This is a genomic window from SAR86 cluster bacterium (assembly GCA_023703535.1).
Lineage (GTDB): Bacteria > Pseudomonadota > Gammaproteobacteria > Magnimaribacterales > TMED112 > TMED112.
On sequence record CP097967.1, the window covers coordinates 57,672 to 115,342 of the forward strand.

The 57,671-nt window shown below is 32.4% G+C and carries 56 protein-coding genes, 1 tRNA gene, 1 rRNA gene and 2 pseudogenes (2 of these 60 cut by a window edge); 32 read left to right on the forward strand and 28 right to left on the reverse strand.

The genetic code is table 11. From position 1 onward, the window contains the following. The 6 genes and pseudogenes from M9B42_00330 to M9B42_00355 all read right to left on the reverse strand — a co-directional run. A pseudogene (locus M9B42_00330) lies at positions 1–472 on the reverse strand (hypothetical protein); it reaches 86 nt to the left of the window's first position. Then, positions 469–1,287, reverse strand: coding sequence for a symmetrical bis(5'-nucleosyl)-tetraphosphatase (locus M9B42_00335; GenBank protein URQ64308.1), 819 nt, complete (start codon positions 1,285–1,287; stop codon positions 469–471). The pseudogene M9B42_00330 and the gene M9B42_00335 overlap by 4 nt, the downstream one beginning before the upstream one ends. Beyond that, a complete protein-coding gene (gene rsmA / locus M9B42_00340) occupies positions 1,271–2,032 on the reverse strand; it encodes a 16S rRNA (adenine(1518)-N(6)/adenine(1519)-N(6))-dimethyltransferase RsmA (GenBank protein URQ64309.1) in 762 nt (253 codons plus the stop codon). Before rsmA ends, M9B42_00335 begins: the two co-directional genes overlap by 17 nt. Further along, a complete protein-coding gene (gene pdxA / locus M9B42_00345) occupies positions 2,016–2,984 on the reverse strand; it encodes a 4-hydroxythreonine-4-phosphate dehydrogenase PdxA (protein URQ64310.1) in 969 nt (322 codons plus the stop codon). Before pdxA ends, rsmA begins: the two co-directional genes overlap by 17 nt. Continuing rightward, complete coding sequence (locus tag M9B42_00350; GenBank protein ID URQ64311.1) at positions 2,981–4,225, reverse strand: peptidylprolyl isomerase; 1,245 nt, start codon at positions 4,223–4,225, stop codon at positions 2,981–2,983. Before M9B42_00350 ends, pdxA begins: the two co-directional genes overlap by 4 nt. Then, entirely contained in the window at positions 4,209–6,086 is a 1,878-nt protein-coding gene (locus M9B42_00355; protein URQ64312.1) for a hypothetical protein, read from the reverse strand. The genes M9B42_00350 and M9B42_00355 overlap by 17 nt, the downstream gene beginning before the upstream one ends. A gap of 41 nt (positions 6,087–6,127) precedes the next feature. On the opposite strand from M9B42_00355, the gene M9B42_00360 reads away from it, so the two are divergent. From M9B42_00360 to M9B42_00380, 5 genes are read left to right on the forward strand one after another with little or no spacing between them, the layout of a single operon-like run. Beyond that, positions 6,128–6,985, forward strand: coding sequence for an NAD(P)-dependent oxidoreductase (locus M9B42_00360; protein URQ64313.1), 858 nt, complete (start codon positions 6,128–6,130; stop codon positions 6,983–6,985). Further along, on the forward strand, positions 6,982–7,896 hold the full coding sequence (locus M9B42_00365) for a phosphotransferase (protein ID URQ64314.1): 915 nt from the start codon (positions 6,982–6,984) through the stop codon (positions 7,894–7,896). The genes M9B42_00360 and M9B42_00365 overlap by 4 nt, the downstream gene beginning before the upstream one ends. Beyond that, positions 7,893–8,531, forward strand: coding sequence for a nucleotidyltransferase family protein (locus M9B42_00370; protein URQ64315.1), 639 nt, complete (start codon positions 7,893–7,895; stop codon positions 8,529–8,531). The genes M9B42_00365 and M9B42_00370 overlap by 4 nt, the downstream gene beginning before the upstream one ends. After that, the gene (gene rpe, locus M9B42_00375; protein URQ64316.1) at positions 8,524–9,183 is read left to right on the forward strand and encodes a ribulose-phosphate 3-epimerase; all 660 of its coding nucleotides are present in this window, start codon (positions 8,524–8,526) and stop codon (positions 9,181–9,183) included. The genes M9B42_00370 and rpe overlap by 8 nt, the downstream gene beginning before the upstream one ends. Next, the gene (locus M9B42_00380) at positions 9,137–9,547 is read left to right on the forward strand and encodes a DUF192 domain-containing protein (GenBank protein URQ64317.1); all 411 of its coding nucleotides are present in this window, start codon (positions 9,137–9,139) and stop codon (positions 9,545–9,547) included. Before rpe ends, M9B42_00380 begins: the two co-directional genes overlap by 47 nt. On the opposite strand, the gene coq7 is transcribed toward M9B42_00380, so the two are convergent. Genes coq7 through fis form a run of 4 tightly spaced genes read right to left on the reverse strand, consistent with a single transcriptional unit; the run spans position 9,548 to position 13,120 of the window. Then, positions 9,548–10,150 carry a 2-polyprenyl-3-methyl-6-methoxy-1,4-benzoquinone monooxygenase gene (gene coq7, locus M9B42_00385; protein ID URQ64318.1) on the reverse strand — a complete coding sequence of 201 codons (603 nt, stop codon included), beginning with the start codon at positions 10,148–10,150 and terminating at the stop codon, positions 9,548–9,550. Beyond that, positions 10,140–11,396, reverse strand: coding sequence for a phosphoribosylamine--glycine ligase (gene purD, locus M9B42_00390; protein URQ64319.1), 1,257 nt, complete (start codon positions 11,394–11,396; stop codon positions 10,140–10,142). The genes coq7 and purD overlap by 11 nt, the downstream gene beginning before the upstream one ends. After that, entirely contained in the window at positions 11,397–12,866 is a 1,470-nt protein-coding gene (purH, locus tag M9B42_00395) for a bifunctional phosphoribosylaminoimidazolecarboxamide formyltransferase/IMP cyclohydrolase (GenBank protein URQ64802.1), read from the reverse strand. Between the two features lie 2 nt (positions 12,867–12,868). Beyond that, positions 12,869–13,120: a DNA-binding transcriptional regulator Fis gene (gene fis, locus M9B42_00400; GenBank protein URQ64320.1), complete on the reverse strand. Its 252-nt coding sequence runs from the start codon at positions 13,118–13,120 to the stop codon at positions 12,869–12,871. A gap of 58 nt (positions 13,121–13,178) precedes the next feature. On the opposite strand from fis, the gene M9B42_00405 reads away from it, so the two are divergent. Genes M9B42_00405 through M9B42_00450 form a run of 10 tightly spaced genes read left to right on the forward strand, consistent with a single transcriptional unit; the run spans position 13,179 to position 23,423 of the window. Next, positions 13,179–13,829 carry a 16S rRNA (uracil(1498)-N(3))-methyltransferase gene (locus tag M9B42_00405; GenBank protein ID URQ64321.1) on the forward strand — a complete coding sequence of 217 codons (651 nt, stop codon included), beginning with the start codon at positions 13,179–13,181 and terminating at the stop codon, positions 13,827–13,829. A gap of 3 nt (positions 13,830–13,832) precedes the next feature. Then, a complete protein-coding gene (gshB, locus tag M9B42_00410) occupies positions 13,833–14,762 on the forward strand; it encodes a glutathione synthase (GenBank protein URQ64322.1) in 930 nt (309 codons plus the stop codon). Beyond that, complete coding sequence (gene ruvX, locus M9B42_00415) at positions 14,755–15,141, forward strand: Holliday junction resolvase RuvX (protein URQ64323.1); 387 nt, start codon at positions 14,755–14,757, stop codon at positions 15,139–15,141. Before gshB ends, ruvX begins: the two co-directional genes overlap by 8 nt. Then, on the forward strand, positions 15,134–16,870 hold the full coding sequence (dnaG, locus tag M9B42_00420) for a DNA primase (GenBank protein ID URQ64324.1): 1,737 nt from the start codon (positions 15,134–15,136) through the stop codon (positions 16,868–16,870). Before ruvX ends, dnaG begins: the two co-directional genes overlap by 8 nt. A gap of 31 nt (positions 16,871–16,901) precedes the next feature. Next, the gene (gene rpoD, locus M9B42_00425; GenBank protein ID URQ64325.1) at positions 16,902–18,725 is read left to right on the forward strand and encodes an RNA polymerase sigma factor RpoD; all 1,824 of its coding nucleotides are present in this window, start codon (positions 16,902–16,904) and stop codon (positions 18,723–18,725) included. Between the two features lie 47 nt (positions 18,726–18,772). Then, complete coding sequence (locus M9B42_00430) at positions 18,773–20,053, forward strand: inorganic phosphate transporter (protein URQ64326.1); 1,281 nt, start codon at positions 18,773–18,775, stop codon at positions 20,051–20,053. Beyond that, positions 20,053–20,541: a hypothetical protein gene (locus M9B42_00435; GenBank protein ID URQ64327.1), complete on the forward strand. Its 489-nt coding sequence runs from the start codon at positions 20,053–20,055 to the stop codon at positions 20,539–20,541. Before M9B42_00430 ends, M9B42_00435 begins: the two co-directional genes overlap by 1 nt. Next, a complete protein-coding gene (locus tag M9B42_00440; protein ID URQ64328.1) occupies positions 20,538–21,629 on the forward strand; it encodes an EAL domain-containing protein in 1,092 nt (363 codons plus the stop codon). Before M9B42_00435 ends, M9B42_00440 begins: the two co-directional genes overlap by 4 nt. Beyond that, positions 21,622–23,061, forward strand: a complete 1,440-nt coding sequence (locus M9B42_00445; protein ID URQ64329.1) for a diguanylate cyclase — start codon at positions 21,622–21,624, stop codon at positions 23,059–23,061. The genes M9B42_00440 and M9B42_00445 overlap by 8 nt, the downstream gene beginning before the upstream one ends. Positions 23,062–23,063: 2 nt before the next feature. Then, positions 23,064–23,423, forward strand: a complete 360-nt coding sequence (locus M9B42_00450) for a response regulator (protein URQ64330.1) — start codon at positions 23,064–23,066, stop codon at positions 23,421–23,423. Here M9B42_00450 and M9B42_00455 read toward each other — a convergent pair. Together M9B42_00455 and M9B42_00460 are read right to left on the reverse strand one after the other, a co-directional pair. Further along, the gene (locus M9B42_00455) at positions 23,416–26,343 is read right to left on the reverse strand and encodes a response regulator (protein URQ64331.1); all 2,928 of its coding nucleotides are present in this window, start codon (positions 26,341–26,343) and stop codon (positions 23,416–23,418) included. The genes M9B42_00450 and M9B42_00455 overlap by 8 nt on opposite strands. A gap of 81 nt (positions 26,344–26,424) precedes the next feature. Continuing rightward, on the reverse strand, positions 26,425–26,793 hold the full coding sequence (locus M9B42_00460) for an energy transducer TonB (GenBank protein ID URQ64332.1): 369 nt from the start codon (positions 26,791–26,793) through the stop codon (positions 26,425–26,427). A gap of 76 nt (positions 26,794–26,869) precedes the next feature. On the opposite strand from M9B42_00460, the gene M9B42_00465 reads away from it, so the two are divergent. Continuing rightward, a tRNA-Ile gene (locus M9B42_00465) sits at positions 26,870–26,946 on the forward strand. Between the two features lie 2 nt (positions 26,947–26,948). Here the strand turns inward: M9B42_00465 and M9B42_00470 are convergent. Next, positions 26,949–28,154, reverse strand: a complete 1,206-nt coding sequence (locus tag M9B42_00470; protein ID URQ64333.1) for an endonuclease domain-containing protein — start codon at positions 28,152–28,154, stop codon at positions 26,949–26,951. 72 nt (positions 28,155–28,226) lie between these two features. Beyond that, positions 28,227–30,359 carry a catalase/peroxidase HPI gene (gene katG, locus M9B42_00475; GenBank protein URQ64334.1) on the reverse strand — a complete coding sequence of 711 codons (2,133 nt, stop codon included), beginning with the start codon at positions 30,357–30,359 and terminating at the stop codon, positions 28,227–28,229. Between the two features lie 123 nt (positions 30,360–30,482). Here katG and coaD point away from each other — a divergent pair, with 123 nt between their 5' ends. Next, complete coding sequence (gene coaD, locus M9B42_00480; GenBank protein ID URQ64335.1) at positions 30,483–30,965, forward strand: pantetheine-phosphate adenylyltransferase; 483 nt, start codon at positions 30,483–30,485, stop codon at positions 30,963–30,965. Here coaD and mutM read toward each other — a convergent pair. Then, a complete protein-coding gene (mutM, locus tag M9B42_00485; GenBank protein URQ64336.1) occupies positions 30,962–31,771 on the reverse strand; it encodes a bifunctional DNA-formamidopyrimidine glycosylase/DNA-(apurinic or apyrimidinic site) lyase in 810 nt (269 codons plus the stop codon). The genes coaD and mutM overlap by 4 nt on opposite strands. Beyond that, positions 31,772–33,094: a TolC family outer membrane protein gene (locus tag M9B42_00490; GenBank protein ID URQ64337.1), complete on the reverse strand. Its 1,323-nt coding sequence runs from the start codon at positions 33,092–33,094 to the stop codon at positions 31,772–31,774. Between the two features lie 91 nt (positions 33,095–33,185). On the opposite strand from M9B42_00490, the gene thiD reads away from it, so the two are divergent. Beyond that, complete coding sequence (gene thiD / locus M9B42_00495) at positions 33,186–33,968, forward strand: bifunctional hydroxymethylpyrimidine kinase/phosphomethylpyrimidine kinase (GenBank protein ID URQ64338.1); 783 nt, start codon at positions 33,186–33,188, stop codon at positions 33,966–33,968. After that, positions 33,961–34,428: a DUF2244 domain-containing protein gene (locus M9B42_00500; protein URQ64339.1), complete on the forward strand. Its 468-nt coding sequence runs from the start codon at positions 33,961–33,963 to the stop codon at positions 34,426–34,428. Before thiD ends, M9B42_00500 begins: the two co-directional genes overlap by 8 nt. On the opposite strand, the gene M9B42_00505 is transcribed toward M9B42_00500, so the two are convergent. Further along, positions 34,425–35,639, reverse strand: coding sequence for a 6-phosphofructokinase (locus M9B42_00505; GenBank protein URQ64340.1), 1,215 nt, complete (start codon positions 35,637–35,639; stop codon positions 34,425–34,427). The two genes, M9B42_00500 and M9B42_00505, sit on opposite strands and share 4 nt — an antisense overlap. A 38-nt stretch (positions 35,640–35,677) precedes the next feature. On the opposite strand from M9B42_00505, the gene M9B42_00510 reads away from it, so the two are divergent. The 7 genes from M9B42_00510 to M9B42_00540 are packed head-to-tail and all read left to right on the forward strand — an operon-like array spanning position 35,678 to position 42,705. Then, positions 35,678–36,925, forward strand: coding sequence for a Mur ligase family protein (locus M9B42_00510; GenBank protein ID URQ64341.1), 1,248 nt, complete (start codon positions 35,678–35,680; stop codon positions 36,923–36,925). A 15-nt stretch (positions 36,926–36,940) separates the two neighbouring features. Further along, positions 36,941–37,282 (forward strand): ribosome silencing factor, encoded by a 342-nt coding sequence (gene rsfS, locus M9B42_00515; GenBank protein URQ64342.1) that lies wholly within the window; start codon positions 36,941–36,943, stop codon positions 37,280–37,282. Beyond that, positions 37,279–37,734 (forward strand): 23S rRNA (pseudouridine(1915)-N(3))-methyltransferase RlmH, encoded by a 456-nt coding sequence (locus tag M9B42_00520; protein ID URQ64343.1) that lies wholly within the window; start codon positions 37,279–37,281, stop codon positions 37,732–37,734. The genes rsfS and M9B42_00520 overlap by 4 nt, the downstream gene beginning before the upstream one ends. 2 nt (positions 37,735–37,736) lie before the next feature. After that, on the forward strand, positions 37,737–39,518 hold the full coding sequence (gene mrdA / locus M9B42_00525; protein URQ64344.1) for a penicillin-binding protein 2: 1,782 nt from the start codon (positions 37,737–37,739) through the stop codon (positions 39,516–39,518). After that, entirely contained in the window at positions 39,508–40,587 is a 1,080-nt protein-coding gene (locus M9B42_00530) for an FtsW/RodA/SpoVE family cell cycle protein (protein URQ64345.1), read from the forward strand. The genes mrdA and M9B42_00530 overlap by 11 nt, the downstream gene beginning before the upstream one ends. Continuing rightward, positions 40,584–41,573 (forward strand): lytic murein transglycosylase, encoded by a 990-nt coding sequence (locus M9B42_00535; GenBank protein ID URQ64346.1) that lies wholly within the window; start codon positions 40,584–40,586, stop codon positions 41,571–41,573. Before M9B42_00530 ends, M9B42_00535 begins: the two co-directional genes overlap by 4 nt. Further along, positions 41,560–42,705 (forward strand): D-alanyl-D-alanine carboxypeptidase, encoded by a 1,146-nt coding sequence (locus tag M9B42_00540; protein URQ64347.1) that lies wholly within the window; start codon positions 41,560–41,562, stop codon positions 42,703–42,705. The genes M9B42_00535 and M9B42_00540 overlap by 14 nt, the downstream gene beginning before the upstream one ends. Before the next feature lies 1 nt (position 42,706). On the opposite strand, the gene M9B42_00545 is transcribed toward M9B42_00540, so the two are convergent. From M9B42_00545 to aroQ, 6 genes and pseudogenes are all read right to left on the reverse strand, one after another. Further along, a complete protein-coding gene (locus M9B42_00545; protein URQ64348.1) occupies positions 42,707–43,708 on the reverse strand; it encodes a hypothetical protein in 1,002 nt (333 codons plus the stop codon). Then, entirely contained in the window at positions 43,705–44,088 is a 384-nt protein-coding gene (locus tag M9B42_00550) for a hypothetical protein (GenBank protein URQ64349.1), read from the reverse strand. The genes M9B42_00545 and M9B42_00550 overlap by 4 nt, the downstream gene beginning before the upstream one ends. Further along, positions 44,081–46,463, reverse strand: a pseudogene (leuS, locus tag M9B42_00555) (leucine--tRNA ligase). Before leuS ends, M9B42_00550 begins: the two are co-directional and overlap by 8 nt. Continuing rightward, positions 46,460–47,803: an acetyl-CoA carboxylase biotin carboxylase subunit gene (gene accC / locus M9B42_00560; GenBank protein URQ64350.1), complete on the reverse strand. Its 1,344-nt coding sequence runs from the start codon at positions 47,801–47,803 to the stop codon at positions 46,460–46,462. The pseudogene leuS and the gene accC overlap by 4 nt, the downstream one beginning before the upstream one ends. Further along, positions 47,790–48,224, reverse strand: a complete 435-nt coding sequence (accB, locus tag M9B42_00565) for an acetyl-CoA carboxylase biotin carboxyl carrier protein (GenBank protein URQ64351.1) — start codon at positions 48,222–48,224, stop codon at positions 47,790–47,792. The genes accC and accB overlap by 14 nt, the downstream gene beginning before the upstream one ends. Beyond that, positions 48,214–48,648: a type II 3-dehydroquinate dehydratase gene (gene aroQ / locus M9B42_00570; GenBank protein ID URQ64352.1), complete on the reverse strand. Its 435-nt coding sequence runs from the start codon at positions 48,646–48,648 to the stop codon at positions 48,214–48,216. The genes accB and aroQ overlap by 11 nt, the downstream gene beginning before the upstream one ends. 159 nt (positions 48,649–48,807) lie before the next feature. Between aroQ and hemB the strand changes: the two genes are divergently transcribed. From hemB to rho, 3 genes are all read left to right on the forward strand, one after another. Continuing rightward, positions 48,808–49,794: a porphobilinogen synthase gene (gene hemB, locus M9B42_00575; protein ID URQ64353.1), complete on the forward strand. Its 987-nt coding sequence runs from the start codon at positions 48,808–48,810 to the stop codon at positions 49,792–49,794. Then, positions 49,787–50,104 (forward strand): thioredoxin, encoded by a 318-nt coding sequence (gene trxA, locus M9B42_00580; GenBank protein ID URQ64354.1) that lies wholly within the window; start codon positions 49,787–49,789, stop codon positions 50,102–50,104. The genes hemB and trxA overlap by 8 nt, the downstream gene beginning before the upstream one ends. A gap of 69 nt (positions 50,105–50,173) precedes the next feature. Further along, entirely contained in the window at positions 50,174–51,442 is a 1,269-nt protein-coding gene (rho, locus tag M9B42_00585) for a transcription termination factor Rho (protein ID URQ64355.1), read from the forward strand. Here rho and M9B42_00590 read toward each other — a convergent pair. The 5 genes from M9B42_00590 to M9B42_00610 are packed head-to-tail and all read right to left on the reverse strand — an operon-like array spanning position 51,435 to position 54,467. After that, positions 51,435–52,085, reverse strand: coding sequence for a uroporphyrinogen-III synthase (locus M9B42_00590; protein URQ64356.1), 651 nt, complete (start codon positions 52,083–52,085; stop codon positions 51,435–51,437). The genes rho and M9B42_00590 overlap by 8 nt on opposite strands. Next, positions 52,072–52,980: a hypothetical protein gene (locus M9B42_00595; protein ID URQ64357.1), complete on the reverse strand. Its 909-nt coding sequence runs from the start codon at positions 52,978–52,980 to the stop codon at positions 52,072–52,074. The genes M9B42_00590 and M9B42_00595 overlap by 14 nt, the downstream gene beginning before the upstream one ends. Further along, positions 52,977–53,531 (reverse strand): 16S rRNA (guanine(966)-N(2))-methyltransferase RsmD, encoded by a 555-nt coding sequence (rsmD, locus tag M9B42_00600; GenBank protein ID URQ64358.1) that lies wholly within the window; start codon positions 53,529–53,531, stop codon positions 52,977–52,979. Before rsmD ends, M9B42_00595 begins: the two co-directional genes overlap by 4 nt. Continuing rightward, positions 53,528–53,743 carry a hypothetical protein gene (locus M9B42_00605; GenBank protein ID URQ64359.1) on the reverse strand — a complete coding sequence of 72 codons (216 nt, stop codon included), beginning with the start codon at positions 53,741–53,743 and terminating at the stop codon, positions 53,528–53,530. Before M9B42_00605 ends, rsmD begins: the two co-directional genes overlap by 4 nt. A gap of 1 nt (position 53,744) precedes the next feature. Further along, on the reverse strand, positions 53,745–54,467 hold the full coding sequence (locus M9B42_00610; GenBank protein URQ64360.1) for an outer membrane protein assembly factor BamD: 723 nt from the start codon (positions 54,465–54,467) through the stop codon (positions 53,745–53,747). A gap of 30 nt (positions 54,468–54,497) precedes the next feature. Between M9B42_00610 and M9B42_00615 the strand changes: the two genes are divergently transcribed. From M9B42_00615 to M9B42_00625, 3 genes are all read left to right on the forward strand, one after another. Then, complete coding sequence (locus M9B42_00615; protein ID URQ64361.1) at positions 54,498–55,415, forward strand: RluA family pseudouridine synthase; 918 nt, start codon at positions 54,498–54,500, stop codon at positions 55,413–55,415. A gap of 2 nt (positions 55,416–55,417) precedes the next feature. Continuing rightward, on the forward strand, positions 55,418–56,107 hold the full coding sequence (locus tag M9B42_00620; protein ID URQ64362.1) for a polyphenol oxidase family protein: 690 nt from the start codon (positions 55,418–55,420) through the stop codon (positions 56,105–56,107). Between the two features lie 156 nt (positions 56,108–56,263). Continuing rightward, positions 56,264–57,671: ribosomal RNA gene (locus M9B42_00625) — 16S ribosomal RNA — on the forward strand; it runs 113 nt beyond the window's last position.

Here is a 57,671-nt window from a genome sequence, read left to right on the forward strand (position 1 = left end):
AAATTGTTTTTGTATCAGAATGAATCTCGAAGCCATCGAATTTTGCATAAAATCTTGCAAGTCTTAATACTCTGAGTGGATCCTCAATAAAAGCTGAAGAAACGTGTCTTATTACACCATTTTTTAAATCATCAATACCTCTATATGGATCAATTAAATTTCCATGTTCATCTTCTGCTATTGCATTAATAGTTATATCTCTTCGTTTTAGATCTTCTTCTAAAGACACCTCAGGTGAAAAATCAAAATTAAAAGCTTTATGTCCAGATCCTATATTTCTTTCCTTTCTTGCCAGCGCATATTCTTCGTTTGTTTCAGGATGTAAGAAAACTGGAAAATCCTTACCAACCTTTTTAAAACCTTTCTCAATCATTTCACTTTCTGTGCTTCCTACAACAACATAATCTGAATCTTTAGCTTTAAGCTTGAGAATTCTATCTCTTATTGCACCACCAACTCTATAAATTTTCATTTTTGCGAATCTACTGTAATAATTGATCTGTCGTTAATATTGATTGCGGCTAAAGAACCACCCCAGACACACCCAAGGTCAACACCTTTTATTTTATTATTATTTGTAACACCTTTTAGTGCGGCCCAATGGCCAAACACAATACTATCAACTTCTTTTAGAGCCTTGTGTTTGTAATTGAACCATGGCTGATATTTTTGTTTTGGTGACTTCTTAATTTTAGTATTTAAGTCTAGTTTATTTTCTTTAGTTATGAATCTCATTCTGGTGAAAACATTAACAAGGTATCTTCTTCTATTTTTCTTATTAGTTGATTTAGAGATTGCCTTCCTTCTGTCGCCATACATTTGATCAAGAAATTTTTCAGGGTTAGATTTTAAGGAAGAGGTTAATTCTTCATTTGCAGCTTTTACATCCTCAATAGACCAGGTGGGAAGAACACCTGCATGTACAACAAGTGTTTTTTTTGTCTCATTTGAGAGCACTTTGGCAAAAGGGAAATTTAAAAAATAATCTAAAATTTCAACAGACTTATTCTTGCTTATAATTTTTGTCATAGTATCTTTTTTGTCATTATGTTTACGTACTCCTGCTAGAATCGCCATTAGATGCAAATCATGGTTACCAAGTACACTTTTTACTTTATTCTCTAAAACATAATCAACTACCTTTTCAGATTCTGGACCTCTATTCACAAGATCACCTACACAGAAGAATTTATTTTCCTTATTTGGGTCTATAAGTTTTAGTAAATTTTTAAATTCTTTGTAACAACCTTGAATATCACCTATTACAAATTTAGATTTGTTGTTCATAAGCCCTTAGTATTTCAAAAAAATCTTCCAAGACAAGCTCCTCAGGACGTTTATTAATATCAAACGAAAAAAATTCCATTTCAAGATTTAATGCTTTTAATCCAGCCTTAATTTTTTTCCTTGGGTTTGCGAAGCACTTGGTTAAAACCATTTTAAAATTTTGATAATTTAGCCCTCTTTCTTTGTTGTTTTTAACTAATCTGATTAGTGTTGAAGTCACCTTTGGTTTTGGATGAAATGCCTCAGGTGGTATATCAAATATTCCATGAATTGTTCCAAAATATTCGGTTATTAATGAAAGTTTATTTTGTTTCTCTTTTTTTGAAATGAATCTCTCTGCCATTTCCTTTTGAACGAGAAAAATACATTCAAGAAAAACAAAGTCCTCTTCTAAAATCTTTAAAATAATTTGGGATGAAATGTTATAAGGCAGATTACCGAAGACTATAAGACTTTCTGAGGAAAATTTATGTAAATCAACTGCCAGAATATCTGCATTTATAAACTCCACATTATTATTATCAGAAAACTTATTATTTAAGATACTATGTAATTTACTATCTATTTCAATGCCCCTAAATTTTTTATTTGTATTGGCTAAATAATTTGTAAGAGCACCATCACCAGGTCCTATTTCAATAATTTCAGTGGCGTTTGGCAGATTGGTGCATGCAAGGATTTTTTCAATAAAAGTATTATCTCTTAAAAAGTTTTGGCCAAGAGATTTTTTAGGCTTTATTTTCATTCAAAGCAATTTTTATCGATTTTATCATGCTGCTAGGGTCTGCTTTAAAATCTGATGCTATATCTTCAGCTGTCCCGTGATCAACAGAGACACGCATAAAAGGTAGTCCAATAGTAATATTTACAGTGCCATGAAAATCTAGTGTTTTAATTACTGGCAAAGCTTGATCATGATACATAGAAAGATATCCATCACATTTTGATGAAACAAAAGCGGTATCCGCAGGCAATGGTCCGATCAGATTAAATTTATTACTTAGCTTGCGTACGGTAGGCTGAACAATATTTTTATCTTCTTGACCATATTCGCCCCTTTCACCTGCATGTGGATTTAATCCTAAAATACCCATCAAAGGATTTTGTATATTAAAAAGTTCTCTTAATCCTTTTTCTAAAAGGGTTATTTTATTCATTAATAGTTTTTCAGTAACAGTATTTGAAACTTCATTAAGAGGTATGTGGGTAGTTGCAAGACCAATTTTTAGCTGATCGTTCGCTAACAACATCAAAACATCATTACAAGAAAATTTATTCTTTAAGTATTCAGTATGCCCCTGAAAATTTTTAATTTTTGAAGAAATAACACTTTTATTAATAGGACCTGTAACAAGATTGAATCTATTTTCAAATGCCAAATCTGATGCAATATTAATGCAGTCGATAACATAATCTGCATTATTTTCATCTGATTTTCCTACTTTGTAGTTTGGGCAATTCTGAACATTAATAAAATTAATCTTATTCGGTTTAACATCTTTGATATTAAATAGCTCATTGAATCTAAAACCAAACTTGAGCTGGCTATTTACAAAATCTAAGACACTTAATGAACTTACAACAATAATTCTTTCAAAAATTTCTTTTGAATTTATTTTAGATAAAGCCTTTAAAAAAATTTCAGGTCCAATGCCCGCAGGATCACCTAAAGAAACGATAATTTTTTTATTTATCAATAGTCCTTTATTTCTATGAACGCTTCAGCTCGAAGTTCTTGTAGATCAGATTCAAGTTCTTCCTCAAATTTTCTACTGTAAAGATAATTAAATGCTTGATCTGCAATTCTTTCATTTGTCTTGTCTTCAATTCTTGTACCGGTAACTTCCAAAATATGCCATCCAAAGTCGGAGCGAAAAGGAAGAGAAACTTCATTGAGATTAGATCTCATCATTACTTCTTCAAAGGCCTCTGTGTACTTTCCTTCACCTGCCCAGCCAAGCCTTCCGCCTTCTTGTTTTGAGCCGGGATCATCGCTAAACTCTGCAGCCAATTGATCAAAACCTTCACCAGATAGTAATCTTTCTCTTATGGAAACCATTAATTCCTCAGATTCGTCATCTGGTCTTACTCTGTTAGGAATGAGGAGTATATGTCTAACTTCCCACTCTTTTTCAAAGGAAACTGCTGGACCTCTCTTGTCATTTAGATAAAGAATATGTGAGCCTGCACCACTTTTTATTACGTCTGAAACTTCTCCAATCTTAAGATTTTCAAGTGCACTCTGAAATAATTCTGGGAAACCAGTTATTTTTCTCCAACCTAAATCTCCCTTATTCTGATCTTCTGAAAAATTTTCTGATAGCTCTATGAAATTTTTTCCATCATTAATAGACTCAACAACTTCACTATACACATCATCAATATTTTTCTGAGAATTTGTTCTTATTAGAATTTGTCTAACATTTAGTTCTGGCCCTAACTGTGTTTTAGCTTCTTCTGTATTAAGAAAATTTACTAATTCTTCTTGAGTTATAGATATTCTATTTTGAACTCTTCCTTGTTGTACTCTATTAATTTTTAATGATCTTTTGATTTCATCTCTAACAAGTTCATAGGAATCGCCTTCATCTTCAATTGATTGGATAAACTCTTCAATTGTTAACTCATTTTGCTGAGCAACTCTTTTAACAGTAACATTAAGTTCTTCATCACTAATTTTTATACCTGCTTTATCAGCTATCTGCAGCTGAAGTTCCTCAATTATCAGAGCTTCGATTATTTCATCTCTTAAATCTTTTTCAGAAGGAACCCTCACTCCTGAAATAGCAGCTTCTTTCTTAAAATTTTTAATTTTAAGTTGTATATCTGACTCAAGAACAACGCCATCATTAACAATCACTGCAATCCTATCAACCGTCTGACTATAAGCACTAGCAGATAGTGAAAGTACAAAAATTAATTTAATTAAATAATCCATTTTCAATTATATTTTCTACTGGGTTTAAAATATTTGAAAGCCCTATCAGTTCAAATTCAAAGCTAAGGTTATTTTTTACCTGAGGATTAGTCAAATTTATTATCTGCATATAAGACAAATTTATGTTGTCAGGTTCTATATATGGAAAAAATCTAGCTCGTTCAAGACTTAATCTTAGTTTCAAACAATCTACAGACCATTCTCCACCAATAACACTTTCATTAATAATTTCATTTTCTTGTGAATATTGAGCTCTAGTAAATAAAGTTATATCGCCAAATTTTTGTTTTGCTTTTAAAACATAATTATTTATTCCAGATAAGGGAAAACTTGCCATAGCAAATTCATTTTTTTCTAATGAAAATAAACCCTCTTGGTCCGAATATTTTATGCCGAACCGTAGCCCCATAAATTTTTCTTTTTCAACACTATAGTTTCCATTTGTAAAATAAGAAAAGTTTCCAGCATTTTTTTGAATCTTAAAAAAAATTGGTTTCTTCTCATAAAACTTTTTGAAAATCATGCTTTCATCTGAAAAGTTATAGTCCTCATATAAGTTTGTTGATACAGAGTAATCAAAACTGCTCAATGATCCTGAGTGAAAAATAAATAACTTATTTTGATTAGGCCCTCTATCTTTCCCTGACCAAGGCTGTAAAGATATATTAGATTCTGGAGTAGGCATTCTTGGATAGGAATCAAGTATGGGAACTTCTGATTGATCTTCATATGAGGAAATAATCACACCTAGTTTGAGTCCTTTAATTTCAGGAAAAGAAAAATTCTGACTGAAAGCAAAGTCATTTTTTTGGATGCCTTCAATTGTTTTGTCCTTAAAAGAGTAGTCCCTTATCTGTACAAGAAAATCAGTATCAATTTTTATCTTATTGTTTTGATATTTATTAGAAGCTCTAAGTTCTGTAAAAAAACGCTCTACATTGTCGTAAACAGAATAAGGCAACTGAAAGATTTTGTTAGATTTATCTTTAAATTTTGCAAATTCTGTTACTAAATCTATACGAAATTGACCTATATCAAAAAATAAATCACTTGTTACGTAATCTTTTCTATGTGAAACAGGTCTAGCAATACCTAGCTGTTTGAAGTCATCACTTCCAAAACTCATAAATAAATTATCAAGCTCATAAGACAAATTTATAGATTGCCGCAGATCTAAACTTCTTCTACTTGCGTCTAGATATCTATATCCGTAGTTTTGTATTAATGATTGACCTGAAAAATCAGAATAATTCACTCCAAATGTAATATTTTCGCCAATTAAGGAGTTTCCAATTAGCTTGTACACCCAAGAGCCATCATCATCATTCAGAGCTAAGCTTGTAAATTTATAATTATTGTCATCATCCTTATGCTGGTATTTAAATGAAGCACCAAACTTAGATTTTGTGTAAACAGGCTCTAAGACAAATGAACTATTTTCATATTTTCTTTGAAATTTATAACTAATATCTATTTCATTATCTGTTAATCCGAGAGAGGGTATTGAAATAGATTCTTTATCATCGTAATTTACTTGATTTACCCAAAAAATTGGAATATCAAATAAAGTGACTTTCGCTTTTTTTAGTTGAATGCTTTTATCTTTTTTAAGAGAAGCTTCATCTGCTGAAAATTTCCATACAGCATCTTTATCACATGTATATATTTCAACATCAGTTAAAACTGTTTCATTATTTTTAAGTTCTGCACTCTTAAAACCCAATGAGGTTTTTTCGTCCAGTTTGATTTCACCATCAGCTAACTTTATTTGTGAGTTTTCGTCTTCATCAGAACACTCAGCCCATAAAAAACTTTGATAGGTTAATGTAAATAACAATAATAGTTTTTTAAATTTGTTCATATGCCTGTTATTATAGGACTTTTAAAATGTAAAAAAGTTTTATGAGTTTGAAAGATAAAGTGATTTTTATGACAGGCGGAAGTCGAGGCATAGGTCTGTCTATCGCATTAAAAGCAGCAGCCGATGGAGCGAAAATTGCGATTGCGGCAAAAACAGCTGATCCACATCCTAAACTACCTGGAACAATATTTACTGCAGTCGAAGAAATTGAAGCAGCAGGAGGGCATGGACTACCGATTCAATGTGATATCAGAGATGAGCATAATGTACATGAATCAGTAAAGAAAGCTGTAGATCATTTTGGTGGAATAGATATCTGCATTAATAACGCATCTGCAATAAGCCTTACACCTACGTTAGATACTGATATGAAAAGATACGACTTAATGCATAACATTAATGGTAGAGGTACATTCCTCACAAGTAAGGCATGCATACCACACCTTTTAAAATCAGATAATCCACACATTTTGAATATTTCACCGCCTTTAGATATGAATCCAATGTGGTTCCAGGGTCATGTTGCCTACACAATGGCTAAATATAATATGAGTCTATGTGTTTTAGGAATGGCAGCTGAATATAAAGGACAAATTGGAGTAAATGCTCTTTGGCCAAGAACAGCTATTAAGACAGCAGCAGTAAAAAATGTTTTAGGTGGAGATGAAATGATGAAAAAGTCTAGGGACCCACAGATAATGGCTGATGCTGCACATATAATTCTAAATAAAGACAAAGATAAATTTTCTGGCAATTTTGTTTTAGATGATTCTTTACTAGCAGAACATGGTGAAACAGACTTTAGTAAATATGCTGATTATCCATTCGCAGAGCTTATACCAGATTTTTTCGTACCCGAAGATGCTTATCCAGTTCCTCAGGTAGTAAAAGATAGTTGAAAAAAGACTTAAAAGAAGCAATCAGTTGGTTAGAAAAAATTCTAGGCAACCATTCATTTCAGATTAGCCCACTAAGACAAGAAGCAAGTGAGAGAAGTTATTTCAGAATAACTTTAAAAAACGATAGCTATGTTTTAATGAATAATTTCGGCTCCAAAGAAAACGCAGCGAATTTTATTAAAATACAAAAAATATTAAAAGATGAAAAAGTAAATGTTCCAGATATTTTTGGTTTTTCAGATGAATTGGATTACTTACTTCTTGAAGATTTAGGCGACATTACACTCGATGAATATGATGAATTATCTGAGGAAGATTTTTTGAATATTGCTTCAGTTGAATTAGAAAAAATACGATCAATTCCAAACTTCTCTATTGAGGAAAATATATCACCTGAAATACATCATTCTCAGACTGAGGAATTCTTAAATTTTTTTTACGATAAAAAAATAGACATATCTTCAGAAGAAAAATTATTAATTGAAGAATTAAGAAATTCAATTTCATCAAAGCTAGCAGAACAAGCCATTGTGCCAACTCATTTTGATTATGAAAGAAGGAACATGATTTTTTATAACGACAAAATTCATATCATTGATTTCCAAGATCTTAAATCTGGTCCGATAAGCATCGATGCTGCGTCTTTAATTTTTGAACATAAATTTAATTATTCTGAAGAATTAGTAAACAGATTTTCTAAGAGATTAATTGGTGACGATTTACAAACAGAAATTTATGTTGCGCTTGCTCATCGTTCAATGAGGATCATTGGAACATTTAACAGATACTTCAAAGAGGGTAAGCTTTTGAATCGTCAAAAAGATATAAGCCTCTTTGTCGACAGGCTTTTATTAGCTTTAAGATACTTAAATGAAAAAGATACGTTAAAGGTTGTTGAGAAATTAATATGAAAGCAATGATTCTCGCTGCAGGCTTTGGTAAAAGACTTGGACGTTTAACACAAAATATACCTAAACCTCTTATTCAAGTGAAAGGAAAAGCTTTGATTGACTATCATTTAGAAAAACTTATCAAATCAGGTTTTGAGACGGTGGTAATAAACCTTCACTATCTAGGCGAACAAATAGAAGAACATATAACTTCTAATTTCTCTGGAAAAATAAAAATTATATTTAGTCATGAGAAAGAAATTTTAGGCACTTGTGGTGGTATTTCAAATGCAATCAATCATTTTGGAAATGATGACTTCCTAGTATTAAATGCTGATATTTTTAGTGACATTGATTATGTGTATTTTAAAAAATTTAAAGCGCCAACAATTTTTGCAGTTAAGAATGATAAAAATGGAGATTTTTCAATTGAAAATGAAAAAGTTATTGTTCATGGTGAAAAGAATTTCACTTGGACAGGATTTAGCATAATCAATTCCTCTTTTTTTCAAGGAATGGAAACAAAATACTCACACTATTGGGAAGACTTAATGATGCATCTAGCCGCGGAGGGGAAAGTCGTTGCAGATATTCCAAATATAAATTGGTATGATGTTGGTATTAAGGATACCCTTGATTTTTTAAACAGTGAATAAGGTAATTGCTCCCTCTATTTTATCAGCAGACTTTGCTCGGCTAGGAGATGAGGTGAATGCAGTTTTAGATTCTGGCGCAGATTGGATACATTTTGATGTGATGGATAATCATTATGTGCCTAACCTTACAATCGGCCCAATGGTTTGTAAGTCTTTAAGAGATTTTGGAATAAAAGATTTTATCGATGTACATCTTATGGTGGAGCCAGTTGACGATTTAGTAAAAAAATTCGCTAAAGCTGGTGCTGATCTAATTTCATTTCACCCTGAAGCAAGTAATCATGTCGACAGAACTCTTGGAAAGATTAAAGATGCAGGCTGTCAGTCTGGTTTGGTTTTAAATCCAGCTAGCCCCTTGTCATTAATAGAGGATCTTTTAGAAGAAGTTGACTTAATTCTACTTATGTCGGTAAATCCAGGTTTTGGTGGACAAAAATTCATATCAAGGACTCTCCCAAAAATTAAAAAGCTTAGATCCTTGATCGATCAATCTGGCAAAGATATAAGGCTTGAGGTTGATGGAGGTATAAATGAGCAAAATATAAAAGAAATTTCTGACGCCGGCGCAGATACATTTGTAATGGGATCTGCAATTTTTAATTCTGATGATTATAAAAAAACAATTTCTACTGTTCGTAACCTTATTTCTTAACTTTTTACTACTTGCAGAAAAAATCAAGATAAATAATTCTGTATTAGAGGTCGTAATAGCTGATACCAAGCAATCTAGAAATCAAGGTCTAATGTTTATCGACTCTTTAGATAAAAATATGGGCATGTTTTTTGTATGGCCCGAGACTTCAAAAAAATGTATGTGGATGAGAAATACAAAAATTCCTTTATCAGTTGCTTTTATTGATGAAAATTATCTTATTAGAGAGATTAAAGAATTAAAGCCATTGAATCTAGATTCTGTTTGCTCAAGATCAGAGTCAATAAAATTTGCTTTGGAAGTGAATCAGGGATGGTTTGTTGAAAAAAATATTAAGATTTTTAACAAAATAATTGTTGAATAGTTAAATATATCTACTTAATGTTGTCATTGATTTAGCAGTGATTTTCATCAAACCTTTAACTACTGTAGGAAGCTCTTCTCCCCCATGATCTTTAGCTTCTTTGCCGTGTTCCTCCTCTTCATCAATCATTTTTTTGAGAATTTCACGACTTTTTGTATCACTTGGAGACATTTCATCAAGATGTCCTTCTAAGTGTTTAACAACTTGTTTTTCTGTTTCTTCTATAAAGCCCAGACTTTTTTCATCCCCAAAAAAGGCTGCTATCGATCCCAGTGTAAAAGAACCTGCGTAATAAAATGGGTCTAATAATGACTTTCTGCCTCCAAGTTCTTTCAATCTTTTATCACACCATTTTAAATGTCTAAATTCTTCTTCACCTGCTTTAAGGAGATGTTTTTTTACTTTCTTTGATTTAGCAAAAAATGCTTGTCCCCTATAAAGTGCTTGAGCAGCAACCTCACCTGAAGCATTGACCCTCATAAGTGAAATGGAGTGTCTCTTTTCATCTTCCGAAAGGGATTCATCTGGCTTTCCCTCTTCTTTATGATTCATAATTTTTAAAAAATGATTGAATTCGCCAGCAATTTTTTCTTCAAGACTCATAAATATCACCTATATCTTTTCTATAAACCATATTATTAAATTTTATATTCTTTATGTTTGTATAAATAGTTTTTTTACAAGCTTCTAAGTCTGGAGCTTTTGCATTGAGGCTAAAAACTCTTCCACCACTCGTGAGCAGTTCTCCATTCTCTTTTTTTGTACCTGCATGAAAAAGTTTCACTTCATTCAAATCTAAAATTTCTATATGCTGATCTTTTTTATAGCTTTCAGGATATCCACCTGATGCAATTACGACACCCATTGAGCTTTCTTTGCTCCATGAAATATTTTCCAGATTATCTGAAAGTGCATCCAATAGTACTTCAAGTATGTCAGATTCTAATTGAAGCATTAAACACTGTGTTTCTGGGTCACCCAATCTACAATTATATTCAAGAACTTTAGGCTGATTATCCTTAACCATGAGGCCAAAATACATAAAACCATAAAAATCTATTTTCGCCTTTCTCAATCCATGTGCAGTCGGTTCAACAACTTGTTCATTTATATTTTTTAAAAGCTCACTATTCATAAATGGCGATGGACTCATACAACCCATTCCACCAGTATTTGGCCCACTATTACCATCTAAAAGTGGTTTGTAATCTACACTTGTTTCAAAAGGGTAAAATCCTTTAGGTGTCATTATTCCCATATAGCTTAGCTCTGTACCAAACAAACACTCTTCGATTAACACTTCATTACCAGCATCACCAAACTTATTTTTTTCCATAACATCTTCAATCCATTGCATTGCCTCACCTAATTCTTTTGCAACTAAAACTCCTTTACCTGCAGCAAGGCCATCAGCTTTAAGAACAATTGGAAATTCGACTGTCTGAAGATAATTTTTGGCTAATTTTGATTCAGAAAAGAAATTAGCAGCACCCGTAGGAATATTATTTTCAAACATAAATTTTTTTGAAAATATTTTTGAACCCTCAAGCTGGGCGCCCTCTTTTGTGGGGCCAAATACTTTTACTCCTGAATCTTTGAAATAGTCATTGATGCCGTTTACAAGTGGATCTTCAGGTCCTACTACTATTAATTCAATTTTTTCACTATTAACAAGTTCTTCTAATGCAGAAAAATTATTTACGTTTATGCTTTTGTTAAAGCATTTTGCTTCATTAGCTGTTCCACCATTTCCAGGAGCAACAAAAATTTTGCTAACTTGTTTGGATTTAGATAATTTCCATGCCAATGCATGTTCTCTACCACCTTGACCTACAACTAAAACATTCATCTAATGCTTAAAGTGCCTATAGCCTGTCATAGTCATTGAAATACCATGTTCATCAGCTGCTGCAATTACTTCATCATCTTTTACCGAACCGCCAGGCTGAATGATATGTTTTACTCCTTCATTTGCAGCTATATCAATATTATCCCTAAAAGGAAAAAATGCATCAGAAGCTAAAACGCAATTCTTCACATCGAGTTTCTCTTCCTTAGCTTTCATAAATGCAATTTTGGTACTGATTACTCTACTCATTTGACCTGCGCCAATACCTAAAGTCATCTCGTTTTTAGCAATTACAATAGCGTTGGATTTTACATGTTTAGCAACTTTCATTGCGAATAATAAATCATTGATATCATTACTATCGGGTTTTGCTTTTGTATTTGACTCTAATTTAATTTTCTCAAAATTAAGATTGTCATCGGTTTGCTCTAAATAAACTCCTGAATTGTACTTGTAGCTTTCGGTTAAATGTTTAAATTTATCGCCCTTTAACACTCTTATATTCTCTTTCTTTTTAAGAAGATTAATTGCTTCTTGATCAAAATCTGGGGCAATTAGTACTTCTACAAATTGATTAGCCATGATTGATGATATTACTTTACTATTTACCTTTTGGTTTAACGCAATTACTCCTCCAAATGCCGAAGTAGGATCTGTTGAAAAAGCCTTTTTATAGGCATTCTCTAAGTCCTTATCTGATGCTACACCACATGGATTTGTATGTTTAACAATACATACTGAAGGTTTTTCAAATTCATTTACACAATTCCATGCTGCCATTGCATCCGCCACATTATTGTAAGAAATTTGTTTTCCTTGAAGTGGGTTTAAAAAGTCGATTGGTGAAGTAGTTTCGACCTTTAGTTTTGCAGTTTGATGTGGATTTTCGCCATATCTTAAATTTATTTCTTTGGTATCTTTTAACCAACTTGCAACATCTGAGTCATAAAGATTTGTTTTATTAAAAATATTTGATGCTAGCTTCCTTGATTGCAACTCACTCATTCCATCTAGGCTAATTTCACTGTAATCAGTTGGGTCTCCTACTGCAACAGTATATTTATAGTTTTTGGCGGCAGCTCTCAACATTGCTGGACCACCTATATCAATTTTTTCTATTATTTCATCATTGGATGAACCCTTTCGTACCTCTTCTTTAAAGGGATAAAGATTTACAACAACAAGATCTATTTTCTTAGCACCCATTTTCTTTAATTCTTCAGAGTCTTTCTCACCTCTTGCTAAAATACCAGCATGAATTTTAGGATGTAGAGTTTTTACTCTCCCATCAAATATTTCAGAAAAACCTGTGTAATCTTCAACCTCAGTTACTTTAATATTATTTTCTTTAAGATATTTTGATGTACCTCCAGAGGAGATTATTTCTATATTGTTATCAAAGAGTTTTTGAGCAAGCTCAAGTATTCCACTTTTATCATAAACACTTATTAGAGCTGTCTTTATTTTTATCACTACAACAAACCGTATTTGGCAAGTTTTTTTCTTAGAGTACCTCTATTAAGACCTAAAATTTTACTAGCTTCTGATTGATTGCCTCTACACTTCTTCATAACCACCTCTAGAAGTGGCGGCTCAATCTGGCTTAGAGTTAAATCGTAAAGTTCTATTGGGCTTTCTCCATCAAGATTTCGGTAGTATCTTTTTATGGCCCTTTTAACTTCACCTCTTAAACTTCTTTTGTCAGTGTTAAACTTGCTGGACATCAAAATGATATAATTTCGGTTCTCTATGAGAACCGCGTCAATATTCCTCAAAAAAAAGATGAGTAATGATATTGCTCATTTTTTAGACAATAGTCAAATACATTACTTAAAAAAAGTAATGAAAATTAAACATGACGAAAAGTTTTATACTTTTGATGGAAATGGATTAAGAGCGTTATGTAAACTGACTTCTGATTCAAAGTTAAAAGTTTTAGAAATAAATCAAGAAAAAAGAAAATACCATTGCAGTATGATAATTCCTTTATTAAAGAAAGCGAGATTTGAATATGCCCTTCAAAAATGTGTGGAGCTAGGCATTAAAAATGTGATTACATATATCTCTTATAAAGCTAGAGATAAATATGATTTTTCAAAAGAGCTCACTAGGCTTGATAGGTATAAGGAAATTATAAAATCAGCATTTCTTCAGTCTGAAAACTATTATTTACCTGATATAGAAATATCAGAATTTCTTTTCGATATTAATTTTGATAATTTTAAAAATCCTATTTTCTTAGATCAGAATGTAAGTTCAAATTTAAATGGAGATGAGGATGTTGATGCAATTGTTGTAGGCGGTGAATTTGGTTATCACGAAAAAGAAATTGAATTTTTAGAAAAACAAAAAAATATAAGAAGTTTTAGTATAAGTTCTAATATACTAAGAGTTGAGACTGCGCCTGTTGTTGCTCTTGCTAAATTAAATTAATAAATGAAAGTAGCCTTTATAATCAATGATTTTAACTCAATGAATCTTGAGAAAGATACATCAATTTTTCTTATGAATGAGGCTTATAACAGGGGATATGAAGTTTTTTCCTTTGGCGTTAATGAGGTTACGTATAAATCTAATAATCTCTACGCTGAATGTGAAAAAGTAAATTTTCCTGATCCAAGTTTACTTTCATTCACAAAAGAAAATGCTGATTTACAAAATCTTAAGGACTTTGATTATGTGATTAATAGAGTAACGCCTCCTTTTAATAAAGAATACCTTTATCTAACTCAGCTTTTAGATCTTGCAAAGATAAAATGTATTAACCCAACACAAGCTTTAAGAGAGGAAAATGAAAAGTTGGTCATTTTGAATTTTCCAGAACTTACACCAGTTACAAAAGTTACAAATTCTCTTGATGAAATAAAAAATATGTTTGATGAAGGATGCAAAAAAATTGTTATAAAACCATTAGATGGAATGGGTGGCAAATCTATCTTCACTTTGAACGAGTCTGACAAAAATATAAATGTAATTTGGGAGACAGTAACTCAAAACGGAAGAAAACATGTAATGCTTCAAGAGTATGTTGACGAGGCTAAAGAAGGAGATACAAGAATTGTCTTTATTAATTATGAAATGCTTAATAAAAAAGTTGTGAGAGTTCCATCAACTGATGATTTTAGAGGTAATTTAGCAGCTGGAGCTAAATATAAAGTCGAAGATACAACAGAGTTTGATAAAAAAATTGCTAAACAAATTATTCCCTTTTTAAAAAAGAGAAATATTTATTTTGCTGGTGCAGATTTTCTTGGAGAAAAGCTCTCTGAAATTAATATTACCTCTCCAACATGCTTACAAGAAATTCATAAAAATACTGATTTAAATCCCAGCAAGTTTTTCTGGGACAACATCGGAAATGAATAAAAATTACAATATGCTTCTTTGTTTTGATTTTGGTGTTAAGAAAATAGGAATTTGTTTTGGAGAAACAATAGCAGGAAGCTCCACACCTTTGCCAGTAATTAAAAATAATTCCGAGTCGATGAAAAAAATCAAATCATATGTTGATGAATGGGATCCAGATGCATTTTTAATTGGGTGTCCTTCAAAACCATCTGAAGACTTTTTTAGACAACTTAATATTTTTAAGGAAAATCTAAAAAATGAATTTAAATTAGAAGTAATCGAAAGCAATGAAGATTTTACAAGCCAAATAATTTCATCAGAATTTAAAAATAAAGAATACGATTCATTATCAGCACAAAAAATATTCGAAAGTTGGGTAAATACTAAAAATGAGTAAATCTATTCCAAGAGAGTTTATAGATAAACTAATTGAGATGTCCGATATAGTTGGAATAATTGGAACGTACGTTGATTTACGCCAATCATCTGGACAATACAGAAGTAAATGTCCTTTTCATGATGGCGACAATATAACTACATTTTCTGTCAGTCCTCAAAAGGGGATATATCATTGTTTTAAGTGTAATGAAGGAGGAAATGTAATAAGTTTCCTAATGAAATACCTTTCACTGGATTTTATTGAAGCAGTTGAAAAACTAGCAGAAATAAATCATGTTGAAATTCCAAGAACAGCAACTAAGCAAGGTCCTGATAATAGTAAATTTTTTGAAATAAATAAGTTAGTTGCAAATGAATATTTTTCTTATCTGAAGAATGAACCTGCATCAGTAGAATACCTAAAAAGACGAGGTCTTACTGGTGAGACTGCAAAAGATTTTTTAATTGGTTTTGCTCCTAAAGTGCAATCGCAATTAATAGAAAAGCTTAGAGAAAAGTTTGATGATGAATTGCTGATAAAAAGTGGCTCTTTTGGCAAAGGAGAAAATGGGTTATATCCATTTTTAAGAAATAGAATAACCTTTCCAATTTTTAATACTAAGGAGAATGTCATTGGATTTGGTGGAAGATCAATAGATGAACAGATGCCAAAGTACCTTAATTCTAAAGAAAGTAATTTTTTTCAAAAGAAAAGAGAACTTTATGGCTTCAACAAAGCTAGGCAAGATAAAGAATTAGATTTTTTCCTGGTGACAGAGGGGTATATGGATGTAATCATGCTAAATCAAAATGGAGTGAATAATGCTGTTGCTTCTTTAGGCACTGCCTTTACTTTGTATCATCTTGAAAATCTTTTTAAGTTTAAGAACAAGATAATTTTTTGTTTTGATTCGGATGAGGCTGGTCTTAAAGCGGCGTGGAGATCGCTTAATCAATGCATTAATAAAATTTACGCTGACAGAACCATTAGGTTTCTTTTTTTACCAGCCGGCGAGGATCCAGATTCTTTTATATTGAAAAATGGTAAAGAGGAATTTTTAAAAAAAGCTGCAAATGCTTTGGTGTTGGAGAATTTCGTATTTCAATATTTAAAAAGAGGGAAAAATTTAGAATCACCAGAAGATATAAGGCTAATTTCACATGAGTTGCAAAATTTAACAAAGAATATAGAAGCAGATATATTGAAAGAGACTCTGGTAAATAAAATTTCTAAAGAATTGGGAGTAAGTAAAGAAGCTCTAGTTGCACTAAAGAAAAGTGCCCCTAAAGCAAATGCTCAACTAGTAGAGGAACCTTCTAGAGCTAAAACTGATAAATCATTTCTATTGTTCATTTACATCTACTCAAATTTTAAAGATTTAATTACAGAAAAAGGGGCGCTTAATTTTGTAATTAATTCTAAAGAAGAAGTTTTGGCTGCTGTAAAAAAAGTTATTAATTCAATTTCAGATGGTAGCACTGAGCATACTGAATTAGCACTTTATACTGAAGCGGAGATGTTAAATCTCAAATTAAGTGAAGATGATGCATTGCAAGAATTTCAAAGAGTTTCTGATGAAATTCAACTTAAATATGATAAAAATTTCCTTAATGAGATGAAAAAACTGGCAAAAGATAAAAAATTAAGCTTTGAAAGGAAAGAAAATCTGCAAAAAACTTTAAATTTGAGTGATAATATCTCAACTCAGGAAGAGGAGCTGATTAAACTCTTAAATGACTATGCTTGAAAATAGTTAATTTAGAGGTATATAAAGAATAATGTCTGAAAAAATTAATCCAGAAGAGAAAAATGCAGCAAATGATATAGCTCAACTTATTCAGTTGGGCCGTGATCAAGGTTTCTTAACTCATGCAGATATAAATGATACTTTGCCTGAGGGCTCAACAGACGAAGATAATTTCCCAGAAATTCTTCAAGCACTTAAAGATATGGGGATTAAAGTTTTTGAAGAGACTCCTGATGAAGATGAGTTAATGCTTGGTGAAGACGAGGATACCGATGACCTAGCTGCAGAAGATGCAGTTGCAGCTCTTTCTCAAACAGAAATTGAATCAGGAAGAACAACCGATCCTGTACGAATGTATATGAGAGAAATGGGAAGTGTCGATCTTTTGACTAAAACAGGTGAAATAGATATAGCAAAGAGAATAGAAAAAGCTATGAAGGAAGTTCTTTCATTATGTGCTGAGTATCCTTTATGTATTGAATATATCCTAGATTTTTATGGAAGGATTAAGAATGAAGAAAAGAAAACACAAGATTTGATTTCTGGTTTTATGCTAGATGAACCCGAAGATGAAATAGTTGAAGAGGAGTTTAATGAACAAAATGAGGAAAATGAGGAGATTGAAGACGATGAGAATGAAGAATCTTCAGCTATATCTTTTGAAGAGTGCACAGAAGTTATTAAAAAAATAAAAAGAAACTACAACATTTATGTTAAATCTTTAAACAATGCCAAACTTGATCCAAAAGCTCAAAAAGCACTAGATAAACTAAAAGAAGAATTCCAAAAAATTAAGTTTAATTCCAAAGTTTTCGATACTCTTGTTTTAATTCCTGCTGAGAGGAAAGCACAAGTAGGCGCTTTTGAGAAAGAACTAAAAAAAATGCTGGTTAAAAACGTGGGCCTTCCAAATAAAGAAGCAAGAAGTTTAATTGATGAAAATCTTATTAATATACGACTTCTGACTAAACTATCTAAAGATAAAAAATTGAAGAAAAAGATTGAAGTTATAAAACCTACATTTATTAGGATTCAGAAAGATCTTATCAAAATTGATGAAAATAACTTAATGCCTGTAACCCAAATTTTGTCTCTGAATAAAAGAATTAACAAAGCATATAGAGGCTTATTAAGAGCCAAAAAAGAAATGATAGAGGCGAATTTAAGGTTAGTAATTTCGATAGCAAAAAAATATACAAATAGAGGACTACAGTTTCTAGACCTTATTCAAGAGGGCAATATTGGTCTCATGAAAGCAGTTGATAAGTTTGAATACAGAAGAGGATATAAATTTTCAACTTATGCTACTTGGTGGATAAGACAAGCGATAACTAGATCAATTGCTGACCAAGCCAGAACAATTAGAATTCCAGTCCACATGATTGAAACGATTAATAAGCTAAATAGACTCTCCAGACAAATGATGCAAGAAATTGGAAGAGAGCCCACTCCTGAAGAGATGTCAAAGAGATTAGATATTCCGGAAGATAAAATGAGAAAAGTAATGAAAATTGCAAAAGAGCCGATTTCAATGGAAACACCAATCGGTGATGATGAAGATTCAAATCTTGGTGATTTTCTTGAAGATAGTTCAATCAATTCGCCTATAGATGATGCATCAATAAGAGGTCTTAAAGATGCTACCGATGAAATATTGGGTTCATTAACTGCAAGAGAAGCTAAAGTCCTAAGAATGAGATTTGGTATTGGAATGAATAATGATCACACTCTTGAAGAGGTTGGAAAACAATTTGATGTGACAAGAGAAAGAATAAGACAAATCGAAGCTAAAGCACTTAGAAAACTACGTCATCCATCTCGTTCTGATGTGTTAAAAAGTTTCTTGCATGAATAAAACTTTAAGATACTATTAAATCTAACGTTTAACTCAAATAAAGCATTGTGGAATTCATAATTGAGAATTTTTATCTAATTATTGCGTCAGCATTAATTTTTGGTTTCTTTATGGCCTATGGTATTGGGGCAAATGATGTGGCGAATGCCATGGGTACTTCTGTTGGAAGTAGAGCTCTAACTCTCACACAAGCTTTGGTAATAGCAGCTATTTTTGAATTCCTTGGTGCATATTTAGCTGGAGCTGAAGTTACAACCACAATTAAAGAAAATATCGTATCTCCTAGTAACTTTGATGCAAATCCCTCGATATTCGTTTTAGGTATGCTTTCTAGTCTGCTAGCAGCAGGAGCATGGTTATTAATAGCAACAGTTTTTGGATTACCTGTCTCAACAACACATGCAATAATTGGGGCAATTGCAGGTTTTTCAGTATTTTATTTAGGCTGGTCATCAGTCAGCTGGGGATACATTGGGAGCATTACAATATCGTGGCTTATCACTCCTTTACTTGCAGCGTTATTATCTGGACTTCTTTATTACAGTGCAAAGAAACTAATTATTAAATCAGATACCCCAATTGAATCAGGAAGAAGATATATACCAATGTATGCTGGACTTGTAGGTTTCATAATATCTGCTATTACACTTAATAAGAGTTTAAAGAATACCGATGTCCCTGAATTAATAACAGCAACTTTCGGCGGATCTGATTTAATAGTCGTAAATATATTAATTTCGTTGTCTGTCGCTCTGGTCTGTTATGCGATTTCAAGATTAATTTTATCGCATTATATTTCCACTGCACCAAATCCAGATGTTGAAGGAAAGTTTGCAGTTCTAATGATTTTTACAGCTTGTTCAATTGCGTTTGCTCACGGTTCAAATGATGTGGCTAATGCTGTTGGCCCAATGGCTGCAGTTATTTCTACAATTGAAAACTTAGGTTCTATTGAAGCAAGTTCAACTGTACCAGAATGGGTGCTTTTAACTGGAGCTATTGGTATTGTTTTAGGGATGCTGACATTAGGTTTTAGAGTTATTAGAACAGTCGGTGAGAAGATAACAAAACTGAAGCCAAGTAAAGGTTTTGCAGCAGAAATGTCTACAGCTATCGTAGTTCTTTTAGGAAGTATTTCTGGGATTCCTCTATCTACAACTCATACCCTAGTGGGTGCTGTTATAGGTATAGGTATATTTAGTAAAAATGAGGTCAATTATAGATCTGTTTTACAAATCTTAGGTTCATGGTTTATAACAATTCCTGGTGGTGCTGTTTTAGCGATAATGTTCTTTGTTATACTCAAAAATCTCTTTGGAGTTATGTAATGGATTTTGAATACTGGATAGAGTTAGTCAATAAAGTTGTAAATATTATTACAGGACCAGCAGTTATTTTTAGTGTCTGGTTTCTTGTAGCTCAAATAAGAACGCAGATTAAAGTGGGAAAAGCTGCCTCGAGACAATCTATTGCAGAAGCTCATCAAGAGGTAACTCTTGCAGGTCTAGATCCTCTTTTAATGAAAGCCAAAAAAAAATTAATTCAGAAAAAAGAGTTAGATATTGAAGAGGAAGTTGCTTTAAGAATTCATATGACAGCAATATTGAGAGCAAGAGAAAATCATTTTTATCAACACCAAATGGGAATGTTAGATATTGAAGAGTGGAAAACTATGAGAAAAGCATTAGGAACACTTTTTATTGATAATCAGTTAAATTTAGATATCTGGAATAAAAGTAAATCTACCTTTAATCCAGATTTTGTGAAAATAGTTGATGAAGAAATCCAAATGAGGAAAGATACATTTAAAAAATGACCAACAAAGAAGATAATTTGAAGTTTTTATCACAGTCTTTGAAGATGCATCAAAGGCCTTTCATTATTACCTCCACTACTGGTGAGGTACTTTGGCTTAATAACGCCAGTAAATATATTTTCTCACTAAAAGACAATGACAAACCAAATCTTTTGTTCATTGATGAGAAAGATTTAGAGAAGGCTCAGTTTGACTCAGAGATAGCCGATTCATTCGATGTATTTATGAAAATCAATCTTAGAGAGAAAGATTTTGTTATGAGAGTTTTATTGCATGTAATTCCTGTCGATGATCAAAAATATTTTTTGATTGAAATTGTTTCAAATTCAAAAGAAAACCTGTTTGCGTTAAAAACTGTCTTGTCTTGTTTAGAGCACGATAGAATTGGGATGAATTATCAAAAACAATACAGACTTACTGGTAATAAAGAGCTTACTGGGATAGAAGCTTTAATAAGATTCTATGACGAGAATAATAAAGTTATTCCAAATGATAAGGTCATACCATTCATTGAAGGTGAAAATGTTTTTTCATTGGTAGTTATATCTTCAATGGATATCGTGAAAGAGTATTTTGATGCCAGAAAAGAAAAAGGATTAGAGGATGTCACATTATTCTTTAATGTTTCAGCACATACAATTTTACATAAAGATTTTCTTGCGATATTTAAAGACTTTATTCAAAGACTAGACATTAAACCTGGTGATTTTGGAATAGAGGTCACTGAAACAGCTGAACTTAATAACCTATCAACAGCATCACTAAGGCTTTCCAGTATAAAAAATTTAGGTGTATCAATAGCACTTGATGATTTTGGTGCTGGATACTCAGCCTTAAGGTATCTTAAGGATCTGCCAGTTGATGTTCTTAAATTGGATAAAAGTTTCACATTTGAATTAGAGGAAACTCATAATCAAAGTCTAGTCCAAATAGCAAAATTAATGGCAGATTCACTATCTATGGAATTCATTTGTGAAGGACTAGAAGAGGAGTGGCAAGTAAAAAGGGCTATAAGCTTGGGATGTGAGATGGGACAGGGTTACTATCTTCATAAGCCATGTTCATTAGAAGACCTGAATAATGAGTGATAAAAAAGAGAGAATATTACTTACTCAAATAAAACAAGATTTCACTACACCTGTAGATGCTATTTCAGACTATATAAATCTAATTATTGATTCTAGCGATATATATGATGAAGAAATAAGTGATGAATTTGAAAACATCAAAAAATCAGCAAAAACACTTAGACTGAATTTTATAGATGCATTTAAAGAATATGCAGAACAAAAAAATAAATCCATAAAAAATGATGAAGAGGCCTCGGTTCTGAGACACGATTTACGAACGCCTTTAAATGGAATAATTGGCTACAGTGAAATTCTTATTGAAGATTATGAAGATGATATTAGCGATAATCATAAAGAAGATCTCGGCAATATCATAAATCTTGCAAAAGAGGTAGAGAATGCTATTTCTAATTTTGTAGATTTTTTAAAAGGAGGATCAAAGGTTGATTTATCTAAACAAGATAATGAAGGAAGTGCAGAGAGTCTCTTTAGTTCCTTAGGAAAAATTGAAGCAGAAATAAAAATTAATGATGAAATTAAAAAATCAAAAATTTTAATTGTTGACGATATCAAAACAAACTGTGATGTACTTCAAAGAAGGCTAGAATCTTCAGGATTTAAAACTGAGGTAGCGATGTCTGGTAAGGAAGCATTAGCAGCAGTTGATAAAAAAAATTATGACCTTGTACTTCTTGATGTTCTAATGCCAGAAATCAATGGATTAGAGGTTCTTATTAAGGCAAGAGAAAAATTTGATTTAGATAAACTTCCAATAATAATGGTTTCATCATTTGATGATGTCGAAAGTATTTCGAAGTGTTTGCAATTAGGCGCTAATGAGTATCTTCCAAAACCACTTAATTCAACAATACTGCTTGCTAAGGTTGCAGCTACCCTTGAAAGAAAAATGCTAAGAGAAAGAGAAAAAGAGCTTCTCTCAGAGCTACATCACCAAGCAATAACAGATGAGATGACAGGAATCCCAAATAGAAGGTTTGTATTTGAAGAGCTTGAGAAAAATTTTAATGAAATAAAAGATAAAAATAAGGAAAACTTTGCGGTTGTTATATTTGATATTGATCATTTTAAAAATGTAAACGATACCTATGGCCACGCGGCAGGAGATGAGATCATCAAAAAGGTATGTGATTTAGCAAAAGATAATATTGAAAGTCCAAGTATTTTTGGCAGAATTGGTGGTGAAGAGTTCTTGGCAATAATTTACAACAGTTCAATGAATTATTTGCATGATTTATGTGAAAAAATTCGTCAGGTGGTTGAGAAAGAAACAACTTTATTCGATAATCAAAAAATAAAGGTAACTATCAGTGGTGGTGGAGCCTTTACAAGTGAAAGCCTAAATATTTCTGATTTGGTGAATAAAGCCGATGAAAGGCTCTATCTTTCAAAGAAGAATGGGCGAAATAAATTTTACTTAAAAGAGGATTAACGATGGCTTACATACTAATTGTAGAAGACAATGAAATGAACCGAGATATGCTTGGAAGAAGGCTTGAGCGTAGAGGTTATGAAATTAAGTTTGCTCTTGATGGCCAAGAAGGACTTGATATGATGAAGTCAACAAAGCCTGATTTGGTTCTAATGGATATGGGACTACCTGTTTTAGACGGTTGGCAAGCGACTACTCAAGCAAAAGAAGATCCAGAACTAAAAGATATACCAATAATTGCTTTGACAGCTCATGCTCTTGAAACAGACAGACAAAAAGCTCTTGCAGCTGGTGCTGATGACTTTGATACAAAGCCTGTTGATATAAAAAGACTTTTAGAAAAGATAGGTAAATTTATTTAGTTTTAAGTATCTGATTTACTTCTTTAACAAGTGATTCAACTTTTGATTCTTTTTTAACTATTCCCTCGGTATATTTGCTGAGCATTTTTTCTTCCACTGCGGTTATATCCTTTCCAGAGAAGACAACAATTGGTATTTTCATTCCTTCAGTTCTAGACCTTTCAATAAATTCAAATCCATCCATGCGAGGCATGTCTAAATCTAAAACAATTAAATCAGGTTTTTCTTTTACTCTTTCTAAAGCGTCTTCACCATTTTTTGCATCTATTGACATATAGCCTTCATTGTTAAGAATTTTTGTGAGTAGATCCCTAGTATTCTCATCATCATCGACTACAAGAACTTTCTGATCTTTCTCAGTAATATATCTTTTCACAATGTTAAGGAAGAAAGTCCTATCTATAGGTTTTTTCATATAATCATCAGCGCCAAGTGAAGAAGCAAGACTTTCTTCATTGAGAACCGAAGTAATAACTACAGGAACATCTTTAAGGTTTTTATCATTTTTAATCTCTTTTAGAACTGACCAACCATCTCTGCCAGGCATTAAAACATCGAGAAGAATAAGTTTTGGTTTAAATTTTCTTGCTTGATCAACACCTTCATCGCCATCAAAGGCACTATAAACTGTATGACCCTCTTTTCTTATTGCTCTTTTTACAACATCGTGCGTTGCTTTATCATCGTCAACTAACAGGATGTACTCATCACCTTCTTTTAATTCTGGATTCTCAATATCTGTTTCCTCATCAACATTTTCTTCTTCTGATTGCTTCGGAACAAAAATTGAGAATGTACTTCCTTTGCCAACTTCACTTGAAACTTCGACACCTCCTCCCATCATTTCTGCAAAATGTTTAGAAATTGACAGACCAAGACCTGTTCCACCATATTTCGCGCTAGTCGATCTCTCAGCTTGAGTGTAAGTGTCAAAAAGTTTCCCTAATTGTTCCTCAGTCATTCCTATACCAGTATCTTTAATATCAAAGTTGATATATTCCTTTCCTTCTATTTCTTTTTGATCAATAACTAATGCAACTTGGCCATTTTCTGTAAATTTAAATGCATTACTTAAAAAGTTAACAATACACTGCCTTAACTTGGTCTCATCACTTGTCATTTCTCCTTTAACATTATTTTTAATGATGAATTCATTATTATTTTTTGTAGCAAGAGGACCAGAAACATCCTTGATGGTTTCTATCATGGTATCAATCGAGAATGGAGTGAAGTACATATCCATTTTTCCTGCCTCAATTTTTGATAAATCAAGAACGTTGTTTATAAGTGATAATAGATGTTTACTTGAGTTGGTAATTCTCTTCAGGTCTGGGATCATGTCATCATTGCCAAGATCTTCACAATCTTCAAGAAGCATTTCACTGTACCCAATGATCGCATTAAGTGGTGTTCTCAACTCATGACTCATATTCGCAAAGAATCTAGATTTTGCACTACTTGCTTCCCTAGCTTCATCTCTAGCAGTAGCCATCTCTTTTGTTTTTAAATCTATAAGTGCATTTACCTCGTCAGACATTCTTGAAAAAGCAATTTCCATCATTTCGACTGAGGCTTCTTCAGCGTTCTCATCTGAAGTCTCTGACACAAGCTTTTTCATATTGGTAATATCTTTTGTGATAAGACTTTTCGCATCACCTTCCAATTTTCCGGCAAGACCACTCATCTTTTTGATAATTACTTCATCTCTTTGTTTTCTTCTCTCAGCTCTATCTTTACGGACCTCATCCATCTCAAGAAGGTGATTTCTATATCTGCCTAAAGCATTTGATAATTGTCCAACTTCGTTTGTTTCTGATGATAAAAAGCCTTTATTTTGTGGTATCTGTTTCGTTGTGTCTCCTTTAGTAAGTGCTTCAAGAACTTCGATTGCTTTTGCAATTCTTGAAAAGGCTCCGTCTTGAATCCACCATATTGCCAACACAATTAATATAATTACGGCAAAAGTAAAAATGATTGAATTCAGTGTAGAGTCTCTTAATTCCTTGAGATCATCTGCAACGTTCTTTATCACAAAGAAAAGAGCAGTATTTGGATTTACTGTTGATGCAACAGGTACAGAAGTTAGAGATAAACCTAGAGCTTCAAAGTTTTTGCTATCAAGATTGGTTAAACCATTTTCTAGAATATCAGTTTTAATATGATTAAAACTATAATTTGTGACACCTATAGATTCATCTACAGATAATTCATCAGAGTAAACAGCATCAATAATTTGATTGTTCGAGACTATGCCTGTTCGAACGCCCAAATCACTCTCAAAAATTGTCATGGATTGCCTTAAATCTCTTCCAATAATGACCGAGCCTAATAATTCACCTGTGCTGACACCAAATTCGTTACTCATGTAAACTGGAAAGCCAACAATTTGATGTAGATTAGTATTGCCATCAGGCTCTTGGGCAAAAATTACTTCATTTGTTACGCTTAATCTATTTTTTATTTTGCCGAGGAAAGCAGAGACAGAGTCGTCTCGAAGAAAATTAATTTTATTATTAGCATCACAAACATCAATTGAATTTCCGACATCTGCCCAGTCAAATGCGTAAAGACAGGTAAGCTCTGTATTATTTTCGTTATAAATTTTTATGAAACTTATATTTCCTAAATCAACCTCATCAAGAAACATCTCATCGATCATTATAAATAAGTCACTTTCTATTTCTTGATCTAAAGCCTCAATAAGAGGATTTGCATAATCAAAACCCTCAAAGCCAATATCTATAAATAATGGGATTTCAGAGTAGGGGTTCCAATATTGTTGACCCTTTTCTCCAGATGTACCCCAAGAATTTAGGTTTGAGAAACTATTATCAATGGACTGTACCCACGCAGATTCAACGATGCTCGTATACTGACTATTTGCTGATTTGGTTTGTATATTCTGATTCTGAACATTCATGTATAAGAGAATGCCAGCAATAATAACATTGCCGATAAGACCAAATATCAGAATCTGGGTACGAACGAGCATTTGTTTGAATTAATCAGCTAATTGAAAAGTAAATCTTGCTGTAACACCCTCAACTCTAACTGCTATTCCGTTTAGTACGTATGGTTCATATGCCCATCTTCTAACTGCTCTCATAGAAGCTCTTTCAAATGATCCAGGCTTATCAGTATCAACAACATAAGGATCAAGCACTTCTCCTTCTGGTGAAACATCAAATTCAACAACAACAAACCCTTCAATTCCACGCCTTAAAGCAGATCTTGGGTAAGCTGCCCCAGGTGCGTAGACTCTTTGAACTTCTACTTCTAAGGTTTGTCCATTAACTGATACAGAACCTTTATCACTTGCAGCGAATGTACTTATAGAAATTGCTAACAATAGTAGAGATAAATATTTCATAAATCGCATTATACATTAAAATCGGTGTTTTTTAAGTGACGTAATTGCAAAAAAATTATAGACTACATAACTCTTTGGGCCTGTAGCTCAGTTGGTTAGAGCAGTGGACTCATAATCCATTGGTCGGAGGTTCGAGTCCTCCCGGGCCCACCATTCTAAGAGCAAAAGTTTTTATAATTTTCTGGTTTAGGCTTAGTTTTAACTTGTTTCACGTCGGGAACTTCAGGATAAGTTGGGTTACCTAATAAAATATTATCTATCTCAATTCTTTCCTCTTTTGGTGTGAGCCAGTACGGTAAACGTGCGATTTTTAAACCTTTAATTTTTACAAGATTTGTTTTAATAGCATCATTATTCTGTTGTTTTTTTAAGTAATTTTTATCATTTGCACCAAAGAAACAATCTTTATAATGTTGTTCACCATCTCTCTCAATAATTAGTTTATGTTTAGGTAAGTAAAAATCATAAAACCTAGTGATTCCATTATTTGAAATTTTATATTGACGGAAAATTTCATTTTTTTTCATTAAATATTCGGCAATTCTTCCCTCAGCTTTGTTATGACACCTATTGCAACCTTGACCTATTAAATGCTTTGAGGGCACTTGTTTAAATGGACCATGGATAGGGCAAATAATTTCAATTTTATGTTTATTGGATTGGTACTTAACGTTCGTATAGTCATATTTTTCCCCATGAACTTTCTTAAAATCATTTATCAAATTTTTTTGAGATTTCCTTTTAAGATTACCTATCTTTTCTAATCCACACTTATAACAATCACTTCTTAAATGCGCAGTTGGGACAGCTTTAAATTTACCATGCTTAGGACAAATAATTGTTACTTTGGTGCGTTGATTTTTATATTTAACTTCCGAATAATCATATTTATTTCCATGAAAAGCTTTAGCTTGTTTTATAAATGAGTTTGTACTGAGGGAAATTTTTCTTGCACCAATTTCTGTAGAGCATTTATTACAATTTCTACCATCAAGATGTACTGAAGGCAATGTCAAAAAAGGACCATGTTTACGACATATTATTGATATTTTCTTTTGTGAACCCTGGTAGTCAACATTTTTATAAATATATCTGTTTCCATGTACTTTTTTTGCTTCTTTAATAAAATCTGCTTTGCTTCTTCTATTTTTTAAAATCACTCCATTTTCTGCACAAATTTTACATGCATACTTAGTTGATAAGTGGCTATTAGGTGTCTGAAAAAAAAATCCATGCTTTGAACATTTAATTTTGACCTTTGAGTGCGAATTAATATATTTAACCTTTGAATAATCAAATTTATTTTTATGCTTTATTTTGGCTTTTTTAATAAAATCTTCAGTACTTAATCTTAAAGGCATCGATATATTCTAAGTATTTGGAGAATATAAAAAAAGGGCTCCAGAAGGAGCCCACTTTTTTAAAACTAATTCTTAGACGTCAAGATCAAATCTATCAGCATTCATAACTTTATTCCAAGCTGAAATAAAGTCTTTGATAAATTTATCATTTGAATCATCCATTGCATATACTTCTGCAATTGATCTTAATTGTGAATTAGATCCGAAGACTAAGTCCACTCTTGAAGCTGACCTAATTTTTTCTCCTGATACGCGATCAAATGCATCGTAAGCATTAGTGCCTGATGGCTTCCATTCTACACTCATATCAAGAAGTGTTTTAAAGAAATGATTATCAAGCTTATCGGCATTGTCAGAGAATAAGCCCAGTCCACTATGGCTGATACCAAGTGATCTCATGCCTCCAACTAAGACTGTCATCTCGGGAGCAGTCAGGCCTAAAAGTTGAGCTTTATCAACTAACATTTCCTCAGGACTTACTGAATATTCAGTTTTTTGATAGTTTCTAAATCCATCAGCTAATGGTTCTAAGACTCTAAATGATTCAGGATCTGTTTGTTCCTCAAGTGCATCACCTCTACCAGGTGAAAAAGGAACTTCAACTCCTGATGCTTTTTCGATTGCTACATTTCCAGCAAGAACAATAACATCAGCTAGTGACGCCCCAGTCTCATCAGCAATAGGCTGAAGCGTATCAAGAACTTTAGTAAGCTGTTCAGGTTTGTTGACATCCCAATCTTTAAGTGGAGCAAATCTAATTCTTGCACCATTTGCACCACCTCTTAGGTCTGAACCTCTAAATGTTGAAGCACTAGCCCAAGCAGTTTCTATCATCTCTTGTGAACTTAAACCGCTTTCAGAAATTTTAGTTTTCACCGCATCAACATCATAGTCAGTTTTTCCTGCAGGCACTGGATCTTGCCAGATCAAATCTTCCTCAGGAACTTCAGGTCCAAGGTATCTAACTTTTGGACCCATATCTCTATGAAGAAGTTTAAACCATGCTCTTGCAAATGCATCTGCAAATTCTTCAGGGTTATCTTTAAAGTGAAGTGAGACTTTTCTGTATTCAGGATCCTCTTTAAGAGCCAAATCTGAAGTAAGCATGATTGTAGTTACTTTTTGATTTGGATCCTCAACATCAGGAGCATAATTTTCTTCTTCCAAATCTTTAGGATGCCACTGAAAAGCTCCAGCAGGACTTTTAACTAGTTCATAGTTATACTTGAAGAGGTTTTCAAAATAACCGTTATCCCACTGTGCAGGATTCTTTGTCCATGGTCCTTCTAGACCACTTGTAATGGTATCTCTTCCCATTCCTTTGCCGTAACCATTCTTCCAACCAAATTGTTGTTGTTCCATTGGAGCGTCTTCTGGACCAACACCAACTAGACCGTCATCACCAGCTCCATGACACTTACCAAAAGTATGTCCTCCAGCGATTAATGCTACAGTTTCATAATCATTCATAGCCATTCTTCCAAATGTCTCTCTAATGTCGTGTGCACTAAGTTTTGGATCTGGATTTCCATCAGGACCTTGTGGATTTACATAAATTAGACCCATTTGAACTGCTGCAAGCGGATTGTTTAATAATCTTTCACCTACATATCTGTTGTTTCCTAACATTTCTTCTTCAGGACCCCAATAAATATCTTCTTCAGGTTCCCAAATATCTGGTCTGCCTCCACCAAAACCAAAAGTTTTACCTCCCATAGATTCTATCGCTGCATTACCTGCAAGAACCAAGAGGTCAGCCCAGCTTAATTGCTTGCCATATTTTTGTTTGATAGGCCATAGAAGTCTTCTCGCTTTATCAAGGTTTCCGTTATCAGGCCAAGAATTTAAAGGTGAAAATCTTTGTGCACCAGTCCCAGCTCCACCTCTACCATCGCCAATTCTATAGGTTCCAGCAGCATGCCAGGTCAATCTCACAAAGAATGGCCCATAATGACCATAGTCTGCTGGCCACCATTCTTTTGAATCGGTCATTAGATCATATAAGTCTTGTTTTAAAGCCTTATAATCTATTTTTTTAAATTCTTCTTTGTAATCAAAATCCTCTTCTAATGGATTAGATTTTGAATCATGTTGATGCAAGATATTTAAATTAAGCTGATTAGGCCACCAATTTACATTTGAATGACTACCAGCTGTTTTAGTATTAGCCCCATGAATAACAGGACATTTATTTTCTTCACTCATAATTGATTACGTTTATTACACTCCAGATATAATTGTAGATTCACTTAATGCTTTTTCAATAACGTTATAAGAAAAAAACAAAATGTTACAAAAATGTCTTAAATATAGTGCTAGGATTAAATTGTGAAAAAAATAGGCATGTATCCAGGTTCATTTGATCCAATGACAAAAGGTCATATGGATATTGTGAAAAAAGCTCTCACTATTTTTGATGAAGTCGTTATTGCGGTGTTAGAAAACAGCGCTAAAACTATGTTATTTACACCTGATGAAAGAAAAAAAATGATTGAAGAAATTTATATGAATGATGAAAGGGTGAGGTGCATATCATTAGGTTCAAAATTAACTATCAACCTTGCTGAAGAAATATCAGCTAAAGGAATAATCAGAGGTCTTCGAGCTATGTCAGATTTTGAGTACGAATTTCAGATCGCAAATATTAATAGATCTCAAAATGAAAAAATAGAAAGTATCTTTTTTACTGCTACTGATAAATTTACTTATGTTTCATCTTCAATGGTAAAGGAAATTGCGCTTTATAAAGGTAAGGTCGACGAATTTGTTGACCCAGTTGTAAAAAAAGAATTGGAAAAAAAATTTAACTAACTCTGGCAGTTTTTGCAAAAGTAAGTACTTCTATTGTTTTGCCTTATTTGAAAGATTTTTGATTTGCATTCCTTGCAGTCTTCTCCCTCTCTGTCATAAACAAAAAGCTTTATTTTAAAATAGCCGGGTTTATTCTCTGCATTGTGATAATCATTGAGTGTGGTACCACCAAATTTTATAGCTCTATTTAAAACAATCTTACTAAACTTAATGATTTCATCGCACTGGATTTTAGTAACTTTATTGCCCCTTTTTTTTGGGGACAGCTTGCTTAAGAAAAGAATTTCAGATGCATAAATATTGCCAATTCCAGAGATAATTTTGTTATTTAATAACAGCGCCTTTAAGGTTGATTTAGAATTCTTAATTTTGTTATAAAAATAATTACCATTTTTTTGAGAAAGTGGGTCAGGGCCATTATTTTCAAACATAGAAAACTCTTCATTTTTTAATACAAGATGAAATAATCCAAATCTTCTTGTGTCGTTAAAAATTAATGATTGTCCTGTTTCAAGCTTAAGAATGACATGATCGTGTTTTAATTTTTGGAACTTATTGTGTACTCGCAATGTTCCTGACATGCCAAGATGGATAATTATTTTTGACTCATCGTTAAGTTGTAAAAAAATATACTTTCCTTTTCTACCTACTTCGATGATTTTTTTATTGATGGTTTTCTTTAATTTAGTTTTATTTACAGGGACTCTTAAACTTGAATTTCTTACTTCTATTTTCTTAATTATTTTATTTTTTAAGAAAGGCTCAACACCTCTTCTGGTAGTTTCAACTTCAGGTAATTCTGGCACTTAGTCTAAAAAATTATTTACATCAATTATATCCTGAGGTTTTAAGCTTCCTGTAGCTTGTTTAAACTCAAGACTTCTAATAATGAAATCATATTTTGCTTGAGATAACCTATTCTGAGCATCAAAAAAATTTCTCTCAGCTCGTAATAGGTCAACTAGGTTTCTTGCTTTAAGCTCATATCCAAGTCTTGTTGCTTCTAAAGCATCTTCAGAACTTTCATAAGAAGCCTCTAGTGATTCAATATTTAATTGCCCAGTTTTTAAAGATGTGTAAAGGGATCTAATGCGTTGAGTTACATTTCTTTGAATTAGTAAAAGCTGCTCCTCTGTTCTAACTTCTTCGAGCATGGCTTGCCTTCTTTGTGAGCTGTTTAATCCCGAAGTAAAAAGTGGCATGGAAAATTGAACAGAAAAACTCCTATTTTCAGTTTCCTCGGGTATAAAAAAAGGTAAATCTAAATCCGAGTCCACGCCATCAAAAGTGTATTGTTTAGAGGTTCTCCTGTTGGCATTTGCATTTAAATCTATTTTTGGAAGAAAGTTTGATGTTCTTGCTCTTGTTTTAGACTCGGCTGCTTCAAGTCTACTTTCTGCTTCTGAAATTAAGAAATTATTTTCAATTCCTTTTTCTACTTCGTCAGAAACACCTTCTAGATCAACAACAGATTTAAAATTATCTTTCAAGGGACTTATTAATTTAACTTCCCTTCCAACAATGGCATTTAATTCCTCAAATGCAATATCCACATTACCTTCTGCAAGAACTCTATCTGAAATAGCTCTATTTAAGGCTGCTTTTGCTTCTGCCAACTCAATTCTTGAGGCAGCACCTGCTTCAAATTTATCATTAATTTCTTCAAATTGATTTTCCAAAGTTCTTTCATTAGCGCCTCTTGTTTTAAAGAGTGACCTTGCTGACAAAACATTAAAATAAGCTCTTGTCACTCTTATCATTAAATTCTGTTGTTGATAGGCAAATTGAGCTTCAGCTGCACGATAGTTCTTTTGCGCTTGCCGTGAAGTAAACCAGGAATCAAGTCTGAAGAGTGGTTGGTTAAAATTTAGGTTATAAGTAAAAGTGTTGTAATCGTTTTGCAATATTCTCTCTTGATAATATTCATTCCAATTAGTGGATGCAGATAGATTCAATCGAGGCAACAATGCAGAAATTGATTGGTTTCTAAATTCTTTGGAAATTTTTAAATCAGCTTTTTTTGAATTAAATTCTGGGTCTCTTTCTAAAGCCTCATTATAAATTGAAAGCAAATCATCAGCTGTAAAAACTGTGGAGACGAATATTAATGTTAAAAATAATTTTTTCATGGTAAAAATATGTTTGTATTCTGCATTAAAACCTTTTATTTAACAATTTAATCTTAATATCTTAGTATTCTGTAATTAGTTTCAAATTAGTATGAATAAAATTCCTAAAATTCTTTCAATTGCTGGCTCAGATTCAGGTGGTGGAGCAGGAATTCAAGCTGATATTAAAGCTATTTCTTTCCATAAAGGTTATGCAATGACAGTTTTAACAGCAGTTACAGCACAAAATACCCTTGGAGTTCAAGAAATTTTTCCACTACCCAAAGAGATAATAAAAAAACAACTCGAATCAGTAATGGATGATCTGGCTCCAGATGTAATTAAGACTGGGATGTTAGCAGATCACGAGACTATAGAGTTAATATCAGAATTTATAAAAAATAAAAAAATTGTTGTTGATCCTGTAATGGTTGCAACTTCAGGTGACAGGTTAATTGAGTCTTCTGCGGTAGAAGCTATTATGAATTTTCTAATTCCTAATGCATATCTTGTAACACCCAACATTTATGAGGCTGAAATTCTATCGAATATAAAAATTATTGATTTAAAGACTCAAATAGAAGCAGGTAAAAAAATCCTTGAACATGGTGCAGAGAATGTTTTAATTAAAGGCGGCCATAGTAACAGTGAAATTATTCATGATTGTCTTATTCAAAAAGATTTAAAAGAAACAATATTTAAAAGCAAGAGACTTGATAGTAAAAATACTCATGGTACTGGCTGTTCATTAGCAAGTTCAATTGCTACCCTCTTGGGAAGGGGTTTTGATATCGAAGCAGCAACTAGTAGTTCAATAGAGTACGTGCAAAATGGCATAAAGAGAGCCCCTAACTTTGGACAAGGTAACGGACCTATATTACATTTCGATGATTAAGTTTTATGACAGAAAGAACTATTCTTTAATAAATATTAAGCCAAATAATTCTTCCACGATAAATGAAAATATTATTTTTTTTGGGTTTTTAGGTTTGCTTTGTCTTACTTTTGGTATTGGATTTTTTTTCATTGGAGCTACGCTAATATTGCCGTTTGCTGGCATTGAAATAATTGCTTTGATTATAGTCTTAAGGCTCAATAGAAATTGGTCTTCCCAATGGCAAAAAATTAAAATCGATAAACTCTATGTTGAGATTGAAGAACAAAAAGGAAAAAAAACTAAAAATAAATTTGATAGGTTTTTATCGAAATTTATTGTTGAAAGTAAGATTGTAAGAAAAATATATTTTGTAAACAAAACTACCAAGATTGAGCTTGGCTCTTTTTTAACTGAAGAGGAAAAGGATAAATTAATTAATTTTTTAGAGAGGAAAGTTCAACAATTTAACTTTTCTTAAAAATGAAGATCAAGCTGTTCATAAGCAGGCAATCCATTTTTATATTTTGGGTAGCTCTCACCTTGTATAAGTGGACTTAAATAGGAAATGCCTTCATCAGTTATTCTAAAACCACAGTTTGAAATAAAATTATTTGGCAGTACTTTTTCTTTATTTGCAATTTCATTTAAGTCACCGACATCTATTTCCCATTTGTAAGGTTCATTTCCTAATCTTTTAATTATTGGCATATATCCACTTTTGGAATCTGCTGCCATATTTGCTGCGACTTCACCAACTGCGATAGCTTGCTCAACATCTGTTTTTGATGAAATATGTCTAGCGCTTCTTTGAAGATAATCAGATACAGACCAATGATATTTAATATTGAGGTTTTTATTAACAAGTTCTGCCAATTTAGGCGCAAGTCCACCAAGTTGGGTATGTCCAAATGAGTCCTTCTCTTTCGACGCTGAATAAAGTTCACCGGAAGAATTTTTTAGACCCTCTGATGCAATTACTACTGAGAATCCATCTTTATCAACATCATTTGAGATTCCATTGAGAAATTTTGTTTCATCAAAAGGAACTTCAGGCAATAAAATTTTGTGTACGTGACTCCCATTTTGATTAGCCAATTCTCCTGCAGCTGCAATCCAGCCAGCATGTCTTCCCATTACCTCAAGAATGAAAACTTTTGTGGATGTTTTACACATTGACTTGATGTCGAGTGAAGCTTCTTTTGCGGAAATTGCAATATATTTAGCAACAGAACCAAAACCAGGACAATTATCTGTAACTGCAAGATCATTATCTATAGTTTTTGGAATAGCAATAGCACACAAATCAAATTTTAAAATTTGTGCTGCTTGATGTATTTTGAGACAGGTGTCAGCAGAATCATTGCCCCCGTTGTAAAAAAAATAACCAATATTTCTATCTTCAAATTTTTTAAATATTTTTTCATAAAAAGATGAATCAGATTCAGGGTCGGGCAACTTATATCTACAAGAGCCAAACATCCCACCAGGACTTTCTAGTAAAAGATCCAAACTTTTTTGCGTCTTATTCAAATCATAGATTTCATCTTCAATAAGCCCAACAATTCCATTTTTCCCCACAAAAATGTTCGAATTTGAGAAATGTTTTTTAAAACCATTAAAAAGTCCATATGCTGAGCAATTTATTACAGAAGTTACTCCACCAGATTGAGCATAAAATGCATTTTTCATGAGACTTATCTTATACTCCATTTAGAGCAACATAAAGAATGAAGATTTTTTTTCTAGGTATATCCGGAACTTTTATGGGCAATCTGGCTCAAATTGCAAAGAAAAAAGGTTTTGAAGTTTTTGGAGTAGATCAAAAATTTTACCCACCAATGTCGGATGAGCTTTTAAATGCAGGTATTAAATTTCAAGAAGGCTACGAAGAAAAAAATTTTGTAGATACTGATATTTATGTAATTGGAAACAGTATATCAAGAGGTAATCCGCTTCTTGAGGTCATCATAAATAAAAATAAAAAAATAATTTCCGCTCCGGATTGGCTCTATCAATATGTTTTAAAGGAAAAAAAAGTAATTGCTGTTTCAGGTACACATGGTAAGACAACAGTTACCTCAATGATTGCTCATGCTTTTAAAGAAGATGGTAAAAATAATTTTGGTCATCTCATTGCAGGTGTTCCAGAAGAAATTCATTCTTGGTCCTTGGGCGATGATGACTACTTCGTAATCGAAAGTGATGAATATGATACGGCCTATTTCGATAAAGAGCCTAAATTTTTTCACTATAGACCCAACATTTTAATGATTAATAATATTGAATTTGATCATGCAGATATTTATTCATCTCTAGACGAAATAGAGAGCAAATTTATAAAGCTTCTTCAGCAAATGAAAAAAAGATCAAAAGCATATATAAATGCAGGCGCTGTCAGGAGTTCGTTTAAAGATAAAGTTCAGAAATTAGAAACGAATTGTGAGATTGAATTTTTCAATGCTCAGGGAGAAACTATTTCTGAAACAAATACTAATTTAGCATCAAAGATTCTTATAAACTTTTTTGAAGAAGATACTACAAAAAAATTACTTAAATCTTTTAAAGGCGTTAAAAGAAGATTTCAAATTTTATTTGAGAGCGAAAAAATCATACTCATAAATGATTTTGCTCACCATCCAACAGCTATTCAAGGAACTATAGAATTAACTCAAAAAGAATTTGTTGATGCAAAAATCATCCCTATTATTGAATTTGGTTCAAATACAATGCGAAATGGCCAGCATGATATTTCTCTTATGGCCATATTGGAAAATTTTAACTGCTATACAATTAATACCTCTGAAAAACAGCAGCAGTTATTTAAATCGTTTTCTTCAACATTCTCAGAAAATAAGTTTGAAGAAATATTAAACTCCAAAGAAAAAAAAATCGTTGTTTTGATGTGTGGGAATAGAGATTTTAATGGCTTGCAGATACAATTTTTAAATAAACTAAAATCATTAAAGTCTAAATGAAATAACTAACTATTTATGGTTTATAAAGACAGTTCTGAAAAAATAAAAAAAATATGTTTAAAAACTTTTGACGAATTAAAAGCGAATGATATTAAAGAACTAAACATAGAAAAAATCTCATCTTTTGCTTCATATTTGCTTATTGCCACTGGAACATCAAATAGACACATCAAGTCAATTGCAGATAAAGTGGTGGATGATTTAAAGGAGGGTAAAATTGATATTCTTGGTAAAGAAGGCTTTGAATCACAGGAATGGGTACTAATTGATGCAGGGGATGTTCTTATAAATGTAATGTCAAAAGACTCACGCGAACATTATGATCTTGAATCACTTTGGACAATGATCAAGAAATGAAATTAAACCTCCTATACGTAAGTTCACAAAAAAATAAAAGTGCACTTTTTTTGGAAGATGATTTGGTAAAGAGAATTAAAAGTCCGTTGAAACTAGAGCTAAAGAAAATTTTTTGCAAAACAGAATCTAACAATATTGAGCAACAAAAAAATATTGAATCAGAACAAATAAAAAAATTCCTTAACAAAAATAATTTTTTATTTTGTTTTGATAAAAATGGAGATAAATTCAGTTCTGAAAATTTTTCAGACTTACTTTTTAAACAAACTAAAGATATAGATTTTGTAATTGGAGGTTCATTTGGAATTAGTAAAAAACTTCTAGACTCTTCAAACAAAGTAATTTCTTTCTCAGATATGGAATTTTCTCATGATATATTCAGGTTAATGGCAATAGAACAAATATATAGAGCACAGTGTATTTTTAATAATCATCCTTATCATCAAAAATAATTATGGATAACAGATCATTTTTTAGAGGAAGAACAATTTTTCTAACATTTATTTTTCTTGCACTGATAGTAATCGTTCTTTTCAGATTTTTTTATCTACAAGTAATAAATGGAGATGAACTGAAAGAACTCAGAGAAAAAAATATTAATACTTTTGAGTATGTATATCCAAAAAGAGGGAGAATTATTTCAAAGGATGGTTTTGTACTTGCCGAAGACAGAAAAATATTTTCGATTGCAGTAAATTTAAATGTAAAACCAAATGAGCAGGCAATTGAAAAATTAATTTCTATTTTTCCAAATAAAATTGAAAATCAATATGTCAAAGATATTGTTGAGAAATCTATAAAAACGGGAAATCAAGAGGTTGTAGTTTCAAAATTAAATCAACAAGAATTGTCAAAGTTTTTAGTTAGGAGTAATGAGCTTGAAGGGTTTTCTGTAATTGAAAATTATGAGCGAATTTATGATCCTCATCCATCAATATTTCATGTTCTTGGCCATATGGGCTACTTATCTGAAAGAGATAAAACTTATTTCAAATCAAGAATAGATCAATATACACCGTCATTGTGGAGAAGAGTTGGTAAATCAGGAGTCGAAAGGATATATGAAGAGCAATTAAGAGGCAAACATGGAAAAAGATTTTTTTTAAGAAATGCAAGAGGGCAAAAAAAAGTTGAAATAGGTAAAGAGGATTTTATTGAGGGGAGTGATTTAAATATTTCAATTAATTTTAATGCCCAAAAAAAGGCATATGATCTATTAAATGGTAGAAAAGGCTCAATTGTAGTTATAGATTTAAGGGATTTTAGTATTCCTGTAGCAGTAAGCGCACCATCAATAAGCGCTAATGATTTAAGAGATATCTCTTCAAAAGAGTACCAGGCTTTACTTAATGATACAAAGAGACCACTTTTTAATAGAGCTTTTATGGGTCTCTATCCCCCAGGCTCAACAATAAAACCATTTTTTACTATTTTTGCTTTAAGCAATTCTTATACAAATTGGCAAGAGCAAATTTATGATGATGGATTTTTTAGATTTGCGGAGAGCGGTAGGGTTTTCAACGCGTGGCGTGAGGGCGGCCATGGTTTAACTAATTTAAATAAAGCTTTAGTAGAAAGTTCAAATCCATTTTTTATGAATCTTGCCACAAGATATGAAAAAGATTCTTTTACAGATTTTTTAGACTCTGGCTCATTCGGTAAAAGGTTATGTATTGATTGTTGGCCACACCAGTTCAGCCCTCTGATTTCAGATCAGTGGAAAACAAAAAATTTTGGTTCAAGATTATTTAGAGGTGATTTGGTTAACATGGGAGTAGGTCAGGGGTATTTAAGTGTTACGCCATTACATTTAGCTCTAATCTCCGCAATGATTGCTAAAAAGGGAGATTATGAAATTCCATATTTAGTGCAAAAAGAACAAGATATTCAACAGTTAAATTTTGATTTGACCGAAGAGGATTGGAAACAATTACACGAATCTCTTACCCAGGTAATTTATTCAAGAAATGGGACAGGTATAAGAATTCAGCCGGGCGACATGAAACTTGCAGGTAAAACTGGTACTGCTCAAGTAAAGAGCATCAACTCAAAAGAGGAATATGATGATTTAAGAGAAAATGAAGAATTTAGAGATCATGCAATGTTTATCGGATTCGCTCCGTATGACGAACCAAGATATGCAATATCCGTTGTTATTGAGAACGGCGAATGGGGAGGTTCAGTTGCTGGTCCTGTTGCAAGAGATGTTTTATTAGAGGTATTTGATGCTGATTGACCTAAGAAGCTTTCTTATAATTTTTTCTTTATTGGGAATAATTATAGCTGGCTCTTTAACTGTTTATTCTGTGACATCAATCGATGCTTTTTATTTTATTCGTTTTCTTCTAATTACATTAATTTCAATAATTTTGGTAAGTCTCTTCTTTAACTATGTGAATTTGAATCGGGTTTTATCTGCAGGTTGGTTATTGTTAGTTTTAAATTTAGCTTTAGTTTTATCAGTTGAGATTTTTGGAAAAGAAATAAATGGTTCAAAAAGATGGTTAGATTTTGGTTTTTTAAGTTTACAGCCTTCAGAATTTATGAAGATATCCTATGCACTATTTGTTATTCAGTACTTAAGATTTTTCAATTTTAAATTCAATATTTTTAGATCTTTTCTTTTACTTTCTATTTTGTTTATAACAGCTGCTCCCATAATTATTCAACCTGACCTTGGCACAGGGCTGATATATATTCTCTCAGGATTGATGCTCTTATTTATTTGTGGCATGAGGAGGGTTTATTTCATTTTAATGGGACTATCTGCAATCCTCTTATCTCCAGTAATTTATAATTTTTTTCTTACTGATTATCAAAGAGGAAGAATAATAAGTTGGTTTTCAACAAATCAATCTCTTTCAGAAAAATGGAATATTTTACAATCAGAAATAAGTATTGGTTCTGGTGGGCTTTTTGGTGATGGATTTCTTAATAGCAAACAAAATGAATTTAATTTTCTTCCAGAAGCAGATACAGACTTCATCTTTTCAATTTTTGCAGAACAGTTTGGATATTTAGGGGTTGTTATAGTCCTATTTCTACTTACCGTGTTTGTGATTCTATCCATGATTGTAGTAATGCAACAAAAACGGCTTACAACTGATATGTCTCCATATTATCTTGGCACATACTTTACTTTTATTATTGGATTTAGCTTTTTAATGAATGTTCTGATGGTAAGTGGTCTTATTCCGGTAGTTGGACTACCATTGCCATTTTTCACCAAAGGGGGATCATCTCTATTATGCTTTTCAATAATGTTAGGTTTAATTTTTTCATCAAGAGGATTTTTAAGAGGATGAGATTTTTTCTATTTTTGCTTTTATCACTTTATATTGAATCAAACATTACAGAAAGAGATGATGTTAAGGAATTTATTAAATTTGCAATTTCTAATTCAGATCTAGATAGGGATGAAGTATTAGCATTTATTAAAGATGCAAAACCTTCAAAAAAAGCTGTTGTTTTAAAAAATAATCAACCAGAAGTAAAAGCCACTTGGGATTCCTATCGCAATACAAGAGTATCTGCAACAAGAATTATAAATGGATTGAAATTTTTACTTGATCACAAAATATTGCTTGAAAACGTAGAGAAAGATTTTGGAGTTTCAAAATTTTATATTGTTTCAATAATTGGAATTGAAACAAATTATGGAAGAAATTATGGTTCTTTTAATCCTCTTGATGCTATCTTTACAAGAGCATTTGATCCTAAAAGTAAATATTGGCAAAACGAACTTTTAGAACTCTTTAAAATTGCAAAACGATATAATCTTCAACCAAAAAATATGCGTAGTTCCTGGTCAGGAGCCATGGGACTGGGACAATTCATTCCTTCAAGTTATAACTCTTATGGGGTTGATTACAATTACGATGGAGTAGTTGATTTGATGGATTCTAGAGAAGACGGAATTGCCAGTGTGGCAAACTACCTAAAGGTTCATGGATGGATCAATGATGCTCGCACAGTTGAAGAAGTTGAAATTGAAAATAGAATATCTTCATTATCAGAATTTCAGATTGACGAACTTTTATTACCTTACAGAATAAATAATTTCCGCACAAAAATTTCGGCTGATGAAATAAAAAAAGGAGGCTTAAAATTTAATGAAAACTTTTCAGGTAAAATAACGCCGTTATTAATGCATCAAAACGGAAAAACAAGATTATTTCTTGGATTTGACAATTTTAGGGTAATAACTAAATATAATCGAAGTAGTAAATATGCATTAGCAGTGCATCAATTGGCTGAAGAAATTGAAAAAAAATATTATGAAACAATTTAGTTTTCTATTGCTTATTTCACTAAGTATCAATTTATTTTCATCACCTATTCCAAAACCACCAGATTTAGGTGTTGGAAGTTATATTTTATATGAACCAACTACAGATACTGTTATTGCTTCCTTTAATGAAAATGAATCTGTTGAGGTTGCTAGTCTTACCAAACTGATGACAAGTTATGTAGTTGCTGATCAAATCAAGCAAGGCTACATATCAATGGAAGATGAGCCGACAATTTCTGTAAAAGCATGGCAAACACCAGGATCACAAATGTTTATAAGAGAGGGAACTAAAGTAAAAGTTTCAGACTTAGTTAAAGGAATGGTGATAATTTCTGGTAATGATGCAAGTGTAGCTTTAGCCGAACATATAGCAGGAAGTGAAGAAAATTTCGTCTATTTAATGGATCAATACGCTGTAGATTTAGGTTTGAGTAATTCTGATTTTAATAATTCGAGTGGATTGCCGGATCCAAATAATGTTAGCTCAGCCCTTGATCTTGCAAAATTAACTGGAGCTATAATTAGAGACTTTCCAGATCATTATCAAATTTATAAGGAAAAAGAATTTTCCTATAGCGCTCCTGGAGAATATGTAGCACCTCAACCAAATAGGAATAGATTATTACATTTAGATGATATGTTTGATGGGGTTAAAACAGGTTATACAAGAGCAGCGGGCCATTGTTTGGTTGGTTCATCAACCAGAGATGATATGAGATTAATTGCAGTTGTTTTAGGAAGTGGTATTGATAAACGATTTGCTGATGTGAGAGCTTTAGTAGGTTATGGTTATCAATATTTTAAAACAAGAGAAATTGTCTCTTCTGGAGATGTGATTGATTCTTTAAGTGTTATAGCTGGAAATAAAGATAGTGTTTCCGTAGGTGTGGATAAAAGTGTAGTAATGACTTTAAAGAAAAATATTGACTTAGAGTTACAAATATTAGCCCAAGAAAGAATAGTTGCTCCTGTTATTGGAGGAACAACAGCAGGAACATTAAAGATCATAGATGAAGATGGCAATATAATTAATGAATCTGAATTAGTTTTTCTTGAAGACGTTGAAAAATTAGGTTTTTTTCAATACTGGTTTGCACTTATTTGGGATTGGATAAAATCTCTGTTTATCTAAATTAAACAAATTTAAAAACTACTTCTCTTAAAGAGTCCCATGGACTGCCTTTTAAGAAACCTTTGAATTTCTTATCTGACTCATCGAGCAAAGAAAGAGCACTCTGAATTTTCTTTTTAGTAAATCTTTTTGCGATCATGTTATATGGCTGAGAGTCCCAAATTCCTAATTTTCTTACTGAGCCACTTCTACTTAATATCATATTTATGGCTTGCAAATCTCTATTTAATAACCAAATGAGCAATGGAATAATTCCTGGCTCATTTTTCTCGTAGTAATTTATGATCTCAATTGCTGAATCTATTTTACTTGCCGACAATTGATTAATTATTAGATTGTGATTTTTAACAGAGTTTTCAGAAAAAATATTTTCGATATATTTTGAATCATTAACTATTTTTAATAATTCCATATCATTTAAAAGAAGAGAAAAGTTTCCTTCATATTGACGTTGCTGAATTAGAATTTGCTCATCAGTAACAAGCTTTTTTGGAAGAATAAATCTTAAGAAATTAAAAATTTCTGTTGGAGGCGGCTCTGAACAGTTTACAAAAATACCTTTCTTAAAATTTGTAAGTATTTCCTTTTTTGCTGTTTCTATTTTCAATTCAGTCATTTCTAATACTACTATTACATTTCCAGAAATATTTTTATCCTTTCGTCTAATTGTCTCTGCAAAAGGGTTCTTTTCTTCGGTCAAAGTCTTTGATATATACTCAATTTTTTCTTTGACATCCTTGTTGAGACGATTTTTTATAAAATTAATAAAAAGTACTTTGCTTGATGAAAACATATCTTGGGAAGCAAGTGATCCATTGAAATTTAGAATAAAATCTTCTTCCTCAATATCAAGTTTAATTTTTTTGTATTCAGAATCTAAAAAAGAATTCTCAATAATGTGTTCTTTTGACTTAAAAATGCAGGCTGGTTCTTTGCCGTAAATTACGAATAAATTCTCTTCTAAGTTCTTTTTCTGTAAAAAATCTAGACAACTGATATTCATTGTTGAATATTTTTTTTAATTTTCTCGCAGATATCTAGAATCATAAATTCTCTGTATTGTTTCTCTAATTCAAGTGACATATTTGAAGAAATATAATTTGTTGGACCCATCTGCATTGATTTAATTTTAATTTTTTCGTTTTGAAATTTAATATCTACAGTCATTGATGTTTTCGAATTAAACTCCAGCCCCTCTGAATTTATATTATTTGCTAAATTTATTACTTTTAGTCCAGATATCTCTAAATCTTGACCAATATTTGAAAGGCATCTTTTAAATAAAAATCTATCCTTACCCTCAAATGAACTATCAAAAATTAAATTATTTTTTTCAATTGATGAGCAACTACTAAGAAAAAAAATTATAAGAAATCTAATCATTTACAAAATTTATTAATTTATCTTTTATAAATATTACTTTTTTTATTTCATTCCCTTCCAGATATTTAGAAATATTTGGATGTTTTGATACGGCTTTTTCAACGTCACTTTGATTCAGATTGACACGCAGAACTATATTTGCCCTTACTTTACCGTTTACTTGAACTAGATAATTTACTTCACTCCTTTTTTGTTGAAAAAAATCTTCTTTTGGCCAACAAGCGCTACTAAAATTCTTTTCTAACACATCTTCGTAAAGATACTCACAAATATGTGGTGCAATAGGAGATAAAGAAATAAGTAAAAATTCATATACTTTTAAAAATTCATTTTCGTCAGCTGTGATTTTATTTTTATCTATTCTTCTATTTAATTTATTAAATATTTCCATACATGATGAAACTACAGTATTAAGATTCAATCTTTTTTCGTAGTCATCATTAATTTTAATGGACAACTCTTTAATTTCTTCCTCTATGGAAGTATTTGAATCCTTAAAAGCATCCTCAGAACGATTTTTTAATCTTTTCAGAAAGTGCATATAACCTTTTTAAAAACCTATGACATCCTTCTAAACCATTATCTGACCACTCTAGTGATTGCTCTGGTGGGCTTGCAAAGATCATAAAGGTCCTTATTGAATCTGCTCCATACAATTCAATGTATTTTTCCGGATCAACAACATTTCCCTTCGATTTCGACATCTTTGCACCATCCTTTAGAACCATGCCTTGAGTAAGTAATTTTTTAAATGGTTCATCTCCTTCAACTAACTTCATATCTCTAAGCACTTTATGAAAAAAACGAGCATATAGAAGATGCAATATTGCATGTTCAACTCCACCTATATATAGATCAACGGGCAGCCAATAGTTAGTATTCTCATCAAAAATTTTGTTTTTATTATCTGCAGATGTGTATCGAGCAAAATACCAAGAGGATTCAAAAAATGTGTCAAAAGTATCTGTTTCTCTTATTTCTCCGTTAGCAATATTTTTAAAGTCTTCATTTTGATCTAGTGGTTTATGATCTTTATCACCTAAAGGTAATTCAACGGGCAGATTTTGAACGGGTCTTGGTTCTCCATTTTTATAGACAATTGGAATTGGACATCCCCAGTATCTTTGTCTGCTAACACCCCAATCTCTTAGTCTGTATTGATAGAGTTCTTTTCCCACATGATTATCACTCAACATTTTCGATATTTTTTTAAAAGCTTCATCAACATTTAAATTATTTAATTCTTGAGAATTAACTAACCTGCCATCTCCAGAATAAGGAAGTGGTTCTTCAGATTCAATTACACGTTTGATTTGAATTTTATATTTTTCAGCAAATTCAAAATCCCGCTCGTCATGTCCAGGGACTCCCATAATAGCTCCCGTTCCATAATCCATTAGGACATAATTTATTATCCATATAGGAATATTTTCATTTGTAATTGGATTGAAAACATTAAATGAAGTTTTGTAACCTAACTTTTCTGCCTTAGTTATGTCTGATTCAGCTGTAGAGCCTTTACTTTGTTCTTTGATAAAAGCGGCCAGCTTTACATCTTTTTTTGATAATTGTTCTGCTAGTGGATGTTTAGGAGATAATCCAAAGAATGTAACTCCAAATAATGTATCAGGCCTAGTAGTAAATGCTTTCAAAGTTTTATTTTCAAAATCAGTTTTAAAATCAATTTCTATACCTTTTGACTTCCCAATCCAGTTTTTTTGCATGTTGACTACATTTTCTGGCCAATCTATATCTTCAAGACCAGACTCAAGCTCATCTACATATTCGGTAATTTTTAAGAACCATGTGTCAATTTCCTTCCTTACAACATCTGCCCCAGTTCTCCATCCTTTGCCATCTATTACTTGTTCATTAGCTAATACTGTTTTATCTATTGGATCCCAATTGACCATTGATTTTTTTCTATAAGCTAAACCTTTCTCAAACATCTTTATAAATATCTCTTGTTCAAATTTGTAGTAAGAAACATCAGAGGTATTTACTTCTTTTGACCAGTCATAGCTAAATCCTAATGACTTTAATTGTTTCGTCATGTGTTTAATATTTTCATCTGTCCATTTTTTAGGATGTATTTTTTTATCTAATGCCGCATTTTCTGCTGGTAAACCAAATGCATCCCAGCCCATTGGTTGCAAAACATTGAATCCTTTAAGTCTTTTATACCTTGAAATAGCATCACCAATTGTATAGTTCCTGACATGACCCATGTGAAGATTTCCTGAAGGATATGGCAACATTGATAAGCAATAAAATTTTGGTTTGTTTTGATCTATTTCAGCTTTGTAAGTATTTTGCTGATGCCATTTTTTCTGAGCTTCCAACTCAATTTGTTTAAAGTTATAAATATCACTCATTTAATAATTTTCTCCTCAAGATATTTAATATAATAATCAAGGTTTAAAAAGCCTTTATCTTCTAAAATTCTTTGATGTAGATTTTGATTGGTTTTAATCCCTTCAACAACTAACTCTTGTAAGGCAACCCGCATTTTATTAATCACCCTATCTCTATCCTTATCTTTGACAATTACTTCAGCTATAAGAGAATCATAGTTTGCTGGCACTTGATATCCAGAATAGATTTGTGACTCAAATCTTACATGATAACCTCCTGGTCTGTGCACTCTCTCTATTCGGCCTGGAGAGGGAACAAATGTTTCTGGATCTTCAGCGTTTATTCTGCATTGCATAGCATGTCCGTTAACTTTTAAATCCTCTTGTTTGAAATCATATTTATTTTCAAGTGCAAGAAGTAATTGAGCTTGAACTAAATCTACACCCGTAATCATCTCAGTAACTGTATGTTCCACTTGAATTCTTGTGTTCATTTCAATGAAATAAAAATCATTATTTTCATACAGGAATTCAATGGTTCCTGCACCCTCATAATTTAGTTTTTTACAAGCTTCTACTGATAGGTTTTGAATTTCCTCTAATTTTTGATTATCTATATTGAGGGCAGGGGCTTCTTCAACAATTTTTTGATATTTTCTTTGCAAAGAGCAATCTCTAGTAAATAAATGTACTGCCTCACCCTTACCATTACCAAAAATTTGTACTTCAATGTGCCTTGGTTTTTTTAAATATTTTTCAATAAAAATTTTTCCATCTCCAAAAGCTAATTCAGCTTCATTTTGTGCAGATTGGATTGATTGCCATAACTCATCCGATGAATTAACAACTCTCATACCTCTTCCTCCTCCACCTGCAGAAGCTTTAATGATTACTGGATAGCCAATCTCTTCAACAATTTTAATTGCTTCATTTTCAGTAGAAATTTCTCCCTCATATCCAGGTACTACAGGTATATTCAAAGATTTTGCTAATTCTTTAGCTTTAATTTTGTCGCCCATAATTGCTATTACTTCTGGGTCAGGTCCAATAAACTTAAAACCACTTTCTCTGCACTTTTCAGCAAAAGAAGCATTTTCTGCTAGAAAACCAAAACCAGGATAAATTGCATCAGCACCTGATAATTCTGCGGCTGAAATTATTGCTGCTTCATTAAGATAGCTATCTTTAGTCTCAGGAGGGCCAATACAGATTGCCTCATCCGATAGCTTTAAGTGTTTTTGGTCTCGGTCTATCGTAGAGTAAACAGATGCAACTGAGTATCCCAACTCTCTTGCGGCACGTAGTGCTCTTATTGCAATAACGCCTCGGTTAGCAATTAGAATTTTTTTAGATTGTTTCAATTGATACTAATGATTCGTTGAATTCTACTGGTTGTCCATTTTCAACTTTTATATCCACTATTTTTCCATCAAATTCAGATTTAACTTGGTTCATCATTTTCATGGCTTCAATTATGCAGATAGTGTCTCCTTTTTTTACCCTTTGTCCAATTTCAACAAATGGCGGTTTACCCGGTGCTGGACTTCTATAAAAAGTACCAACCATTGGAGATTGAATAAAAGATAAATTTTCTTCAGGTTCGTCTACATTATCCACTATCTCCTTGCTTTGCACCTGCGGTGCAACTATCTGTTGAGGAATTTCAACATCACCTTTTTTTCTATTTATTCGAACACTTTCTTCACCCTCTTTAACTTCAATTTCATTTAAATCAGATTCTTGAAGCATTTCGATGAGTTTTTTAATTTTTCTAAGATCCATCTTTACCTCTCATAATTTTATCTAGAGCAAATTCATACCCATCAAAACCAAAACCTACAATTGAACCTACAGCTATGTCATTAAAAAAAGATTTATGCCTAAATTCTTCTCGAGCATAAACATTTGATATGTGTACTTCATAAAATGGTAGCTTTACTGAAAGTATCGCATCTCTTATAGCAATACTAGTATGAGTAAAAGCACCAAAATTAAAAATACCATAGCTGTAATTTTCAGTTTTTTGTGAGTGAATCTTTTCAATAATCTCTTTTTCAGAATTACTTTGAAAAAATTCTAAATTTACATCATGTTTTTTCCCAACTAACATGCTCTCTAAATCGCTTAATGATTTGTTTCCATAAACATCAGTCTCACGACTTCCAAGCATATTTAAGTTAGGTCCATTTATTATCAAAATTTTCATTTAAATGATTTTAAAAGATTTTAATGACATTTTCAAAGAAAATAAAGACTTTTAATAATATGATTTTTTATTTTTTTTGTTTATTTGTGCTTAAAAATGAAATTTATTTAGTTTTTATAGCTTGGAAATTACAATCTAGGCTATAATTACCCTCCTTAAATGATAACAAGAAACTTTCCAAAAACCAGAGCTAGAAGACTCAGAAAAAATTCTGTGATTAGAGATTTAATTTCAGAAACATCTTTAAATAATAAAAAACTAATTCAACCATTGTTTGTTTCTGACACAGTTAAAGGAGTGGAAGAAATTAGTTCGATGCCAAATCAATTTAGATTTGATCAGAATTCAGTTTTAAAAGAAATTGAAGAACTGAAAGGACTTGGTATAAACTCAATTGCTTTGTTTCCACATCTCAAGTCTATTGAAAAGGATAATGAGGGTTCTGAGGCACTAAATCCAGAAAATTTTTTATGCGACACACTCAAAAAAATAAAACAACATTTTCCTGATTTAGTTGTGATTGTTGACGTCGCATTAGATCCCTATACAACTTCAGGGCATGATGGAATTTTAAAAGACGGAAAAGTTGATAATGACCTCACTCTTGATGCGCTTTCTAAGATGTCAATTACACTCACTCATTCTGGAGCTGATATTCTTGCACCATCGGATATGATGGACGGTAGAATTGGATATATTAGAGATGAGTTAGAGAAGAATGATTTCAAAGATACTGTTATTCTTAGTTACGCCGTAAAATACGCCTCTAGTTATTACGGGCCATTCAGAGATGCAGTAGGCTCTAAGCAGAAAGAGGGGATATCAAAAAAAACCTATCAAATGGATTTTAGAAATTCAAAAGAAGCAAGAAAAGAAGTTGAATTAGACATACAAGAGGGTGCTGACATATTGATGGTTAAACCCGCACTTCCAAATTTAGATGTTATCAAAGTTGTTTCAGAGGAATACGATTTACCTGTATTTGCATATCAAGTGAGTGGAGAGTATTCAATGCTGATGAATGGTATTGACAAAAATTTATTCGACTCTAATGTAATACCTGAAACTCTAGTGAGTATATTTAGAGCTGGTAGTTCATCAGTATTAACATACTTCGCTAAGTGGATCGCAGAAAATAATGGCTAACGATATTAATAAAGATAATTTTTCCTCGGAGGTCTTGGAAAACGATAAATTAGTCCTAGTAGATTTTTGGGCTGAATGGTGTGGACCATGCAAACAAATTTCTCCAAGACTTGAAGAATTAGCTAATAAATACTCAGAAAATCTAACGGTATGTAAAGTAAATGTTGATGAGAATAGAGAATTAGCTATTGAATATAATATTAGAAGTATCCCTGCTTTGATTATTTTTAAGAGTGGTGAGATGGTTGATAGTCTAATTGGGGCAGTGAGTTTAGAAGAGTTGGAAGATCTTGTAACTAGAAATCTATAAAACTTTACAAAAAAATTTAAACTGTTATCTTATACGAATCTTCACATCTCAAATTCCAATTTTTAGAAAATGAATGCATTAGAATTAAAACAAAAAAACACTAAAGAACTGTTAGAAATTGCTGAAGGTCATGGTTTAAAGCACGTCTCCAGACAGAAAAAAGCAGACATAATTTTTAATATTCTTAAAACAATCTCTTCTGATGGGAAAGAGTTATTAGGAGGTGGAATCCTAGAAACCTTACCTGATGGGTTTGGTTTTTTGAGATCTCCTTGGGGCTCTTATCTTGCAGGGCCAGATGATGTTTATGTTTCACCAAGTCAAATAAGAAAATTTAACTTAAGAACAGGTGATTTTGTAGTAGGAAATATAAGACCACCAAGAGAGCAAGAAAGATATTTTGCCTTAGTACAGGTAGAGACAATTAATGATAATGAGCCTAAGAAAAGTCAAGAAAAAATAGCTTTTGAAAATTTAACTCCTTTGTTTCCAGACTCTAGACTAAAACTTGAAACTGGTTCAGGAAGTTCTGAAGATATTTCACCAAGAATAATTGATCTTGTAGCACCAATTGGAAAAGGGCAGAGAGGTTTGATTGTGTCTCCTCCTAAAGCTGGTAAGACATTACTTTTACAAAATCTTGCTCAGTCAATTATTAAAAATAGTCCTGATGTGCATGTGATAGTTTTACTTATTGATGAGAGGCCTGAAGAAGTTACAGATATGCAAAGGTCTGTAGATGCAGAAGTTGTAGCGAGCACTTTTGATGAATCTCCACAAAGACATGTTCAAGTTGCAGATCTTGTTATAGAGAAAGCAAAAAGACTTGTTGAGCATAAAAAAGATGTAGTGATTTTGCTCGACTCAATTACTAGACTTGGTCGTGCATACAACACAGTTCAGCCTGCTAGTGGAAAGATTTTAACAGGTGGTGTTGATTCAAACGCTTTAGAAAGACCAAAAAGATTTTACGGTGCAGCAAGAAATGTTGAAGAGGGAGGTAGCTTAACAATTTTAGCTACAGCTCTTGTTGAAACAGGTTCAAAAATGGATGAAGTTATTTATGAGGAATTTAAAGGCACAGGAAATATGGAAGTTCATTTAGAACGGAAAATTGCTGAAAGAAGAATCTTCCCTGCTATAAATATTCTTCGATCAGGTACAAGAAGAGAAGACCTATTAACAGAAGAAACAGAATTACAAAGAATGGTAGCTTTAAGAAAGGTCGTAAGCGATATGGAAGAAGTTGCTGCCACTGAATTTTTGATTTCTAAACTTAAAAACACAAAAACTAATGAAGAATTCTTTTCTTCAATGACAAAACCAAAAGCTAAATAATTTCTTTTATTTTTTTCTCTAAGTTATCAGAAAAATAATCTAACAATTTTATTTTGAATCCAAGTGACTCAACATAATTATTGATACGAGGCGATATACCTAAGAAGGTTTTTTGATGGGTGAAATTTATCTCCTTGAAATAAATTTCAGCAGAGAATTTACTTGGAAAAATAATAATATTTGCACTTTCAAAATCTTCTTTTAAATGCTCATAATTCTGGAATTTTTCTCTTTTATAACAACAAATTTGTTTTACATTTTTACCCATTTCTTCAAGCTCATTTTCAATTTGGTCTAACCCACCCTCTCCTTTAACAATTAAATAATCATCTCCTTTAGAATTCTCTTTTATTGTTTCCATCAATCCATCAGAGCCAGGGGAAGTTGGTATTTTTGCCACTAAATTGCTTTGAAGAAGAGTTGCTTCAGTGCCTTTACCCATAGCAAAAATTTGTTTATCTTGCAGTGAACTTAGATCTCTGAAATTTTCAACAGCTGGACTACTTTGAAAAATAATATTTTGAAAATTTTTATCTTCAAAGGAATATTCAATCGGAACTAACTTGAATAATGGAATATTTTTAATTGAATTCATTTCTACGAATTCAAAATTTCCTTTAGCTCTTGTATCAATTATGTTCATCTAATAATTTTTTTGCATTATTTCTATTAAACTCTTCAGTAGCAAGTTCAATTAATTTTTGAGGGTCTGAATGTGTTTTTTCTGCAGAAAAAAATTCATTTTTACCGAATACTTGAAAAGTTAGTTTATGCTCTCCATTCGCTATTCTGCCATTGCTTACTGACCTTACAGAAATTGCTGAATTGCAATCAGCATTAATATTCCTTAAAAAACTTTTATATATGTCCATACCTAGCTTATGTATTTTATATTTATCTTTATCAAAAAAATTGTTAAGCATTTTAGAAATATCTGTTCCTTTCAGGCACTGAAGACAAATTAAGCCTTGTGCGCTTGGAGTAAGAAAATCAAGATTGTAAGAATTAAGATTAAAACCAAGTCTAGTGCAGCCGGCATTTGCCAGAATGATACAGTCATACTCACCGGAATTAAGTTTCCAAATTCTAGTATCAATATTTCCATTTAAAGAAAAAATTTTTTCAGCGCCTAACAAAAATTTAGCTTGCATCTTTCGTCTTAAACTCGAGGTTCCAAGAATCATTTCTGAAGAAAATTTTTTTTTATTTTTATCTCTGAAAATAATCCTATCAGATGACCACGTAGAGATATCATCTGTGCTTTCTCTTAGATAAAAATAATCAAATTCTTTACTCTCTGTAGCTGGCAGATCTTTTGCAGAGTGTACAGCAATGTCGATATCTCCAGAGGAGATTTTTTCTTCGATATCTTGAACAAAATTCAATTTATCAAACTGCGTTCTACCTTTTGCACTCTCTTTATCTCCTTTAGTGACAATTTTTTCTGTTACATAATCTTCAATTCCAATTTCTTCCATTGAAATTTCAACTTGCTTTAAAGCTAAACTAGAACTTCTCGATCCAATCCTAATATTCATTTATTCACAGTAAATATTGATCCTAAAGCGTCACCAGTTTTTGATGTTTTAAGCATTTTTAAATTTTGATTTTTAAGCACTTTATCATGTGCTGATTGTTCCACATAAATTATTGTTCCTGATAGAGAAACTCTATCTATAACTTTACATAAAAAATCACCATAATAGTCCCTTGCATAAGGTGGATCAAAGAAAATAATGTTAAATCCTTTTTCTTTAAATCTTCTTACAAAATCTTCTGCTCTAGTTCTATGAAGCTTTGATTTATCTACAACATTTAAGGAAGAAATATTATCTTTTAAATTTTTATAGAGACTAGGGTTTTGTTCAATAAAAGTACAAGATTTTGCTCCATTAGAAATGGCCTCAATGCCTAAAGAACCTGAACCTGCAAAAAGATCTAAACATTCAGAATTTTCAATATTAGGTTTAAGCCATGAAAAAATTTTTTCTCTAAGTTTTTCTGGAGTGGGCTTTAGATTAGCGTTCTTCGATGTTTTGATTCTTCTACTACCTAGAGTGCCTGAGATGATTCTTAATTTACTGCTCATTTCGAGCAATTATTTTTACAGATAAAGGTATTGTCTTTTTCAGTTAAGTCATCAATGGATTTAAATACTCCACACTTTTGACACTCTTGCACTTCTGCAACCTTACTATTTTTTTTGGCATTAAGGATAAAATTCTGAACAAGGCGTTTTACAAGCATTCTTATAAGGAAATAAGCGATAGGTGCAATTACACCCACAACGATAAAATTCATATTAGTTTACTTCTTCAAGAGCTTTTACTTTGTCAGCGTAGTCTTTATAGCCAAGTTTTGTATAAGCCTCTCTCATTATTTTAAGAGCACGTTTTTTTTCTGAAGTATTGGGCATATTCTTGATAATATAGGTAGCTCTATTTAGTGCAGCAACATAAGCCCCTCTTTTCAAGTAATATTCAGCACTATCAAGTTCATTGCTAGCTATTAGATTCCTTAAAAAAACTAATCTTGATCTAGCTTCATCTACATAATCACTTTCAGGATATCTAATTAAGAATTCTGTAAGATCAGCAAAAGATTTTTTTGCACCCGTCACATCTCTTTTTGCTAGATTTAATGTTAAAAAATCACTAAATAGACCATCATCAGCATAGTATCCAGTCATTCCTTTCATAAAATAGGCATAATCTATATTTGTATTCCTAGGATAGAGACGAATGAATTTTTCAGCTGCTGCATAAGAGGCATCAAAATTGCCTGTCATGTAGTGTACATAAATTAAATCTGCTCTTGCTTGCTCAGCATAAACACCAAATGGATAAGATCTTTCGATTCTAAATAGGGCTTCAGCAGCACCAGTATAATTTCTGGAACTGATTCTACTTTGCGCAAGATTATAGAGACTCACTTCAGGTGTGTCTGCTTCTTCTTTCTTATCATTTGAGGAGCAGCCTCCAAGCCAGAGACCTGCCAAAATCAATAAAAGGTATTTATATCTCATTTAAAATTTTTTGCTTTAAACTAAAAAGTAATGATAACAAAAACTTTTAATATTGACGAAGCCAATATTAACAAGAGGCTTGATTCATTTCTTTCTGATATTTTGGACGATATTTCAAGAGGATTAGTTCAACAATTAATTGAACAAGGTAATGTATTGGTAAATGATCTTGAAGTTAAAAAAAATTATAAACTGCGGTTAAATGATCAAATTCAAGTCATTTTACAATTTCCAGAAGTTATTGAAGATGAGTCTCAAAACATTCCTTTAGATATAGTTTTCGAAAATGAAGATTTTTACATCATCAATAAACAAGCAGGGCTTACAGTTCATCCAGGAGCTGGCCAAAAAGATAACACTTTGCTAAATGGGCTTTTGCATTTAAATAAAAAAGCTTGTGAACTTTCAAGATGTGGCATAGTTCATAGATTGGACAAAGAGACAAGTGGTTTAATGGTTGTAGCAAAAAATCATAGTTCTCAAACAATACTTACCAATTTAATAAAAGACAGAGCTATTGAAAGAAAATATTATGCACTGGTCCACGGAAATGTAATTTCTGGCGGGACTATTGATGAGCCCATTGAAAGACATCCAAAAAATAGATTGATTTTTACTGTTGATCAGGAGGGAAAAGAATCAAAAACTCACTACCTTGTAAAAGAGAGGTATGAAAATTTTTCCCTACTTGATGTGAAATTAGAGACTGGCAGAACACATCAAATAAGAGTTCATCTAAAACACATCGGTTTTCCTATTGCAGGTGATAAGCAATATACAAAGATTTCTAACTGGAAGGGAAGTTCAGAAAAAGAACTTAATGTTATCAATTCTCTTAAAGGGCAATTTTTACATGCTTACAGCTTGGCCTTTTTATTTAAAAATGAGAGCTTTTCATTTTCTGCAGAATTGCCAGATTACCTTACAACAGTATTAAAAGACCTCTAAAAATGGAAGAAAAAATAATTAACTACAACGAATTAAAATTTGAGATTCTTAACGAAAAACCAAAAATTGTTATTGCCTTAAAAAGTAAAAAAATTTTTTCTAAAGTGAATGAAACTAATAAAAAGAAAATATTAAATAACTTATTCAGCCTAAATGGTTACAAAGATTTTAATCAAAATCATGGAACAAATATTTTTAATCACGATGAAAAGGGTCAAAAAAATTATGATGGTTTCTTCTTGGCTGAAAAGAAAAAAGCGATGGGGTTAAAAACAGCAGACTGCATACCACTTTTTCTATGGAATAAAAAAGTTGATAAAGTCTTCGGACTTCACTGCGGTTGGAAAGGAATTGTTAGTGGTATTATTGAGAAGGTCTTAAGTTCTGATAATGGCAAAGATCTAGCTTTTGCATTCTTGGGTCCACATGTCTCTCAAGCAAATTTTGAAGTTCAAAAGGATCTTATTTCTGCATTAGAAAGAGCAAACTTTGATACTTCCAAGGCTTTAGTTGAGAAAAAACAGGGTTTTTATCTGTCTTTGCGTGAATTATGTCGCCAAAAATTAGAGAATTTTTCAGTTGAAATTATTAACAAAGAATCAGAGTGTTCTTATGAAAAAAAAGATAAACTTTTCTCTTTCCGAAGAGCGAAAGCAAAAACTTCTAATAACATTACTTTTACTTGGTTATAAAGGTGTTAAAAACTTAAAAAAAAGCTTTATTTTTTTGTTTAAAAAACTACAATGGGGGTTTCCCCACAATGATGGGGTTGGTCTGATTGAGAAAAATTTAGTCACTCATATGTGGGTGCCCAAAAAAAAATCGCCACTTTTAGTGGCAAAACAGTTTATTTGAAGAGTTTGATCATGGCTCAGATTGAACGCTGGCGGCAGGCCTCATACATGCAAGTTGAACGAGAAAGTATCTTCGGATGCGAGTACAGTGGCGGACGGGTGAGTAATACATAGGAATCTACCCAATGGAGGGGGATAGCTCGAGGAAACTCGAATTAATACCGCATAATCTCCACGGAGTAAAGAGGGCTTCGGCTCTCGCCATCGGATGAGCCTATGCAAGATTAGCTTGTTGGTAAGGTAATGGCTTACCAAGGCTACGATCTTTAGCTGGTTTGAGAGGACGACCAGCCACATCGGGACTGAGACACGGCCCGGACTTCTACGGAAGGCAGCAGTAGGGAATATTGGACAATGAGCGAAAGCTTGATCCAGCCATGCCGCGTGTGCGATGAAGACCTTAGGGTTGTAAAGCACTTTAGGTTATGAGAAAAGATTTGGTATTAATACCACCAAATTTTGATGTTAATTTCAGAATAAGCACCGGCTAAATCCGTGCCAGCAGCCGCGGTAATACGGATGGTGCAAGCGTTAATCGGAATTACTGGGCGTAAAGCGCGCGTAGGTGGCCTATCAAGTTAGATGTGAAATCCCGGGGCTTAACCTCGGAACTGCATCTAAAACTGATAAGCTAGAGTACTAGAGAGGAAAGTAGAATTCTTAGTGTAGCGGTGGAATGCGTAGATATTAAGAGGAATACCAATGGCGAAGGCAACTTTCTGGATAGATACTGACACTGAGGTGCGAAAGCGTGGGGAGCAAACAGGATTAGATACCCTGGTAGTCCACGCCGTAAACGATGATAACTAGCCGTTGGAATTTTCAGTGGCGCAGCTAACGCAATAAGTTATCCGCCTGGGGAGTACGGCCGCAAGGCTAAAACTCAAATGAATTGACGGGGACCCGCACAAGCGGTGGAGCATGTGGTTTAATTCGATGCAACGCGAAAAACCTTACCTACACTTGACATACTTTGAATTTTTTAGAGATAAAAAAGTGCCTTCGGGAACGAAGATACAGGTGCTGCATGGCTGTCGTCAGCTCGTGTCGTGAGATGTTGGGTTAAGTCCTATAACGAGCGCAACCCTTACCCTTATTTGCCAGCGGTTCGGCCGGGAACTATAAGGGAACTGCCGGTAATAAGCCGGAGGAAGGTGGGGACGACGTCAAGTCATCATGGCCCTTACGTGTAGGGCTACACACGTGCTACAATGGGAGATACAGACGGTTGCGAAAGCGCGAGCTGGAGCTAATCTGAGAAAGTCTCTCGTAGTCCGAATTGCAGTCTGGAACTCGACTGCATGAAGCCGGAATCGCTAGTAATCGCGGATCAGCATGCCGCGGTGAATACGTTCTCGGGTCTTGTACACACCGCCCGTCACACCATGGGAGTGAATTGCAC

Coding starts and splice junctions, on each gene's coding strand:
- M9B42_00520 (URQ64343.1), top strand. CDS start 37,279: ATGAAATTAAACCTCCTATACGTAAGTTCACAAAAAAATAAAAGTGCA.
- gshB (URQ64322.1), top strand. CDS start 13,833: ATGAAAGTAGCCTTTATAATCAATGATTTTAACTCAATGAATCTTGAG.
- M9B42_00590 (URQ64356.1), bottom strand. CDS start 52,085: ATGAACATAATTGATACAAGAGCTAAAGGAAATTTTGAATTCGTAGAA.
- rsfS (URQ64342.1), top strand. CDS start 36,941: ATGGTTTATAAAGACAGTTCTGAAAAAATAAAAAAAATATGTTTAAAA.
- M9B42_00445 (URQ64329.1), top strand. CDS start 21,622: ATGAGTGATAAAAAAGAGAGAATATTACTTACTCAAATAAAACAAGAT.
- M9B42_00335 (URQ64308.1), bottom strand. CDS start 1,287: ATGAACAACAAATCTAAATTTGTAATAGGTGATATTCAAGGTTGTTAC.
- M9B42_00540 (URQ64347.1), top strand. CDS start 41,560: ATGAAACAATTTAGTTTTCTATTGCTTATTTCACTAAGTATCAATTTA.
- rsmA (URQ64309.1), bottom strand. CDS start 2,032: ATGAAAATAAAGCCTAAAAAATCTCTTGGCCAAAACTTTTTAAGAGAT.
- M9B42_00595 (URQ64357.1), bottom strand. CDS start 52,980: ATGAATATTAGGATTGGATCGAGAAGTTCTAGTTTAGCTTTAAAGCAA.
- M9B42_00450 (URQ64330.1), top strand. CDS start 23,064: ATGGCTTACATACTAATTGTAGAAGACAATGAAATGAACCGAGATATG.
- M9B42_00505 (URQ64340.1), bottom strand. CDS start 35,639: ATGAAAAATGCATTTTATGCTCAATCTGGTGGAGTAACTTCTGTAATA.
- M9B42_00530 (URQ64345.1), top strand. CDS start 39,508: ATGCTGATTGACCTAAGAAGCTTTCTTATAATTTTTTCTTTATTGGGA.
- M9B42_00550 (URQ64349.1), bottom strand. CDS start 44,088: ATGATTAGATTTCTTATAATTTTTTTTCTTAGTAGTTGCTCATCAATT.
- M9B42_00455 (URQ64331.1), bottom strand. CDS start 26,343: ATGAATGTTCAGAATCAGAATATACAAACCAAATCAGCAAATAGTCAG.
- M9B42_00535 (URQ64346.1), top strand. CDS start 40,584: ATGAGATTTTTTCTATTTTTGCTTTTATCACTTTATATTGAATCAAAC.
- M9B42_00545 (URQ64348.1), bottom strand. CDS start 43,708: ATGAATATCAGTTGTCTAGATTTTTTACAGAAAAAGAACTTAGAAGAG.
- hemB (URQ64353.1), top strand. CDS start 48,808: ATGATAACAAGAAACTTTCCAAAAACCAGAGCTAGAAGACTCAGAAAA.
- M9B42_00490 (URQ64337.1), bottom strand. CDS start 33,094: ATGAAAAAATTATTTTTAACATTAATATTCGTCTCCACAGTTTTTACA.
- rsmD (URQ64358.1), bottom strand. CDS start 53,531: ATGAGCAGTAAATTAAGAATCATCTCAGGCACTCTAGGTAGTAGAAGA.
- M9B42_00615 (URQ64361.1), top strand. CDS start 54,498: ATGATAACAAAAACTTTTAATATTGACGAAGCCAATATTAACAAGAGG.
- katG (URQ64334.1), bottom strand. CDS start 30,359: ATGAGTGAAGAAAATAAATGTCCTGTTATTCATGGGGCTAATACTAAA.
- dnaG (URQ64324.1), top strand. CDS start 15,134: ATGAGTAAATCTATTCCAAGAGAGTTTATAGATAAACTAATTGAGATG.
- M9B42_00350 (URQ64311.1), bottom strand. CDS start 4,225: ATGGATTATTTAATTAAATTAATTTTTGTACTTTCACTATCTGCTAGT.
- rpoD (URQ64325.1), top strand. CDS start 16,902: ATGTCTGAAAAAATTAATCCAGAAGAGAAAAATGCAGCAAATGATATA.
- M9B42_00405 (URQ64321.1), top strand. CDS start 13,179: ATGAGTAATGATATTGCTCATTTTTTAGACAATAGTCAAATACATTAC.
- aroQ (URQ64352.1), bottom strand. CDS start 48,648: ATGAAAATTTTGATAATAAATGGACCTAACTTAAATATGCTTGGAAGT.
- ruvX (URQ64323.1), top strand. CDS start 14,755: ATGAATAAAAATTACAATATGCTTCTTTGTTTTGATTTTGGTGTTAAG.
- trxA (URQ64354.1), top strand. CDS start 49,787: ATGGCTAACGATATTAATAAAGATAATTTTTCCTCGGAGGTCTTGGAA.
- M9B42_00620 (URQ64362.1), top strand. CDS start 55,418: ATGGAAGAAAAAATAATTAACTACAACGAATTAAAATTTGAGATTCTT.
- M9B42_00470 (URQ64333.1), bottom strand. CDS start 28,154: ATGCCTTTAAGATTAAGTACTGAAGATTTTATTAAAAAAGCCAAAATA.
- M9B42_00440 (URQ64328.1), top strand. CDS start 20,538: ATGACCAACAAAGAAGATAATTTGAAGTTTTTATCACAGTCTTTGAAG.
- M9B42_00360 (URQ64313.1), top strand. CDS start 6,128: ATGAGTTTGAAAGATAAAGTGATTTTTATGACAGGCGGAAGTCGAGGC.
- thiD (URQ64338.1), top strand. CDS start 33,186: ATGAATAAAATTCCTAAAATTCTTTCAATTGCTGGCTCAGATTCAGGT.
- fis (URQ64320.1), bottom strand. CDS start 13,120: ATGTCCAGCAAGTTTAACACTGACAAAAGAAGTTTAAGAGGTGAAGTT.
- rho (URQ64355.1), top strand. CDS start 50,174: ATGAATGCATTAGAATTAAAACAAAAAAACACTAAAGAACTGTTAGAA.
- M9B42_00370 (URQ64315.1), top strand. CDS start 7,893: ATGAAAGCAATGATTCTCGCTGCAGGCTTTGGTAAAAGACTTGGACGT.
- M9B42_00610 (URQ64360.1), bottom strand. CDS start 54,467: ATGAGATATAAATACCTTTTATTGATTTTGGCAGGTCTCTGGCTTGGA.
- M9B42_00605 (URQ64359.1), bottom strand. CDS start 53,743: ATGAATTTTATCGTTGTGGGTGTAATTGCACCTATCGCTTATTTCCTT.
- M9B42_00500 (URQ64339.1), top strand. CDS start 33,961: ATGATTAAGTTTTATGACAGAAAGAACTATTCTTTAATAAATATTAAG.
- coq7 (URQ64318.1), bottom strand. CDS start 10,150: ATGAGTCTTGAAGAAAAAATTGCTGGCGAATTCAATCATTTTTTAAAA.
- M9B42_00510 (URQ64341.1), top strand. CDS start 35,678: ATGAAGATTTTTTTTCTAGGTATATCCGGAACTTTTATGGGCAATCTG.
- mrdA (URQ64344.1), top strand. CDS start 37,737: ATGGATAACAGATCATTTTTTAGAGGAAGAACAATTTTTCTAACATTT.
- purD (URQ64319.1), bottom strand. CDS start 11,396: ATGAATGTTTTAGTTGTAGGTCAAGGTGGTAGAGAACATGCATTGGCA.
- M9B42_00355 (URQ64312.1), bottom strand. CDS start 6,086: ATGAACAAATTTAAAAAACTATTATTGTTATTTACATTAACCTATCAA.
- M9B42_00460 (URQ64332.1), bottom strand. CDS start 26,793: ATGAAATATTTATCTCTACTATTGTTAGCAATTTCTATAAGTACATTC.
- M9B42_00380 (URQ64317.1), top strand. CDS start 9,137: ATGATTATAAAAAAACAATTTCTACTGTTCGTAACCTTATTTCTTAAC.
- M9B42_00435 (URQ64327.1), top strand. CDS start 20,053: ATGGATTTTGAATACTGGATAGAGTTAGTCAATAAAGTTGTAAATATT.
- accB (URQ64351.1), bottom strand. CDS start 48,224: ATGGATCTTAGAAAAATTAAAAAACTCATCGAAATGCTTCAAGAATCT.